The organism is Coprococcus ammoniilyticus (assembly GCF_025567345.1).
Taxonomy (GTDB): Bacteria; Bacillota; Clostridia; order Lachnospirales; family Lachnospiraceae; genus Coprococcus; species Coprococcus ammoniilyticus.
The window spans coordinates 346,030-388,232 of the sequence record NZ_JAOQJS010000005.1; the positions used below are offsets into that span (position 1 = coordinate 346,030).

Annotated in this window: 35 protein-coding genes (1 of these 35 running past the window's edge); 14 read left to right on the forward strand and 21 right to left on the reverse strand. The window is 39.7% G+C overall.

Annotated features, from left to right (window positions below):
• Positions 1–592: the 5' portion of a DeoR/GlpR family DNA-binding transcription regulator gene (locus tag OCV60_RS09960; RefSeq protein WP_008400090.1), read on the reverse strand. The gene continues 161 nt to the left of window position 1, outside the view; only the first 592 of its 753 coding nucleotides appear in the window; its start codon is at positions 590–592; its stop codon lies beyond the left edge, outside the window.
• Positions 593–1,099: 507 nt separating this feature from the next.
• Between OCV60_RS09960 and OCV60_RS09965 the strand changes: the two genes are divergently transcribed.
• Together OCV60_RS09965 and OCV60_RS09970 are read left to right on the forward strand one after the other, a co-directional pair.
• Positions 1,100–1,546 carry a hypothetical protein gene (locus tag OCV60_RS09965; protein WP_262530119.1) on the forward strand — a complete coding sequence of 149 codons (447 nt, stop codon included), beginning with the start codon at positions 1,100–1,102 and terminating at the stop codon, positions 1,544–1,546.
• A 79-nt stretch (positions 1,547–1,625) separates the two neighbouring features.
• Complete coding sequence (locus OCV60_RS09970) at positions 1,626–2,075, forward strand: hypothetical protein (protein WP_021944788.1); 450 nt, start codon at positions 1,626–1,628, stop codon at positions 2,073–2,075.
• Positions 2,076–2,265: 190 nt separating this feature from the next.
• On the opposite strand, the gene argJ is transcribed toward OCV60_RS09970, so the two are convergent.
• From argJ to OCV60_RS09995, 5 genes are all read right to left on the reverse strand, one after another.
• Complete coding sequence (gene argJ / locus OCV60_RS09975) at positions 2,266–3,510, reverse strand: bifunctional glutamate N-acetyltransferase/amino-acid acetyltransferase ArgJ (protein ID WP_262530130.1); 1,245 nt, start codon at positions 3,508–3,510, stop codon at positions 2,266–2,268.
• Positions 3,511–3,626: 116 nt separating this feature from the next.
• Positions 3,627–5,306 carry a glutamate--tRNA ligase gene (gene gltX / locus OCV60_RS09980; RefSeq protein WP_262530120.1) on the reverse strand — a complete coding sequence of 560 codons (1,680 nt, stop codon included), beginning with the start codon at positions 5,304–5,306 and terminating at the stop codon, positions 3,627–3,629.
• Positions 5,307–5,656: 350 nt separating this feature from the next.
• On the reverse strand, positions 5,657–6,631 hold the full coding sequence (locus OCV60_RS09985) for an aldolase catalytic domain-containing protein (RefSeq protein ID WP_021944785.1): 975 nt from the start codon (positions 6,629–6,631) through the stop codon (positions 5,657–5,659).
• Positions 6,632–6,956: 325 nt separating this feature from the next.
• Complete coding sequence (locus OCV60_RS09990) at positions 6,957–8,255, reverse strand: tyrosine-type recombinase/integrase (protein WP_008396995.1); 1,299 nt, start codon at positions 8,253–8,255, stop codon at positions 6,957–6,959.
• A gap of 83 nt (positions 8,256–8,338) precedes the next feature.
• Complete coding sequence (locus OCV60_RS09995; RefSeq protein WP_008396996.1) at positions 8,339–8,962, reverse strand: helix-turn-helix domain-containing protein; 624 nt, start codon at positions 8,960–8,962, stop codon at positions 8,339–8,341.
• 237 nt (positions 8,963–9,199) lie between these two features.
• Between OCV60_RS09995 and OCV60_RS10000 the strand changes: the two genes are divergently transcribed.
• A complete protein-coding gene (locus tag OCV60_RS10000; RefSeq protein ID WP_008396997.1) occupies positions 9,200–9,433 on the forward strand; it encodes a helix-turn-helix domain-containing protein in 234 nt (77 codons plus the stop codon).
• Positions 9,434–10,487: 1,054 nt separating this feature from the next.
• On the forward strand, positions 10,488–12,053 hold the full coding sequence (locus OCV60_RS10005) for a MobA/MobL family protein (RefSeq protein WP_015559481.1): 1,566 nt from the start codon (positions 10,488–10,490) through the stop codon (positions 12,051–12,053).
• A 74-nt stretch (positions 12,054–12,127) separates the two neighbouring features.
• Here OCV60_RS10005 and OCV60_RS13070 read toward each other — a convergent pair whose 3' ends face one another.
• Genes OCV60_RS13070 through OCV60_RS10020 form a run of 3 tightly spaced genes read right to left on the reverse strand, consistent with a single transcriptional unit; the run spans position 12,128 to position 14,774 of the window.
• Positions 12,128–12,694, reverse strand: a complete 567-nt coding sequence (locus OCV60_RS13070; RefSeq protein WP_008397001.1) for an accessory gene regulator B family protein — start codon at positions 12,692–12,694, stop codon at positions 12,128–12,130.
• The gene (locus OCV60_RS10015; protein WP_015559482.1) at positions 12,691–13,425 is read right to left on the reverse strand and encodes a LytR/AlgR family response regulator transcription factor; all 735 of its coding nucleotides are present in this window, start codon (positions 13,423–13,425) and stop codon (positions 12,691–12,693) included. Before OCV60_RS10015 ends, OCV60_RS13070 begins: the two co-directional genes overlap by 4 nt.
• Positions 13,422–14,774 carry an ATP-binding protein gene (locus OCV60_RS10020; protein WP_008397004.1) on the reverse strand — a complete coding sequence of 451 codons (1,353 nt, stop codon included), beginning with the start codon at positions 14,772–14,774 and terminating at the stop codon, positions 13,422–13,424. The genes OCV60_RS10015 and OCV60_RS10020 overlap by 4 nt, the downstream gene beginning before the upstream one ends.
• A gap of 337 nt (positions 14,775–15,111) precedes the next feature.
• On the opposite strand from OCV60_RS10020, the gene OCV60_RS10025 reads away from it, so the two are divergent.
• The 9 genes from OCV60_RS10025 to OCV60_RS10065 all read left to right on the forward strand — a co-directional run bounded on the left by OCV60_RS10025 (position 15,112) and on the right by OCV60_RS10065 (position 20,639).
• A complete protein-coding gene (locus tag OCV60_RS10025; protein WP_008397006.1) occupies positions 15,112–15,633 on the forward strand; it encodes a matrixin family metalloprotease in 522 nt (173 codons plus the stop codon).
• Positions 15,634–15,648: 15 nt separating this feature from the next.
• The gene (locus tag OCV60_RS10030; RefSeq protein ID WP_008397007.1) at positions 15,649–16,320 is read left to right on the forward strand and encodes a hypothetical protein; all 672 of its coding nucleotides are present in this window, start codon (positions 15,649–15,651) and stop codon (positions 16,318–16,320) included.
• Positions 16,321–16,548: 228 nt separating this feature from the next.
• Positions 16,549–16,695: a cyclic lactone autoinducer peptide gene (locus tag OCV60_RS13075; protein ID WP_015568874.1), complete on the forward strand. Its 147-nt coding sequence runs from the start codon at positions 16,549–16,551 to the stop codon at positions 16,693–16,695.
• A gap of 18 nt (positions 16,696–16,713) precedes the next feature.
• Positions 16,714–17,133, forward strand: a complete 420-nt coding sequence (locus OCV60_RS10040; RefSeq protein ID WP_008397010.1) for a hypothetical protein — start codon at positions 16,714–16,716, stop codon at positions 17,131–17,133.
• A gap of 54 nt (positions 17,134–17,187) precedes the next feature.
• Positions 17,188–18,018 carry an ABC transporter permease subunit gene (locus OCV60_RS10045; protein WP_008397012.1) on the forward strand — a complete coding sequence of 277 codons (831 nt, stop codon included), beginning with the start codon at positions 17,188–17,190 and terminating at the stop codon, positions 18,016–18,018.
• The gene (locus tag OCV60_RS10050; RefSeq protein WP_008397014.1) at positions 18,005–18,805 is read left to right on the forward strand and encodes a hypothetical protein; all 801 of its coding nucleotides are present in this window, start codon (positions 18,005–18,007) and stop codon (positions 18,803–18,805) included. The genes OCV60_RS10045 and OCV60_RS10050 overlap by 14 nt, the downstream gene beginning before the upstream one ends.
• A gap of 14 nt (positions 18,806–18,819) precedes the next feature.
• A complete protein-coding gene (locus tag OCV60_RS10055; protein ID WP_015559483.1) occupies positions 18,820–19,455 on the forward strand; it encodes an ABC transporter ATP-binding protein in 636 nt (211 codons plus the stop codon).
• Entirely contained in the window at positions 19,455–20,138 is a 684-nt protein-coding gene (locus OCV60_RS10060) for a hypothetical protein (protein WP_008397017.1), read from the forward strand. Before OCV60_RS10055 ends, OCV60_RS10060 begins: the two co-directional genes overlap by 1 nt.
• 138 nt (positions 20,139–20,276) lie before the next feature.
• A complete protein-coding gene (locus tag OCV60_RS10065; protein WP_008397018.1) occupies positions 20,277–20,639 on the forward strand; it encodes a hypothetical protein in 363 nt (120 codons plus the stop codon).
• A gap of 180 nt (positions 20,640–20,819) precedes the next feature.
• Here OCV60_RS10065 and OCV60_RS10070 read toward each other — a convergent pair whose 3' ends face one another.
• The 9 genes from OCV60_RS10070 to OCV60_RS10110 form a co-directional block, all read right to left on the reverse strand.
• A complete protein-coding gene (locus tag OCV60_RS10070) occupies positions 20,820–21,062 on the reverse strand; it encodes a DUF6061 family protein (RefSeq protein WP_008397019.1) in 243 nt (80 codons plus the stop codon).
• Positions 21,063–21,428: 366 nt separating this feature from the next.
• On the reverse strand, positions 21,429–23,981 hold the full coding sequence (locus OCV60_RS10075) for a glycoside hydrolase family 3 N-terminal domain-containing protein (protein WP_262530121.1): 2,553 nt from the start codon (positions 23,979–23,981) through the stop codon (positions 21,429–21,431).
• 79 nt (positions 23,982–24,060) lie between these two features.
• Positions 24,061–25,542 (reverse strand): glycerol kinase GlpK, encoded by a 1,482-nt coding sequence (gene glpK / locus OCV60_RS10080; protein ID WP_262530122.1) that lies wholly within the window; start codon positions 25,540–25,542, stop codon positions 24,061–24,063.
• 389 nt (positions 25,543–25,931) lie between these two features.
• Positions 25,932–28,271: a hypothetical protein gene (locus OCV60_RS10085; RefSeq protein ID WP_262530123.1), complete on the reverse strand. Its 2,340-nt coding sequence runs from the start codon at positions 28,269–28,271 to the stop codon at positions 25,932–25,934.
• A gap of 269 nt (positions 28,272–28,540) precedes the next feature.
• Positions 28,541–31,243 carry a translation factor GTPase family protein gene (locus OCV60_RS10090; RefSeq protein ID WP_262530124.1) on the reverse strand — a complete coding sequence of 901 codons (2,703 nt, stop codon included), beginning with the start codon at positions 31,241–31,243 and terminating at the stop codon, positions 28,541–28,543.
• Positions 31,244–31,333: 90 nt separating this feature from the next.
• Positions 31,334–32,353: a lysylphosphatidylglycerol synthase transmembrane domain-containing protein gene (locus OCV60_RS10095; protein ID WP_117785535.1), complete on the reverse strand. Its 1,020-nt coding sequence runs from the start codon at positions 32,351–32,353 to the stop codon at positions 31,334–31,336.
• Between the two features lie 477 nt (positions 32,354–32,830).
• Positions 32,831–33,760, reverse strand: coding sequence for a cysteine synthase A (gene cysK / locus OCV60_RS10100; RefSeq protein WP_021944777.1), 930 nt, complete (start codon positions 33,758–33,760; stop codon positions 32,831–32,833).
• 116 nt (positions 33,761–33,876) lie between these two features.
• Positions 33,877–35,187 (reverse strand): O-acetylhomoserine aminocarboxypropyltransferase/cysteine synthase family protein, encoded by a 1,311-nt coding sequence (locus OCV60_RS10105; RefSeq protein WP_021944776.1) that lies wholly within the window; start codon positions 35,185–35,187, stop codon positions 33,877–33,879.
• A gap of 244 nt (positions 35,188–35,431) precedes the next feature.
• Positions 35,432–37,576, reverse strand: coding sequence for an Ig-like domain-containing protein (locus tag OCV60_RS10110; RefSeq protein WP_262530125.1), 2,145 nt, complete (start codon positions 37,574–37,576; stop codon positions 35,432–35,434).
• Positions 37,577–38,082: 506 nt separating this feature from the next.
• Here OCV60_RS10110 and OCV60_RS10115 point away from each other — a divergent pair.
• Entirely contained in the window at positions 38,083–38,517 is a 435-nt protein-coding gene (locus OCV60_RS10115; protein WP_118615380.1) for an RrF2 family transcriptional regulator, read from the forward strand.
• A 410-nt stretch (positions 38,518–38,927) separates the two neighbouring features.
• Here OCV60_RS10115 and OCV60_RS10120 read toward each other — a convergent pair whose 3' ends face one another.
• From OCV60_RS10120 to OCV60_RS10130, 3 genes are read right to left on the reverse strand one after another with little or no spacing between them, the layout of a single operon-like run.
• A complete protein-coding gene (locus tag OCV60_RS10120; RefSeq protein ID WP_262530126.1) occupies positions 38,928–39,977 on the reverse strand; it encodes a S66 family peptidase in 1,050 nt (349 codons plus the stop codon).
• Positions 39,978–40,034: 57 nt separating this feature from the next.
• The gene (locus OCV60_RS10125; RefSeq protein WP_117785623.1) at positions 40,035–40,583 is read right to left on the reverse strand and encodes a hypothetical protein; all 549 of its coding nucleotides are present in this window, start codon (positions 40,581–40,583) and stop codon (positions 40,035–40,037) included.
• Positions 40,584–40,617: 34 nt separating this feature from the next.
• The gene (locus OCV60_RS10130; RefSeq protein WP_262530127.1) at positions 40,618–41,877 is read right to left on the reverse strand and encodes an ATP-binding protein; all 1,260 of its coding nucleotides are present in this window, start codon (positions 41,875–41,877) and stop codon (positions 40,618–40,620) included.
• Positions 41,878–42,203: the final 326 nt, after the last annotated feature.

Consider the following 42,203-nt stretch of genomic DNA (forward strand, 5'->3'; position numbering starts at 1 on the left):
TGACCGCTTCCATCTTTACAAGTGCTTCTTCTACATCGACTGTCGTGAAACCGTAATCTGTATGTACACCGTTGGTTCCAAGGAAACATTTTGAGAAATTGAACATCTTCATATTATTTACAGCATCTGCACCTACCGTAGATTCTGTGACCGGCTTTCCGAGTCCTCCGATCATGTATGCCCGAAGTCCTTTGTTCATCAGCCGTTTGATATGTGCAATTCCATTTGTGACAAATGTCGCTCTGGTTGATTCCAGATACTCGATCATCCATCCGGTACTTGTTCCTGCATCTATGAAAATAAAATCGTCATCATTGATCATATTCACCGCATACCGCGCAATTGCTTTCTTTTCTTCCACACAGAGCTGCTCTTTTACACTGACCGCAATCTCATCTGCAATAAACTGGTGTGCAACTGCTGTAGCTCCTCCGTGTACCTTATTCAGTTTTCCCATTTCATCGAGAGCGATAAGATCCCGCCTTATGGTTGATTCTGATGCTCCTGTGCACTCTGTCATTTCTGCAACTGTGATCGTTCCTTTGTTCTTCAGAGCTTCCAGTATCTTGTTATATCTTTCTTCCGTAAGCATATATATAGGTCTCCTTATTATCAAATCATTTTATTATTTGCAATTCAATTCATATATATGCATTATAACCGATTTTTCGTTCAAAATCAATCATATTCGTTCAACTTGGGTTTATATTAACACACATTTCGTTCAGAATCAATCATTAATTTGCATTTTTTTGAAGTTTTTTGAACAAATATGAGAGAAACGGAATTAAAGAAAGCAGGCAGTCTCGTTATAAGACCACCTGCCGGTCGATAACCAATCTGCTATATCGAATATTGCTGATTGATATATGACATCAGCCAAAGGGTCATAACTGCGCCTCTTCCAAAAAGGATTTCATTATAGAGTTCTTTTTTGCGTACGAAATTCTAAAATATAAAATGGGACGTCACCATATATTTCCGGTTGTTCCTGTCTAAAATTACATATATAATATAAATATCTGCATTAGCTGATATGGGGGGACTTATTAAGTTAACAGATCAAATATTTTAATTACATAATTCGAAGGTAATTTCTATGAAACATTCCAATTCTTTCTGGAAACGTACAATCATCGGATGCAGCCTGCTCGGTATGGTTATCGTAACTGCATTGCCAGCACAGGCAGCAGTTCAGGCAGCAACTTTAAATGAGCGCACAGTTTCCGCTGTCAGTACATACACAGGCACCAATGCTGCCCTTGCCACAAGTAAGACCGCAGCTATAAATACTGCCACTTCTACTACAAATACAACCACAAATGATGCCACCCTTACCGCAAGCAAGACCACAGCCAAGAAAGCTGCGCTGAATAAAACATCTTTAAAGCTGAAGAAGGGCAAAACTTACCAGTTAAAAACAAAAAATGTAAAGGGAACGGTAACAGTAGTAGAGGGAAACTACAACTCCTCCATTCACTGGTTCCGAACCATAACGAAATCTTTCTTGCAGCAAACAGGCTTTTCAGTAGATACACGGTATTAAGCACAGTTCAAATGCAAATCATTCATTTCAGGGAGATAAGTTTTTATCTCCCTGTCTGACTATACTTATGGAGAAAATCATGAATAATTCTTATATTAATAAAGATGAGATAAATAATAAAATATATGACTACATTGCCGGCTACATAAATTGTTCAACAGATCAATTAAAAGAAGAAGGCACACATTTCGTAAAGAACAAAAAGGCTGCTAAAAATTATGTTAAAATTCTCAGCATCAGAGATACAAATATCATTTCTCTGTCTGAAGAAAAATATGAACTTGGAAAACAACTGTTATCAGGTAAAACTCGAGACGAATTATATGAAGGTAACAACCTTAAAACATTATGTGATATCGAGGGCTTTGAAAATTCACTGGCTTTTGATGCAGAAGGAAATACAAATACAACCATCGTTTTATGTGCAATAAAAGATAACGAAATAATAGCAATTGCGGGTGCTGCTCCCACCGGTAAACTGATGGAAGTTGGAATTGATGTAAAAAAGAACTGGCTTCCCAAGCAGTAGCCATCCGAAGCGGCTATATGCCACTCTGGACAGATTCATTTGGGACACGCTAATCAGCGCACTATAAGTATAAAAAATAACCTCCCAGCCTTGAAGTGAACCCCTTTTATTAGACAAAAAAGGTCTAATAAAAGGGGTTATTTTTAACTCATCATATCAAGGCTAACCGTCTATCGGTGGCACTTTTTATTTATGAACGATAATCACCGTTGATCTTAACGTAATCATAAGTCAGGTCACAGCCCCACGCCTTGGCGGATGCTTCACCCTGATTCAGATTGACATTGATGTAGATATCATCCTCGGATAATACCTCAGAGGCTTTTTCCTCAGAAAATGGAATACCGGAACCATTTCTGCACACCTCTACGATACCCTTCTCAGATTCAAGATCTACATCTACTTTATCGATATCGAAATCTGCTTCTGCATATCCGATTGCACAGAGAATACGTCCCCAGTTTGCATCTTCACCAAACATCGCACATTTGGTCAGTGGGGAACGGATAATGCTCTTTGCAACGATGATCGCTGTGTCCTGATCTGGCGCTCCAGATACTGTACATTCCAGCATCTTGCTTGCGCCCTCTCCATCACTTGCGAGCATCATCGTCATACACTCCATAACGATGTACAGTGCTTTCTTGAAAATTACATAGTCGTCATTTTCTGTTACGATCTCTTCATTTCCTGCAAGTCCGTTTGCCATGACACTTAAAGTATCATTTGTCGATGTATCACCATCTATGGACAGGCAGTTATAAGTTACCTTTACGATCTCACTCAGAGCCTTCTGGATCATATCGGCTGAGATTGCAACATCCGTTGTGATAAAGTTCAGCGTGGTTGCCATATTCGGATGGATCATACCGCTTCCCTTTGCCATTCCACCAAGACGACAGGTCTTGCCACCAAGTGTGAATTCTACTGCAACCTGCTTATCAACTGTATCTGTCGTCATGATCGCATTTGCAGCCTTATCATTGCCATCGGCACTTAAACCGCCAGCAAGCTCTTTCATGTGCTCTTCAAATGGTTCGATCGGAATGATCTGACCAATCACACCGGTCGATGCATTGATGATCATATCTGCATCGATTCCCAGTGCATCTGCTGCCAGCTCACAAATCCGCTCTGCCTTTTCCACGCCATCCGCATTACAGGTATTTGCATTCTTTGAATTAACGACAACCGCCATGGCTTTGCCGCCTGTCGCCTTCAGATGCTCCTTAGTTACAAGGATTGGCGCACCTTTTACCTTGTTCTGTGTATATACGGCTGCTGCATTACAGACTGTACTGCTGTAAACCATACCCAGATCATTCTTATTCTTATCTGAATTCAGTCCGCAGTTTATACCATTTGCCACAAATCCCTTTGCTGCACAGACACCACCGTCTACATATGTGTATCCTTCGTATGTTTTCTTCTTCATATTCATCCGTAGCCAAATCCTGTCGACTTCCACGTTTCATTCCGCTGCTGCCGATCAGCGATTCGCCACTGCCTCCTTTTTAAGATATATAAAACTCTGCCTGTATTTCTATTATCTTACTTGCCGATTGCTGCCAGGAACTTGTCCAGTCTTCCGATTGTACGATCCTTGCCGATCACGTTCATGATCGTAGCAAGATCCGGTGAATTCTTCTTACCGGTTATTGCCACACGAACGATCGTGCAGACATCTGTGATCGATCCCTTATAAGCATCCGGATTCTTCTTATACTCCTTGACATTCGGACAATAGCCAAGTTTGTCGCCCATTACCTTCATCTCGGCAAACCAGTTCTCTGCATCTAAGAACAGATCCTTCTTATATTCATTGATGATCTCTGCCATCTGATCTGCATTATACTTCTCATCGACCTCGTAGGAAAGCTTCAGTTCATTCTCCGGCACATAGAGATAGCCGAACATCTCTGCCAGATCTGACCACTTGCCAACATCCTTACGGACTTTATTTCCGGACATCTTCCAGAGGCTGATCGTCTTTAAGAAGCTCTCTTTATCATTTGTGCCAAATTCATACAGCTTCTCATCAAATTCTTTTGCCCATGCCATGATCTTCTCATAGCACTTTTCTTCTGAAAATGTGGAGATCATCTCTTTGCTGACATCATTTAACTTCACCATGTCAAATAATGCACCGGATGCCGGCATCTTCGCAAGTGACAATGTGAAATCATCGATCGTCTTATCAGGATTTGCTGCATGCCATTCCTCATAATTGGAATTGGCGATCGTCATCAGATATTCCAGTACACTCTCGGATGGATAGCCCTGCTCCTGATAGAAGCCAACGGCTGCCTCCGGGTCTTTTCTCTTACTAAGCTTTCTCTTATGCTGATGTTCATTTCCATCCTCATCAACGGATATTTCCATCTTCATAATTGGTGAAATATGTGCATACTCAGGAAGTTCAAATCCGCACAGTTCAAATAACTGCTTATGAAGCGGATAGGATGCAAGCCATTCATCACCACGGATGACCATATTTGTTCTCATAAAATGATCGTCTACTGCATGTGCAAAATGATAAGTTGGGATTCCGTCAGATTTTAACAGTACAACATCCATCATATTCTCAGGCATCTCGATCTTACCACGGATCGGGTCACTGTAAACAACTGTCTTGCCTGCCTCGCCCGGGCTCTTAAGTCTGACAACATAAGGCTCTCCGGCTGCCAATTTCTCCTCGATCTGCTCGTATGTCAGATTTCTTCCAACTGCATACTCTCCATAATATCCGATATCTACCTTTGCAGCCTCCTGCTTTGCTCTTATCGCATCCAGTTCTTCCGCAGTTGTAAAATCAGGATATGCATATCCCTCCTGCATCAGCTTCTTAACGCAGATCTGATAGATCTCTTTTCTCTCGCTCTGCTTATATGGTGCATATGTGACAGGGCTTCCTTCAAATGGTCCCTCATCAAATCCAAGATCAAACTTGTTTAAGGAATTGATGATCTCCTCCACGCCATTTTCAAGCTCTCTCTTTCTGTCTGTATCTTCTATTCTAAGATAAAACACACCACCGCTCTGCTTTGCAAGTTTTCTTGATATCATAGCAGCATATAAACCACCGATATGCATATATCCGGTTGGGCTTGGCGCAAATCTCGTTACCTTCGCACCCTCCGGCAAGTCTCTCTTTGGAAATCTTGCTTCGAGATCGTCTACCGTTCCTGTTATATCCGGGAATATTAATTCTGCTAATTTGTTATAATCCATCTTATCTGCCACCTCTTATATCAAATCTATTTTTCGTTTCTTACCGCCTGACAGCACCTAATCGACTGTCAAAACACATATAGTAAAAAATACCACAAACCCCACATTTTGTACAGGTTTTTTCTGTAACATTGATGTCAGAAAGCCTTTCCGAGCGCCAATAATTAAAAATAAAATGAAAGCTATCATTACTATCATAACGTCTTACGCAATAATGTGTAATGTAGCTTTCATTTTGTTCAAAAACTCACGAAAGTGTCTTGTAAAATAATATGTGTCGTATATAAAATGGATGGTCTTTATGTACATTTATTACGAAATAAAGACTACACTGAAACGATTTCTACTTCTTACTCGCGATAAAGTAAGTAGCTGTACATGTCAGCGTATTCGTGTTTGCCCTGTTTGATGAAATCAATGGCATCTCTTGGATGCTGGTTCAGCATACCGGTCAGCATGTAAGGTACATCATAGCCCCATACAGCATCACCCTTTTCCTTTAACGGAACCATGTAACGCTCAATGAACTTCAGGATATGGTACAGATTGTACTTTGGATTACGAAGGAAGCCAAGCAGCAATTCCATCGCGCAATTTCCTGCACCTCGTCCCATAGAGCTTACCGTTCCATCTAACATGCTTGCTCCATGTCTCATTGCTTCAACAGTATTTGCATATGCCATCTTCATGTTGTCATGTGCATGAATACCAATCTTCTTACCGTATTTCTCTCCAACTGCCACATATTTCTGTGTCAGTCTCTGGATCTGCTCCGGGTATAAAGAGCCGTAGCTGTCTACAATGTAGATTCCGTCTACATTTGATTTGCCTAACATCTCAAGAGCGATATCGATCTCTGACTCCTGATCCTTTGAAATCGCCATAATGTTACAGGTCGTCTCATATCCCTTTGCATGTGCATCCTCTATCATCTCAATCGCAGCAGGCATGGTGTTGATATATGTAGCCACACGTATCATGTCAATAACACTGTCTGCTCTGTCAATAATATCTGTCTTGTAATCGCATCTTCCGACATCCGCCATAACAGATATCTTCATCTCTGTATTATTCTCTCCGACTATACTGCGAATGGCTTCTTCGTCACAGAACTTCCACTTTCCGAACTTTTCTACATCGAACATCTCCTTGGAAGCCTTGTAGCCGAATTCCATATAATCAACACCAGCCTTCAAATTTGCTTCATAAAGTGCTTTTACAAATTCATCTGTAAAATAAAAATCGTTGACAAGTCCTCCATCTCGAATTGTAGCATCAAGCACCTGAATATCAGGTCTGTACGTGATCATATCTCCGCCTATCATCGCTGTTTCCTCCTAAATCTTTTTTATCACCTGATGAGCCGATCAAACTCTCAGGGTTATCCAACGCTCTTTCTATTTATTTTCTCACTTTAACGCGTTGGTGTGAGTATAGTATAACAGTTTTTTAAAATAATGCAAGCACTTTTTTACTTCAACGCAATAAACTTTTTTACTTTAAAGTGAAAATTGGGATTTGTATAACTAAAATCTCAACTTTCCTTATTTTATGCGACTTGGCGGTATGCCTTGCCACTCTATATGTATCCTTTTCCCTTGTTTTTGCCCTTATGAGGTATCTACAAGGGAAAGTTTTTCTTATTCGATTTTATTCTCCAACCACCTTATCAAGTAGTCGGGCTGAGTTTCGCTTACCTTCTCGGTTAGCGTGTGCATAGACATTCATAGTGGTACTTACATCCGAGTGTCCAAGTAATTCCTGTACATCCTTTGGTGCTGCTCCATTTGAGAGCAGGTTTGTGGTATAAGTGTGTCGCAGGGTGTGGAAGTGGAAATTATCATCAAGCTCCGACAATCGTTTCCTTGCTGTCCTTAAAGCTGTCTCAACCGTTGCAGGGGCTTCGTATGCTCCGTCCGGTCTGATACATACAAGGTCAATCTCGTTGTAATCAAGCGGAATGTCCTCTGTGCCATCCAAATGATAAAGCTCATAGTAGATACGATTCTTTTCCTTAACTTCCCTGTAGTAGTTCCTCTGATAGAGTTCTCCGTAACTGAATACCTGCTTTCTCTGTTCCTTTTTCGCTTTCTTTAAGATGTCAGCGAGCGTATCACAGAAATCCACGATACGGACTTTCTTTCGCTTTGTCGGACCAATCTCGGTCTTGTGCCTTGCTCCGTTGTAACGGACACTTCTTCGTACTGTCAGATACTGTTCCTCAAAGTTAATGTCACTCCAAGACAGTCCGCATACCTCTCCAAGTCTAAGACCTGTGTAGTACGCTATCTGTACCGGCAGGACAGCAGGCTTGTTTCTTTCTTCCAGATACTCCATAAGCGTTTGATACTGCTCTGGTGTAATCGGGTTGATAACCTCTGCATCCTCATCATTATCAGAAAACAAATCCACATCTTCCTCGGCTTTCCTACGCATTACCACATACTGCATTGGATTGAATGTGATGTACTGCTTTGGAAAGACTGCAAATCGGAAGGACTGTTGCAGGACTGCGTGGAAAGAACGGATATAGTCGATGGTGTAACCCTTTGACTTAAAATTTCCTTCCTCACCGCCAAATGCAAGTAAATCCATAAACTTCTGCAAATGCTCCGAAGTGACTGTCTTTAGTTTTCTGTTTCCGATTGGGTGTTGTTTAATCCTGTTTACTGCCTGTAAATAGTTACCGACTGTACCGTTGCTAAGTGAACCCGTTTTCAAATCTTCCTCTGCCCATACATCTAGCATCTGTCCGAGTGTGAGGTTGTCCGCTTTGGCTAGAAATTTCTTTGCGTCATAATCCTCCATAGCCTTGCGTAACATTTTCTCTGTCTCTGATTTGCTCTCCGTACCTGCAAATTCTTTCTGAACCAAGTTACCACTTGCATCCTCCACATAAAAGCGGTAGTACCATTTCTTGCCTTTCTTCCTTACAGAACCTTTTGCCATAATCGTTTCTCCTTTCGATATCGGCAATCGGAACTGGTGAAATGCTTCTTGCGTGTAAGTATATCATAGCTCCGTCTGCCTATCTATACCGAATCGGGATCTTTTTCTGATAAAAGATTGGCTAGTCGATTTTTCGCTGTCTCAGGATTCTTAGAATACAGTCTTACAATATCGCCCATATCGTTCAATGCGTTGACGGTGTGGGTGATTTCTCTAAGGAACATAATCTCATTGTATTCCTTATTGGATTCAAACCCCATTGTCTGGGCGAGCATTTTGTTATCTGTATTTCCTTTGAAATTCTTACAAGCGAACTGGAACGAATCCACGAACAGCTCGTATTCCCGTAACATCAGTAGTAGCAGGTCTTTGGAAAAATCACTTTCGGACTGTTCCATATCATAAGGGAGCTTATTCAGAATGGAAGTCATCACATCACGAATCTGTAATTCTCTTTTATCCGTAATGTCTGTTTCGTATTCGTCCGTCTCACCTTTCAGCCATTCCACAGATACATGAAGTGCATCTGCCAGACCTTCTAAGGTCATTTTCTTGGTGTTATCAATCGTTCCTGCTTCGTATCTCTGAATGGTTGAGGCTGTCACGCCCATTTTTTCAGCGACATAAGGCTGGTTCAATCCTAACTCCTGTCTACGGCTTTTTGCTCTGCTACCGATTGTCTTTCGCAATTCTTTATCTTTTAACATACTTGCGAACCTCCTTTTTCGGTATGTCATTACTATACCACATAACACGATATATTGCAATACGCAATTCTATAAAAGATGATAGAATTTCGTAAGGCTTGACATAGCGTTATAAAAGATATATACTTTAATCAGAATTGCGTAACGCAAGTTTTAAAAAAGGCTAATCCTTTCTTCAAAAAGGAACATCCTCTGATATACAAGACTTGTAATCCTACGCAGGAATGAGGTGATCGAATGACAGAATTAAAGTTTGCTCTCTCCATTGAAGAAGCTGCCGACTATACAGGTATCGGAAGAAACACTCTTAGAAATCTTGTGGAATGGGAAAAGCTGCCTATCCTTAGAGTGGGAAGAAAAATCTTAATCCGCAGGGAACGATTAGACGAGTTTCTGATTCTCAATGAGGGGAAGGATTTACGAGACAGACACGCAGTAAAAGCGGTCAAGGGAACAATGAAAAATGAATAAGGGACAGTCCTAAGACCATCCCTCTGGTATGTATCTGACTAAAAGCCATGATATACCTACACGCAAATAGATTATATCACGGACAAGTCCTCAGATACAACCAGAACTTTTGGAAAATGAGGACAAGATGGATGTGAATGGGTGCAATCGTCCACCCAGTTATAGCTTGTTGGTAGGACAAGTCCACCCAAGATGCAAAAGGTGTTATGAATAGTCCACCCAAGCCAGAAAATGAAGTGGGTGCAACCATCCACCCAAGTGAAGCCGACTGGTAGGACAAGTCCACCCAACTTACAAAAAGTGCTGTGAGAAGTCATACCAAGTGTAGCTATGAAAAAAGCTGTCCGACCTATGACAAAAAGTGTACGCTACTATGATTTTGAGTGTCCAATCTATGGGGTACATTTTCAAAGAGTTAATAGTAAAAAGCTCTATTAAAATCAAAATGTAATAAAACAATGCACTATTAAAAATGAAATTTAATAGGAACTTTTACTACCACTTCCTTGCCAGACACAGTTTAAAAGTAAGCGAAGTAACACAATGCTATTGTCAGGGCAAAAATGCTAACGAATCGTGCTATTGTTTTTTCGATTTTAATAGCAGACTTCTACTGTTTCTACGGTTTTTGCTAAAAAGTCTGAATAATAGAACAATGCTATTGTTAAGGCAAAAGTGCTAACGGATTCGTCTATTGTTTCGCTGATTTTCATAGCAATCTTCTAGCATTTCTGTTAAGAAAAGGGAGTGCCGGATACGGCACATAAAAAGTGTGCCATTAAAGGCACAAAATTAGGTGCTGAGGGAACAGTTACAGCTAAAAGTGAACTTCATAAGCAAGCCCTCGGCGTTTGAGAGCGAAATACACCCATCGCACAAAACTTCGTTTTGTACTCTGTGTATTTCGCTCTGCGAGGCTTAGCCGCCACAAGGCGGATGTGTTCGCAAGACGAGTGCCTATGCACTCGCTCACAGGGAAAGTTTACTACTCACATCTCATCTATCTTATCTGTCCTCTTTTCCAAAATCAAAACTGGGAAAGGAGGAAATCGCTATGCCAAGAAATTCATTTGTGCAGATGTCAAAGCTCCATAATGTTCGTGGAAGAATCTATTATATCTCCAGTGACAAAAAACAGGAAAATCTCTATGCGGTATATGAAACCACAGACCGAAAATTTTGGACAGAACTTGCCAAGTGCAATCAGGCAGAATTTAAGAAAAGCGGTACAGAGGGAAAATGTATCGAAGCAAGAGAATTTATCATTGCCCTGCCGGAATCCTTTGTGGATTATCCGCCAGACGGACTATTAAAATATATGACGGATAAATTCAAAAGTCGGTATGGTGTTGATTGTATTGCAGCACTCCATCATAACAAACGAAAGACGAATTATCATATCCATCTTATCTTTGCAGAACGAAATTATCTTGACGAACCGATAGAAAAGATTGCCACCAGAAATATGTTCTATGATGAGAAAGGTAATCATGTTCGTACCAAGAAAGAAATCCTAGACGAGAATGGAACTATCCGTAAAAGGTGTAAGGTGATCAAGAAAGGTGAGGTCTACGAAAGACAGATGTTTACCATCAAGGACGCTCGCTTTAAGCAGGAACATTTCTTAGATGAGGTCAAGGTATTTTATACCGATGTCATCAACGGACTTGTCAAAGATGAGAAAGAAAAGCTGTCTGCATTCAAGCGTGGGGATGTCTATCTTGCCACTAAGAAAATCGGTAAGAACAATCCAAAGGCAGATAAGATTACACTCAATAATAAGGTCATACAGGACTGGAATCGTACTGTGGATCACGCTTTGGTATCGGGGATGGAGCGAAAGGAAATCTTAAAGGTAAAGCAGGAACAGATTTCAACTCCGATTAAGGAATCCATTCACAAGTATGGCAATCATCCGGAGCTTTTGTTTATGATTATCTTTCGGGCAATCGAGCTGTTAAAAGAACTCATAAAGTTGCTGATACAGAAACAGGAACAACAGAAAGCCAGAATCTCCGACCTTATGGAGCGAAGAAATGAAAAACAAGAGAAACAACCAGCTCCATCCGTTACACAGACAGACAATCAGACAATTCCTGCTGTGACCCAACCATTCAAAGCACCTGCTACTACTACCGCAGAAAAGACCGTTATTCCGCCAAGACCAAGAATGTCTGAGCTGGCACACGATTATGAGATGCGACTTGAAGAGATTATGGAGAAACTTAAACGACAAAACAGAGCCATTCATACGCAGGAAGTGAAAAAAGACCTTATTGACGAGGATTTGAAGAACTGTACAGGATTATTCCAAGGAAAGAAACGAAAGGAATTGCAGGCACAGTCTAACAAATACGCAGAAACGATTAAGATTATGAAGCAGGGATTATCCCATATCGTGCAGGATTACAAATATCCAACGGTAGATGCGTTCCTGCAAGTCTATAAACAAGGCAAGTCCGAGTATGAATCCTATGTCAAAGCAAACAAGGAATGGAACTCCAAGTATGGAGAAAACTCAATCCATCGAAAGCTGGCAGAAAAACAGGCAGAAGTTCAGAAACGGGAACAGGACAGAGATTTTAACTATCGTTCGCCATCAGACAGAGGAGCTAGATAATCTAATTAAATTCAAAAAAGATAAAGACCATCAAATTCTTTATCTTTTTTGAATATTTATGAAAAGTCATCCTGCTATTTAAAGTGTCTCATTAGATTTTTAATTGTTTCGACTATCATAAGAATGATTACGCAGAAAAAGGAATAAAACAATGTGGTATTCATCTTCGTGTTTCCAATTTTATAAAACAGCAGAAATCCAATGCTAACAATTATCACAGAAATAAGTTTATGTATCCATTTTTGTTTGGTGGTTAAACATATTTTATGGTTACTTATAGGTGCAAATAATATACACATAAGGACAAGTATCAAATATCCTAGTACAGTTGGCTTTAAATAGATTATAGCCCACTTATCAAGACAACCGAGAAAAAAGCTGCCTAAGATACATGTTAACTGCGTTGGAGCATGGGCACCTCCGGTATAATGTCGTAACAATGAAAAGGTAATTACCCAAATTAGGGTATAGCCGAGTGTATGTGATAAAACTCCCCATACGAACAATAACACTATGGTTATAAAAGTATTCAAAAAACATTCTAAGCCATATATGTATATTTCTAATTGATCCGCAGAAACATCCTCCCCGGATAGTTCTGCTAACTTATTAGCAATAGATGTAGCCCACTTCGTAATCATTCAAAATCCCCGCTTGTATCAAATCTTGTTGTATATTTGGCAAAAGCACTTATCACGTCTTTGGAATAAGAACGTGCGATTTGTGTAGTTAGATGATTTGACAATTCAATCGTTCCTGATGTAATACGATAGATATGTGCCATATTTACAATATAAGAACGATGGGTTCGGATAAATTCACTTGGCAAATGGACAATAATCTTATTTAGGGTAGACATTTGTTCATAGCATTTGCCGTCTACGGTCAATATATCCACATAATGTAATCTGCTCGAAAATGTCAATATATCTGCATAGGGAATACTTACAATTTCCTGCTTGTTTCGGTATATGTAGGTATTATTAGATAACTCCTTCGCGATTTCATCCAAACACAGAAAAAGAGTATTTTCCTTGACGGGTTTTAGCAAGTAGTTTAAAGCTCTGACTTCATATCCTCGGAATACATATTCTCTAAAAGCTGTTAAAAATACAATAATACCTTGATAACCAGATTCACGAAGGCGTTTAGCAACCTCAATTCCATTCATTTGCCCCATTTGTATGTCAAGGAAAAATGCTGAAGCCTGTATAGTTGTGCCTTCAGAATTTTTTGAAAAATATTCTTCGCCCGATTCGTATTCGTCAATTTCAATATCCCAATCATATTGCTGCCCGTATTTTCTTATTCCATTTTTCAGCCGTTCTGATTCGATCACAGAATCTTCAAGTATGGTTATTTTCATTTTCATAGTAGTTTGTTATTCTCCTTATCCGGTATCATAATATGTACGGAAAAAATTTTGTTATCAGATGTAATCTGCAATACGCCATCTGCCTTTTCTACAAGCTCTTTTACTCGTCTTATCCCAAGTCCATGTTCTTTTCCTTGTTTAACACTCAAAATGTCTCCATCAATGCTACCTTTTATCACACCATCATAATTATTTTCAATGTGAATCAGTATCATATTCTGGTAAGGTTTAATATAAAAATAAATGTATGGATGCTCGGTTGGATCAGAGATTATAAGTCTTTCTCCTGCTTCAATGGAATTATTCCATATATTTCCAAGTATGGATGAAAGCTCAACAGAATCAAGCGGAAAATTTTCAGGAGCCATAATAGAATATTCTGTCTTAATTCCGTGTTTTTCAGCATAATCAAGTTTTGCGGTAAGTATGCAGTCAATAGCAATATTTCCCGTTGCTATGGCACTTTGCGTAGTTGCAAGAGTGTTATGGTATTGCTCTGTATATGCTATAAGTTCATCCCATTTCTTGTCTTTTGCTAATACGTTGATTGCATCCACATAAATCTGCATATCATGTTTCATTTTTCGTAATCGTTCAGTTGTCTCAGATAAGCTATTGAACTCAGTCCTTTCCAGCTCATAAATCTTTTGTTCTTCCAGTAATCGTATGTTTTCTTCTTTTGAATAACCTAGCTGGTATATGTATAGCATCAATACTAAAAATAAAATAATAAAAAACAAGTCAACCAATGATAGCCTAGCTGAAAAGGATGAATCACCAAATTTATCAACAGATTCCAAAGTCAGCCTTAATATGTAGTGCCCGATTGCAAGTCCAGAAATTGCGATGAAAATATATGCAACTTTTTGGAACGGTGAAAGAGATATGTCTTTGTTTCCAATAGAATGAAATAACAAGACAAAAACAGCTATCATTGCCAAATATAACATGGTATATGGCTTCCGTAATGTTCCACCTAATAATAGCTCCAGAGACGCTCCTTTATAAAGAGTAACGGGAATAAAGAACGAAATCTGTTCTGCAACTAAGCAAATGATGGAATACGAAAAGCCCCAAAAGATACGGCGAATTATACTATCACGATAGAACAATACTGCATATCCAATGTCCAAAACACAAGATGACATCAAAGTGCTGTAGGATGATATTCCCATTTTATTCAGCGTGCATAACACAGCAAACTGAAATGATACGAAAAGAAACATCAAAACTGCTTGATGTTTATAATTTGCTCGAATACGCAATTTTTTATGGATAAATATTATAAACAATGCCAGTTCTAAGAAATTAACAATATATTCCCATATTGAGTCAATATATAGCATAGCTACCACTTCCTTTAATCATTCTCCGTCATATTTTATCATCAATAAAGTAGGTACACAACATAATATGCTACCGTTTGTGCATAGTGAGCTACCATTCATGCATAGAGGTATTGAAAAGTATAAAGATTTTGTTATATTCAAGGTATACTACTACATCTTAAGTATTCTGAGAATCTATAATATGGAGTGGAGATGATAAGATGTCGTACTTTAGGAATATTAACAGGATATATAATGTGTACTAGTATGTGTTGCGTTTCAATTTTCATAAAGATAACCTTTAAGAATAATTGAAGATAACCGTTGTTACATGATTGAAAAGGAGTGAAGGAGTATGCATTTTAAAAAATCTGTTTTAAAAAATCATTTATTGTATAGCATTATAACTTTAATGGCTATAGCAATGCTATTTCCTATTACGGCATTTGCACAAGCTTATGTACAAACATGGGATCTTGTTGATTCTGGCAAACATCTAGACTATGACGGAAACAGCACTTACATGAGTTATATTAACACTGGGGCTGCCACATGGAATGCATATAAATCTGGAGTAATCAGAAAAGACAGTGCTTTTGTTGTAGAAGATGTATACGTAAGCGATGTCAATGCTTCGAATGGATGGGCAGGCATGACATATTCTAGTGGTAAAATTGAACTCAATACCTATTATATGAGCGGTTATAGTAATAGTAAAAAACAGAATGTAGCGACACATGAATTGGGACATGCATTAGGGTTGGATCACAGTACTTCAACAGATGTTATGGATGCAGCAATTACGGGACATACTAGTACGCAGGCATTATCTCAAAATGATAAAGATTCATATGATGCCGCATATAATAATTATTAGGGGAGGGAGAACGCTATGAAAAAATCAAGTATCTATGGTATTTTGTCTATTGTTCTTATCGTAGGAATGTTTTTTACAGGATGTGCATCCAAAAATAATGCAAGTCAACTGAATACAAATGTATCTAACTTGCCAATCCACCAGATGCACGCATCTTTTGTATATGATACTGATAACATTCGCGAAGCTGTTGGTATCTGTGATTACGTATTTGTAGCAAAGGTTGTCAGTTGCGATGGAACCGAGTATCGAAATGTTATAACGACTGAAGATGAAAAAGGAAATCCTAAGGAGGTCGGTTCGCCTTACACTAATTATACTATTCAGGTTCTCGAAAATATAAAAGGTGAACTTATTACAGATAAACCTATTCCTATTGTTAAACAAGGCGGAATTTCAGAAAAACAAGATGCTATTTATCTGTTTGAGAATGATTCACTGCCTTCCGAAAATTCCATTTATATCTTTTTGGCATATGCACAAGAGGATGGTTCGTTACTAATTTCTGGTCCAAATTCAAATGTAATGTGTAACGATTCGAATATGTATTCTATTAATTCTGTCTCAGAGGAAAAATCAGTTACAGAATACGATGAGTTTATTACATATAAAGATGCTAATGATAATGAGATTATTCCAGTTGATCGAGAGCGTTATAAATCTATATATGAGACTGACAATAATTAATCATTATTTCTGAAATATATAGATTAAAGATGGCAGGTAGGTGCTTAACCTATCTGCCATCTTTTCGGTTTTATACCTATATGTAGAACAGTTCGTGCATGTTGGGCTACCATTCGTGCATAGAGGGATTGAAAAAATTAAATACTCTGTTATATTAAGCACATACCATGGTAAACAAATAAAGTTGTCTGTAATTGTCAGACAATTAAGGAGGGGGGGGTGAAAACGATGGACAATAAGCAAGTAAACAAGGCACCCCAGAAAAGTGCCCGTCTCGTACTTCAGGCAGTGACTGCTATTGCTCGAAGTAATGCAAATTCATTGTGCCGTGGTTTGTTGTATGAACCAAAAGTACCAACGCAGTTAAAAAAATAAGATTGGGAGGAATTGACTATGATGTTAAAAAGTTTAAAACAGAAGATTGCAAAAGTAGGTATTGGTTTGTTTTGTGCAGGATGTGTATTTCTTTCTTCAGCAGCATATTCTCAGGCGGCATCTTACACCGCTTATGCACTTAAACTGAATAAGACTAATAACTTTACCTCTATGCATGCAAAAACAACATCCGATGATTACATCACAAATGAGGTAACAGCAATTACCAATACCTCTTACGCAAATTTCTGGGCTGTCAATAACAGCAAGAGTAAAATATCTAATAAGTATAAGCAGGGTGTTGGAACAGGATCTTGTAATTTAATCTTTACCAAGAGCGGTTATAATTCTACTAACACACAGGTCGGTATGGGAATGGAAAATTATCAATCTCAATTATCAACTGCATTTGTAAGTGGAAATGTAGATTTTAGATAACAGAAGGGATGGGCATAAACCTCTTCGTGGGTTTATGCCCTTTTGGTAAAGATTATGAAAAAAATGGTTCTTATAGAAATCAAACATTGTATTGATCGTGCAGAATATAAAGTTGTTTTTATTGCTCTAATGATTTTAAATATTGCTTCGTATATTTTATGTGTAAAAAATGATATAGGAAAAAGTTATCAATTTATTCGTTCAGCAAATGAAAATTTCGTATTACAGGGCACTGAAGCGGCATATATTCCATATATAATGTATCTGTTATTGCCTGTTTATGCAACAATTATTGCATCACTTTCCTTAATAAGAGAAGAAAAAAGCAATAGTTCAATCCTACTTATTCAAAGAATCGGGAAAAAGAAATATTTAGCAGGAAAATTATTTGGCATTCTGATTGTAACCTTTTTGACAATAACAATACCAATGCTCATAAATTTATTATTATGCCACTTGACATATCCAATACATGGATATGACAGTGCTTGGGGAGAACCTGATTACGCTATAGGTTTGGTATCATATAACGCTGACAATTTTCTTGATATGGTGAGATTGCAACATCCAACTTTATATAATCTAATATACATTTTTAATTACGGAATTTTTGGCTCGGGATTAGCTATCTTAGCTTATGCTCTTTCATATTATAACAAAATGAAAGTTCTATATTTCGCAAAGATACCTGGTGCTTTGTTTATATTCTATATTGTTTTTAATTTGATTGTTTCTGTCTTTGGGCTAAATGAATTCTCTATACAAGGTTATATTATGCCTAATGTTCATGGAAATATAATAGGAGAAATTGTTCTGATATTGCTTATTTTTGGATTAAGTATTGGCATTATACAGAGAAAAATAAAAAATTATGAAGTTATATAAGAAAAAAATTTTGAATGTTAATGTTGGAAAATGCTTACTAGTATCACTTATAACATTTGTAATTAGATATTTTTATGCTAATGTGTACTTGGGGTTTCATAATAGTCTGGTTACAATAACAGAAGGAGTACGTTCACAAATATATTTTGGGGGAATACTAATAGATCATTCGTTTGACCTTATATCTTTATCATTTTTTGCGATTTTGTTTATCCTTGAGATTTGTTATCTTACAATGGACTTATTTAATGATGCAAATGATAACATGGTAATTCTACTTCCTCGTTATGGGAAAAAACACATAATTTATAAGGATATATTAATAAAAATGATATTACGTGACTGTATTGTAGTTGTTTCCGATTATTTGTTTTTTCTTTTTGTAGAGCATACCTCTAATGGCTTAGAAGATTTCAAAGTTATTTTTATGCTATTGATAGAGATTTTTCATTTGCAAATGATTAGTTATTTGTTTTCATTTTGGAAAGATTCAATTATAGGATACATCGTTGCATTTATTGTATTTTTTATTCCAGTAATGGTGTGTGGATTTTATTTTTCAATGGGAAATGTTATATGGAAAATTTGGCATTATTCCTTGCTACATATTCCTTTATTTAATTGGCATAACAAGCTTATTATATATTATGTCGAAGAAAATTACGAATGGACTACAAGCAATATAGATTTATTGAATTTTAAGTCAAGCTGTCTCATTTCAGTTATATCATCCGCTGTTTTGGTGTGGATAGGTAAATTTCTTTGCGAAAAAAAACAAATATTGTGAGGTGAATGATATCCATGAATTTATATGTAAAATCTATTTCAAAGTCAATTAAAGGTGAAAAAGTGCTTGATGATATCAGTTATACATTTGAATCTGGTAAAATATATGGAATATATGGTAAAAATGGTTCAGGTAAAACAATGCTACTCAGAGCCATTGCAGGTTTTATAAATACAGACAAAGGATACATAAAATATAATCACAAGGCATTACATAAAGATATGGATGTTTTACCAGATTTAGGAGCTGTTATTGAAAATATTTCTTTTTGGAGTATGTATTCAGGATTTGAAAATTTGAAAATGCTTTCCAATATAAAAGGAATTGTATCAGATGAAGAAATATATGAAATAATGATATACTTTGGTCTTGATCCCAAATCAAAGAAAAAAGTAAATAAATATTCATTAGGAATGCGTCAAAAACTAGCTCTTTGTCAAGCACTGATGGAACATCCAAAAATTTTGCTTTTGGATGAGCCAACTAACGCATTGGATCAGCATAGCATTGATTTATTTCGTGAACGTATATTGGAAGAAAAAAAGAATGATACCATTACTATACTGACAAGCCATAATAAAGAAGATATTGAAATATTAGCGGATGAGAAGATATGCATGGAATTTGGTAAAATTAAGGAGTTGATGTAATGAAGAAATTTGTATTAACTATCTGTGTTGTAATCATTTGTATGGTGACAGCCTTATTCTATGGAAAGACTGGGATAAAAACAACTACAGGGGTTCATGATCCTGATATTGCTTTATCAGAAAATACAGCTATGGAAATTTTCTATACAGGAGGGCAGAAAACTTCTTACTTTAACAATGAAAGTAATTACTCATTGGATGATATGGAAAAAGATTCTTCTTTAATAGCTCGTATAACTGTAACAAATTCTCGTGAAATGAGTTTACGATCAACAAAAACAATGGTAAAAATAGAGGAAATCTATAAGGATAATTCTGCTAATCTTTCAGTAGGTGACTGTATTTACATTATAGAACCTGTATCATTTGTTAGAGGTGAAGAATTTTACACTAACGGATGGCAATATCTGAAGACCGAAGATACTTATTTAATATTTTTAAAAAATCTAGGATGTATTGATGGGTATAAATACACCAAAGAGGAAGAAAATTCATTTATGCCTGTATCGGAAATATATTCAAAGAGAAATCTAACTCATGATGAAAGTTGTGTGGTTTTTGATTCGGCGGAAACTCTCTATTCAAGTATATCTATGTTTGCATTTTTGACCTCAGAAAAAACTATAGTAGATAATTATGAGAAAATATGGAAAAACATTACAAATTCAGGTAAGTATGAATGATTTAATTATTTATGAATGAATCTCTCCTATTCTATTTCCTGTGAGAAGCGTATCAATGTTAGAAATTCATGGAGATACTGAATTAAGCAATATGGAATCATTCAATCTTAAAGAAACTAAAAATGGAGATAATAGAAATTGAATAAAAAGAAATTGGCAAAGAGTGTTGTAGGCATTGCTTTAATTGTAAGTGTAGCTATACTTATCGTTGTATGTGTTGGAAAAATAAAGCACATTCAGAATAAAAAAAATATTATTGGTACATGGAAGAATGCAAATGCAGAGGAAGTGTTTACCTTTCAAGAAAATGGAGGACTTGTTGTAAACAAAGATATGCCCGAATTGGGTATTACCTGTGGCAATGCATTATATAGCATATCTTCCTCAAATATGATTTTTGTGGAACAGAGAGATAATAGCGTGAATTTTGAGATAGAAGTAGATCAAAACGAATTAACAATCTTCTTTATGGGTCATAAATATTGGGAATTAACAAAATAGCAATTGCATATAAAGCGATACTCATGATATCCATAACCATAAAATATAGAGCCGATGAATCACTCGTTATTTCGATTGTGAGTTATCGGCTCTATTTCATTATTTATGGAAGGGCTAAAGAAATATCGTATTTTATAGAAATACTTTTGACAGATTTCTTCTCATTTTTATGTTCTTTTATCAAGTGCTATACCATTCCATATTCATCGCATTCACCCAATCTTGCATTTCTGAATCAAGATACAAACGGGCATATTCTAGTGGATTGTCAATCGCCAGTGCATCCAACATTCGTTGAGAGTTAGGAGTAGTAATCAATCCATCTTCTGCCTTGCCACAGTCAATCCGAAGTATGTAGCCATTGTAATAATTGATGTCTATGATGTTGTGATATTTATTATATTCTGCATGAACGATATTCATATTGCAAAGTCCTTTCTCTTATCTGTTTCAGTTGTAGAAGCATCTTGACCAGTTCCAGCCGATTATGTGATTTATATAATGTTATTAGCTGTTACCGGATTTTGCTTCCCTTGTTTTTGCCCTTATGAGGTGTCGTAACACAAGGGAAAAGGATATAACATAAGGGAAAGTCTAAGGGAAAGCTCACTTGCCAAAACTGTAGTAAAATCAAGGCATTGCGGATTTTATCGTAACACTTTATAATACCAGTTAGGTGTTAAAGAATTGTAGGTATCAAAATTCGAATTTTTTCAAATAAAAAAGCCATCTCCATACCATACATTTAAATCCATGAATATATGTTGGAAATGGCTTTTTTTCGTTTCTTTATGCCCGCTTCAGGCTTCCAACCCGAAGTCCGAATTCATCCAGTGCTTCCTGCTCCGGATTCTCACATTTCAGATGAACCAGATCGATCAGTCTGGTGTGAGGCTCATATTCGTATTTATTGTCAATATCCGCCGGATCAAGTCCCAGTCTGAGCCACAGATGATTCATATGCGCTTTCGTCACAGAATTCTCATACAGCACCTTGATCGGTGTCTCGATACTGTAGCTGTACTCCGTCTTTGCATCCAGATAGACAGGCATGCTGCACACGATATTTCGTGAGCTGTTTCCGATCAGGATATTATAGATACCTTCTTCCGCTACCCACTGATGCAGGTCACTGTCAAATGAAGCAAAGTCGTCTTTTTTCAGAGTAAAGCTGACCTTCTCCTGTTCGCCATATGCCAGCCGGATCTTCTTAAACGCTTTCAATTCCTTTACAGGCTTTGAGATGGATGCATACGGATCACTGATATAGAGCTGAACAACTTCCATACCTTCAGAGAATTCTTCCGGTCCCTGATTGATCACATCCACAGCGATCTTGATCGAATCCGTAAATACCGGCATTTTCTTATTATCTACTTTGCCATCCGGATAAATGATCTCTACCGGAGACTGCTCTCCGATTGCACGCTCATTGCTGATCTCAAAATGACTGTAGGATAATCCATGTCCAAATGGATACAACGGCTCTACCATCTTCTTATCATAATATCTGTATCCGACATAGATACCTTCTCCATAATTGACCTGATATCCGTCACCCGGGAAATTCAGATACGTCGGTGTATCCTGATATTTCTTTGGGAATGTCAGCGGCAGCTTTCCGGATGGATTCACTCTGCCGATTAAGATATCTGCCATTGCATGTCCACCTTCCATACCCGGTAAGAACATACAGAAGATGCCATCTAACTCATGCTCCCAAAGTGCCAGATTGACCGGCCCGCTTACATTTAAGATAAGTCCCAGCTTCACAAGTGGATTTTCCCGTTTCAGATCTAACATCTGATTCAAAATCTGTGCATCCTCGGCGGACAGCTTCATATTCTTCCGGTCATTTCCTTCCATGCCCGGTATTCTGGCAACGCAGATATAAGTGGAAATGCCTGCACGCTTCCCTGCTGCCGGTATTCCGATACTCACCTCGACACCATTCTGGATCAGCCCCTCGTAGATGCTGCTGTCCTTATCTGTCGTAATACCTGCACTTCCGGTACCACAGTCATATAAACGGATAGCTCCGCTTCCGCACAGAACAACCCCGGACATTACCTCCTCGTCTGATACAGTTTCAAATACAGAATCATTGCCCGCCTTTCCTTTCGACCGGATCGGGAAGATTCCATTTTCATTTTTCAATAATACAATTCCCTCACAGGCTGCCTTATATGCTGCCTGCTTCGACATATCCATAATATACTGTGCTGACATATCATAGCATTCCGGTGAACCATAGGTGTCCATCAGCTCCAGCACTCTCGCCACATTCCGGTCAAGCTCCTCTTCTGTCAGCTCCCCGGCTTCTACTGCCTGAACAACCTTCTCCGGATCTGCTGTGATTCCCGGCATATTCAGATCATTGCCTGCCTTTAACGCTGCGATCGGATCATATACTGCCCCCCAGTCTGATACGACCATACCTTCAAAGCCCCAGTATTTACGCAGAATACCGTCTAACAGCCATTCATTTGCAGTGCAGGCTGTTCCATTGATCTTATTATAGGCTGCCATAACTGTCGCAGGCTGCGCCTGCTCTACACAGGCACGGAAACCAGGAAAATAAATCTCCTGCAATGCCCGTTCTGATATCGTTTCATTTATTCCCTGACGGTTCTTCTCCTGATTATTGGCAGCAAAATGCTTGATATTTGCTGCAACGCCTTCCGCCTGCACACCCTTTACATATTCCGGAGCAAGCTTCGCTACCAGACACGGATCCTCAGAGAATCCCTCAAACAGTCTTCCGCCCAGTGGATCTCTGTGGATATTGATATTCGGAGTTCCAAGAAGCATGCTCACACCATATGCTCTCGCTTCTCTTCCAAGTGCATGTCCTGTCTGATTGACAACATCGGGGTTAAAGGTTGCTCCCAGCATCATGCCACACGGCAAACATGCCGGAGACATAATATCAGCCGCCGCATCGCCTGCCATTTCAACAAATGCAAGCGTCGTATCATTATTGGTTGTATTCTTTATAAATTGTTCCTTCAGATATTCCCGGACTTTTTTCCAGACCTTTGTCTCTTTTTCTGTCAGCTTGTCCGGACGGAAATAGTCAAATATAACATTTCTTTCTTCTGTTGCACTAAAATCCTTCATCAGCCATGCTTCTTCCTCATCGCGCGGATTTGTACGCCAGGAAAGGATCAGATCTGCGATCAACTGTTCATAATTGATCCCGGTTCCTCCATCCAGCATACGGATCGCAGGCACCCCATATCTGGAAGCATCCGCTGTGCAGAAATTACTTGCACCGCATACCATGTCAGCCTTTTCTTCTATTGTCATTTGTTCCAGTATTGTCTTGATCTTATCTGTCATATTTTTATCTCCTGCTATTTGTAACTATTTTCTGTTCATCTGAAAACAGCTCGCAAATTTTATCTACTAAATTCTGATTTTATAAAAGCACGCGCTTTACTGCTGTTTTCCAGCCGGAAAGCAGCATTCTCCGCATCTCTTCATCGATCTGAGGCTCAAATGTCCGCTCCACCTGCCAGTTCTGCTTTATCTCTTCTATACTGTCATAATATCCAACAGCCAGTCCTGCCAGATATGCCGCACCAAGTGCTGTCGTTTCTGTTACGACCGGGCGCACAATTTCCCCTGCTAACAGGTCAGCCTGGAACTGCATCAGGAAATTATTTGCACTCGCACCGCCATCTACACGCAGCCGTTTCAGCTCCATGCCGGAATCATTCTCCATTGCCTTTAACACATCGTAGGTTTCATATGCCAGTGATTCCACGGTCGCCCGGACAATATGTTCCCTTGTGGTGCCTCTGGTCAGTCCCAGGATCGCACCTCTGGCATATGCATCCCAATATGGTGCGCCAAGTCCTGTAAATGCCGGAACCACATAGACACCATTGCTGTCCTTAACGGATAATGCTATTCTCTCTGTATCACTGGCTTTCTCGATCAGCTTCATTTCATCGCGCAGCCATTTGATCGCCGCTCCTGCGACAAATACGCTGCCCTCCAGTGCATACTGTACCTTGCCGTTCAGTCCGATCGCTATCGTAGTAAGCAGTCCATGTTCGGAATAAACAGCCTTGTCTCCCGTATTCATCAACAGGAAACAGCCGGTACCATATGTGTTCTTCGTATCTCCCGGTTCAAAACAGCACTGTCCAAATAAAGCTGCCTGCTGATCTCCGGCAACACCTGCAACCGGTATCGAACCGCCGAATAACCGTTCATCCGTGTATCCATAGATCTCACTGGAATTATGCACCTCCGGCAGCATACTTTCCGGTATCCGGAATTTCTCCAGCAATTCCTTATCCCACTCTAATGTGTGAATATTAAACAGCATCGTTCTGGATGCATTTGTATAATCCGTTGCATGAACCCTGCCGCCGGTAAGCTTATAGATCAGCCAGGTGTCCACTGTACCGAAATACAGCTTGCCCTGCTCTGCCATCTCTCTTGCTCCGTCAACATGATCGAGGATCCACTCGATCTTCGTAGCGGAAAAATACGGATCTGCGATCAGTCCGGTCTTTTCCCGGATCACAGTATCATACCCTTCTGCCTTTAATGCATCGATCCGGTCAGCGGTTCTTCTGCACTGCCATACAATAGCCGGATAAATCGGTTCTCCTGTTTCTTTATTCCAGACAATCGTTGTCTCTCTCTGATTCGTAATTCCGATCGCTGCAATCTCTTCTACTGGAATACCAAGTGTCTCTCTTGCTTCCATCATTACGCTCATCTGAGATGCCCATATTTCCTTCGGATCCTGCTCTACCCAGCCATTTTCCGGAAAATACTGTGTAAATTCCTTCTGTGATACAGCAGCCATCTCTCCATTTTTTCCAAATAAAATTGCTCTTGAACTGGTCGTACCCTGATCCAGCGCCATTATGTATTTCTGCATTGTATATCCTCTTTATAAATAACAATTTCTCAAGCTGTTCTAACTTCTGCCTGTCTTATGCTGCGTTTTCCCTCGTTACCATAACAAATGAACAAAATACGGAGGCAGGTTTTGGTACAAGACTTCCCTGCCCCCGTATTTTATTGTGTTAACTGTTATATTATAATAAACAATTTCATATTGTGACTATATTTTGTGTGTTATACATTTAGCTTTTTTTATTCCAACATCTGGCTTGCTGGATCTGTTGGAAGCATATTACTTGAAGTTGTAATAATATCCTCTGCCTCAAATTCTACGATCTCCATAACCGGTGATTCATACTGCTTTTTCATGTTTTAAAACCCTCCTTATATTTCCTATATCTTTATATTAATATCTTATCTTCCTTAGTTTGCAAGCCAGTAGTTTAATGCGGAATTACCGTATTCCATGATATCCTGCAGTAATGCAACCAGCTTTGTGTTGCTGTTGTTTCTCATATTATAGGCATAAGCAGATATACCATAGGTCATACGTGCTGACGCTTCACCATTTACCTGAACTGTAAATGTATAAGTTTCATCCATCTTTGTCGGAAGGATCTCATATGTAACACCATAATATTTGTTTGTGCCATATGGCTTTAGATCCTGACCTGCTATAACATCTGAAACTCCTGTTCCGTTGACATTGATCGTAATATCAGCAATATTCCCTTCATATTCAGATGTATCAATGATCACCGCAATACCAACACGGTTCTCAAGCACCAATGTTCGTCCACTGATCTTTACATTACCGGAATTTGTAACTGAGCTTCCGGAATTTGTAAATCCTGTTAATGAATGTTTTGCACTCGCATAGGTCTGATAATCATCAAAATCTGCATTTGCCAGATCTGAAGTGTTATATCCAAAATAGGTCTGAGCGGATGCACCATAGTTTACCAGATCAACCAACAGTGTCTTTAATACTTTACTTGTGCCATCCATTGCGATCAGCCGTTTTGCATAATCAGCAACACTGGTTGTATAAGCCTTGCTGTAGCAATTTGTCATTCCACCATCACTGGTACCTTCAAGCGTTGCTGTTATATCTTTCGTCATTTCCTTTGCTGCAATTCCTGTAAACTCTCCATACAGATATGTCTTGCCATTTACAGTCTTTGTAAGTTCTTTTGACAAGCCCGATGCTCCCTGTACTGTTCCGGATGCATCCCGGTACACAATTGTCGCATTCTGATAACGTTCCAGAACAGCCGGATCTACCAGATATACCAGAGAAATATCACTATCCAGTGTGATCGATACCTGTTTTATATTCAACAGTGAATCCACATAACCTTCTGTCAATGGATACAGCTCCAGATCCTCAGAACCAACAACTGAATTCTTATCATATATTCTTCCCTTGCTGTCTACCCATGCAATATAGGAAGGATCTGCTGCCTCCGGATATACGAGCTTTGCGCCCTCCTCCATGAAGTTTGAACCGCCGCTGATCACATTATTGTCTGTATCATAAAATGTTACTTTTCTTGTAACCTTGGTTTCTGAACTGAATGTCAATGAACCATTGTCTGTTTCTACAAAAGATTTCCATTCGGATGCATGGTATTCTTCCTTCTCAACATCTTCCAAAGAAGCTGCATATCCATTCAATTTGTAAGAAGCATTACCGGCTGCGATCTCTGATGGCTCCATGAATACGCAATCGGTAACATTGCCTGCTACGCCTATCAGATTCATCGGTTCCATAGCAGTATTTGCAATACAGTTTGCAACTTTATTATCATTTCCACTTCCTCTGAAAATACCTGTTGCAGTACCTGTTGAACCATCCGTTAATGAAAACTTACCATTTGCGAAACAGTTAACTATCGCTCCTGAATTCGATGCCTCTCCTGCAAAAGCACTACAGGTTGTAAAAGCAACCGCAGTCATTGAACCTGAGTAGATACAGTTTGCAATCAGACCATTATTAATTCCAACAAATCCACCCGTATATACAATTGCACCAGTGCCCTTGATCGTTCCCTTAAACACACTGTTAATAATTTGGGAACCATTTGCCTGATAAACATAACCACCAGACGGTGCCTGTCCATTCAACTGAATGTCCGCAGCAACCACACAATCCTTAACCGTACTTCCTGTAAGCATACATGCCAGACCACCAATCAATGCACCATCACTTACGATTGAACAACTGCTATCAATCGTACATCCGCTGATCTCGGTCTTCTCAGCCAGACCGCATAAAATACCAATGCCCGCATATGACGCTCCAGTAAGTGACGTATCACTCATCTTCAGATTCTTGATCGTTGCTCCCTGTGTCTTTCCAAATAAACCAAACGGAGCTTCAGGACTATATTTTGCAGCCGTTATACTTGCCGTAAGTCCTGATACTGTATGTCCATCCCCATCAAATACTCCCGTATATGGATTAGCTGCACTACCTATCGGTGTCCATGTGGTTCCTGCCGGTATCGTAATATCCGCTGTCAACTTTACACTTGCATATGCCTCTGCCGTACCTGCATTTACCGCTTTTGCAAAAGCTGCAAACTGTTCATATGTACTGATCTCCACTGCCGTACTCTCAGTCGCTGCATCTACAACAAATGCCCCAGCCTGTCCCCCTGCATACGGAAGTCCTGCCGGATTCATTGAGAAAACAGTAGCTGCTGCCGCAACGCAGGCAACGGTTCTCTTCATCTGTCTTACAAATAATTTATTTCCCATACTTCCTCCTCCATATCTCATCTGAATTCGTACGCTCATACTATTCACTTTAGCAGATTTTGTTATTAACTTCAAGGAATATATGGTTTTCTTTGGTTATTTTTTCCAAATTAATTTAAACATTCCAAATATTTTTATCTATATAATATAATTTTGTGAAAAGAATGCTCACTTTTTCATTCTATTTTTAACAAATTTCATACATATAGCTGTTTTGGAATCGATTCCCTCTAATATCTTTTCAGGATCATACCAGAAACATGTCCGTTTTATTTGAGATAATCATTTCTCAAAATCTGGTTCACACGTTCTACTTCTTCCCGAAGCCCACGGGAGGACATCCGAAGTGCGCCCTGCCCCATGATGATCAACTGTTCCAGTCCATCTGAGGAGGCAACCGTCACCTTATATTTTCTGCCAAGCTCATGTGTCGTCTTTTCTATATACATATCAGCAGTCTCTGCTTCCTTCGTATAGACCACATGGATATTTCCATGCTTTGTGATGCTGCCCGGATTCTGTTTCACCTTATACGCATCAAATACGAGGATCAGCTCGCAGCCGACATAGCCCTGATAATTCGACATAACATCGATCAGCTTATCTCTGGCACTGTCGATGTTCACCGCCGCCAGTGCTTTCAGGTCATCCCATGCAAATATCACATTATACCCATCAACTAACAGATATTCTTTCTCGCCCTTTTGCTTCCTGTATGCTCCGGGTCTGGCAATTCCGGTATCCGCTGTCTTTGAGCCGACAGACGGTGTCTGCGCACCGGCAGTTTTGCTTTTACCATGTTCTGCCGCCTTTTTCACATACCAGTCCGCTTCCGATACACTCTTATTATGCCGATTGAAACCTGCTTTATTATAAGCTGCATTTTCCCGGCTGTTTGAACCATAGGTGCGGACAAATATATCCTCTAACTCTTTCTCATCATACACCGGAGCACCTGCGTCCTGCCGCTCGCGCGCCATCCGTTTTCGGTTATCTTCGTCTGCCTCAGTAGGCTCTGACGTTATATTCCGCAGGACATCTTCCATTCCTGCAAGAGCAAATCCCGGATCTTCTTTTACATGCATCATATCATACACATCGTACCAGTCCACGATATATCCGGCTCCATGTGCACAGAATACCGATGATGCCGGATTTGCCATATCAAGCTCCGGATCATAGGTACTTGCCGCCAGCACTTCATCTTCATTGTGGCATGGCTCATATCCCTGCAAGGTACAGGATAACTTACCCTGTCCTCTGGTATATGCCGTTACATCCTGCTGATACTCCTGCATCGTAGCAACCGGTGCAGTTCCTGTCAGGATACTCATTTCACCCTCGATCTCCGGCTGTGCGAATCGTCCATGCATCCGTGTGATATCGTTCATTGCCCGACCGGTCATCTCTGTAGGAATCTCCAGTCGGAACGCATACACGGGTTCTAACAGCCTGCATTCTCCCATCATAAGCCCCTGCCTTACTGCACGATATGTCGCCTGACGGAAATCACCGCCCTCTGTGTGCTTCTGATGTGCCCGTCCTGCAGTCACCGTGATCTTCATATCCGTGATCGGTGCGCCTGTCAGCACGCCCCGGTATTCCTTTTCTTCCAGATGTGTCAGGATCAGCCGCTGCCAGTTCTTATCGAGTACATCCTCGCTGCATATCGTATCAAACTGCATGCCACTTCCCGGCTCCAACGGTTCCATCAGCAAATGCACTTCGGCATAGTGACGAAGCGGCTCAAAATGTCCGACTCCCATTACCGGTTCTGCAAGTGTCTCTTTATATATGATCCTTCCCATACCAAATGATATGAGATAGCCAAATCTGTCTTTTATAATCTGCGTCAGCACCTGAAGCTGCACCTGTCCCATAACCTTCACAAAGATCTCTCCGGTCTCCTGTGCAAATTCAACATGTAACTCCGGTTCTTCTTCCTCTAACTGCCTGATATCCCGGAGCACGACAACTGCATCCTTGTCCTCCGGATAGCTGACTTTATAGGATAACACAGGTTCCAGTCCGGCAAATACATTTTCCTGTTCACATCCAACGCCCTGACCTGCGGATGTCTCACCAAGCCCGGTGACCGCACATACCGTTCCGGCAGAAGCCTCCTCTACTGTCTCGTAACGCGCACCGGAATAAATCCGTATCTGATTGACTTTTCCTTCGGTTCCCTCGATCTGCTCTCTGCACTTTAAGCTTCCTCCGGTCACCTTCATATAGGTAAGACGTTCCCCTTTTGCATCTCTCGATATCTTGAAGATCCGTCCGCCAAATTCTGCATTATATGTAGGCATCACCATATAGGTATTCATCGCATCCAATAATTCCTGCACACCGGAGAGTTTGAGTGCCGATCCCCAGAAACAAGGAAATATCTTTCTGTCAAGAATTGCTTCGATGATATCCTCTACCTCAACCATACCACTATCCAGATAGGTATCTAACAGTCTCTCGTCTGCCATCGCGATCTGTTCATCTCTGTCCCCGGATGAGAAATCAACGCAATCCCCATCCAGCTTTTTTCGTATATTTTGGAAAACAGTATCTTTATCTGTCCCTTCCATATCCATCTTATTTACAAATATAAATGTCGGGATCTCGTACCGCTTCAACAGCTTCCATAACGTATCGGTATGACTCTGTACCCCGTCCATGCCATTAATGACAAGAATCGCATAGTCAAGCACCTGTAAGGTTCGTTCCATTTCCGCCGAGAAATCAACATGCCCCGGCGTATCAAGCAGTGTGATCTCCATGCCATCATATGTAAATACCGCCTGCTTGGAAAATATCGTGATCCCACGCTCCCGCTCCTGTGCATCCGTATCCAGGTAAGCATCCTTATGATCCACCCGTCCAAGCTTACGGATCTTGCCTGCCGTATATAACATGGCTTCCGATAATGTAGTTTTTCCCGAATCAACATGGGCAAGAATACCCACCACCAACTTTTTCATATCTGTATTTACCCTGTTTCTGTCCATCATATATCATATCGAGCATATAGCTGATGGATATTTTTCCATCCATCCCGCATTTCATACGGGTCAGACTTCCTTCTTCTTATTCTTTCTCTGTTTTATAACTGCAAACTTCGCTGCATAGGCCGCGCCCAGTGCACATGGAAATACAAATGTTGCAAAACGGTATAGCAGTGCCATAGCTCCTGCTTTCGCACTTCCCACGATCGCACCAAACATTGCGATCATTACAAACTCACTGGAACCGATTCCTGCAGGCGTAGGAATAACTGCCGCCAGCATGACTGATACCGTCGTGATCGCCAATGCCACATCCGGCGAAAATGCACCGCTCTTGTACAGTACGATATACGGAATCATAAACCAGCAGGAAAATTTACAAATGTTGATCAGCAGAACGCCAAGCAGCAGCTTCCAATGGCGCAGCAATTTCTTTGATTCCGTTTCCATGATATCACACTGTTCTTTGATTTTATCAAACTTTTCTGTAAATCGTCCTTTGTAATTCACCAGATCCATCAGCTTCTTTAAGATCTGATGGAACCATCCGGCACATACAAACAACAGTAAACATATCGTAATAATAACCGTAGCCACAAATCCAATTCCAATATATGCTTCATATTCCGCAAAGGTTTCATTCATATAATGGAAATGCAGCAGATACAGGATCACCGCCATGATTCCGATGCTTAATTTGTGCACTGCATATTCAATCATATACATACCAAATGCTTCTGATGTCTTCACTCCATACTCATTCAGGTAAACCAGAGCCGACACACCCGCTCCGCTTCCAAGTGTCGCCGTTCTGTAAAATGACACAAAATATGTCATTCCAAACGCCTGTCTGAATGTAAACGTCGGATTATACTGTCTGGCAAATAACATCGTGATCGTACTCTCAAACACACCATACAGCAATGTCGCCACAAGGATCAGCACGACGATCCAAGGGCTTGTCTTCACAAGCTGCTTTGCGATCGGTCCTGCCATATCCCGGAACACATAGACGATCAAGCCGAGAAGCACCAGCACAAATGCCCACTTTATAATACTTTTCTGTGTTTCTGTTAATTTCTTCATACTCAACTTATTACCTTTTATCTAATTTCCATATATATCCGCATATAAATATACTATACCATATCCACACGCTCACCGACAACATAAAAGGCTGTTTGTTGTTACAGGCATTTGCATCTAAACTACTGTGCCATTTACGCCTGTGCCGCTGTGCCATATACCATGATATAAAACATTAGTGTCAGTTTCGTTATGAAATGCATATTGCCAGCGAATGCGGGTGCATGTTTGAGCCGAAGGCGAGTTTGCACAGGAGCATGAGCGAATAAGGCATATGCATGAAATAGAAACTAACACGCGTTTTTATCATGGTATATGGTACAACAGCACAGACGTAAATGGCACAACAATATAGATGCAAATGCCTGTAACAGCAAACACGCCCCACCACATTGCTGTATGGTGGAGCGTGTCTGCTTTGAGATAAATGATTTATTCTAAAAGGACTTATATATTCACATTCGTTTAAATTACATCTTAGCCAAAGAGCGGAGTTGAGTAATATCTGTCACCACTATCCGGAAGGAGAACTACGATTGTCTTTCCTGCATTTTCAGGACGCTTTGCAAGTTCCTTTGCTGCTACGAAAGCTGCACCGGATGAGATACCAACGAGAATACCTTCTATACTTGCGATCTCTTTGCCGCCTTCAAATGCTGCATCATTGTCGATTGTGATGATCTCATCGTAGATTTTTGTATTTAATGTATCCGGTACAAATCCTGCACCGATACCCTGAATCTTATGTGCTCCTGCAGTTCCCTTTGAAAGAACCGGTGATGTAGCCGGCTCTACTGCTACAACCTTAACATCCGGATTCTGCTGCTTCAGATATTCACCGACACCTGTTACAGTTCCGCCTGTACCAACACCTGCTACAAAGATATCAACCTTTCCGTCTGTATCATTCCAGATCTCCGGTCCTGTTGTCTTTCTGTGTGCTTCCGGGTTTGCCGGATTTACGAACTGACCTGCAACGAAGCTGTCAGGGATCTCCTTAGAGAGCTCCTCTGCCTTTGCGATCGCGCCCTTCATACCCTTTGCACCTTCAGTCAGAACAATCTCTGCGCCGTATGCTTTGATGATATTTCTTCTTTCAACGCTCATGGTCTCCGGCATAACGATGATTGCCTTATACCCCTTTGCTGTAGCGATAGATGCAAGACCGATACCTGTATTTCCGGATGTAGGCTCAATGATCGTAGCGCCCGGCTTTAATGTGCCCTTTCTCTCAGCATCTTCGATCATCTCTTTTGCGATTCTATCTTTTACGCTTCCTGCCGGATTAAAATACTCTAACTTTGCAAGGATCTTTGCATTTAAGCCTTCCTTTTTCTCAATGTGATTGAACTCTACTAATGGTGTATTTCCGATTAACTCTGTTGCGTCTTTATAAATTTTACTCATAACTTTAATCTCCTATTCTGATTCTATTTTTTCGTTTTGCAGGTGACCGATGATCTTCGATCACCCATATTTTTTTATTATTTTTATGTTCAATTATCTACTGTTTTTATTATTGATTATTCTGCAATTGCCTTAAATGCTTCATCCAGATCTTCGATAATATCGTCGATGTTCTCTGTTCCGATGGACAGACGAATTGTATTCGGCTTGATACCCTGATCTAATAGCTCAGCCTCGTTGCACTCTGAATGAGTGGTTGATGCCGGATGGATAGCAAGGGATTTTACATCTGCAACATTTGCAAGGAGTGAGAATAACTCAAGCTGATCGATAAATGCCTGTGCTTCTTTTGCTCCGCCCTTGATCTCAAATGTAAAGATTGATCCGCCTCCATTTGGGAAATATTTCTTATATAATGCCTGCTGTTCAGGATCCTCTGAGATAGATGGATGATTTACCTTCTCAACCAGTGGCTGATCTTTCAGATACTGTACAACCTTAAGTGCATTTTCAACATGACGTTCTACACGTAAGGATAACGTCTCAAGTCCCTGAAGGAAGATGAATGAATGTACCGGTGAGATAGTTGCGCCCATATCTCTTAACAGGATCGCTCTGATGTAAGTAACAAATGCAGCAGGTGCTGTATCCTTTGCAAAGCTTACTCCATGGTAAGATACATTCGGCTCTGTTAACCATGGGTATTTGTCACTGGATGTCCAGTCGAAGTTACCACTGTCGATGATGACACCACCGATCGTTGTTCCGTGTCCACCGATGAACTTGGTAGCGGAATGCACAACAATATCTGCGCCGTACTCGATCGGGCGAACGAGATAAGGTGTTGCAAATGTATTATCTACGATCAATGGAATGTTATGTGCATGTGCGATCTTTGCGATTCTCTCGATATCTACAACCTCTGAGTTAGGATTTCCGAGTGTCTCGATCTCGATACCGGTTGTATTGTCCTGAATAGCAGCTTCGATTGCATCATAGTCAAATGGATCAACGAATGTTGTCTCGATTCCAAAATCCGGAAGTGTATGTGCAAGAAGGTTATATGTTCCACCGTAGATGTTCTTTGCTGCTACGATGTGGTCACCCTTATGTGCAACTGCCTGAAGTGCATATGTCAGAGCTGCTGCTCCCGAACCAACTGCAAGTGCTGCTACGCCACCCTCTAATGCTGCGATTCTCTTTTCGAAAATGTCTTCTGTAGGATTTGTAAGTCTTCCGTAAATGTTACCTGCATCTCTGAGGCCAAATCTGTCTGCCGCATGCTGGCTGTTATGGAATACATATGATGATGTAAGATAGATCGGAACTGCTCTTGCATCTGTTACAGGATCCGGTGTTTCCTGTCCTACGTGTAACTGTAATGTTTCAAATTTTAAATTTCTTTCGCTGTATGATTTCTTTGCCATAATTTCTAATCTCCTGTTCTTTTCTCCCGGCTGATGTACGTTTCCGCTTATTCCTATCAACAAACTATGATTTAACTTATGCATGTATATTACACCTCTATTCCTACTTTGTCAATAGGATAATAGAAATATTTTTCAGAAAATGGAAAAAGATGCCAAACCACAGGCTTTATCCCGTGGTTCAGCATCCTTTATTTTAGCTTATCGGTTTATATTTATTTGTTACATACAACTGCTTTAGGCATTATTTAATTTTGATCTTAATAGTTGCTTTCTTACCGCTTCCATCTGTTGCAGTTGCTATGATCTTTACAGTCTTCCCTTTTCCTGCTTTCTTGGTAGTAACAACACCCTTGGAATTTACAGTTGCATACTTCTTGTTACTGCTCTTATATGTCAGCTTTTTGTATACATCCTTTCCAGGAGTGACAGTTGCTTTTATTGTTACCTTTTTACCGGCAGTTACTTTTGTTTTTGATGCTTTTAAGGTAATTTTCTTAACAGCTTTCTTCATGATCTTTATACGATAGGTTGCTTTCTTTCCGCTTCCATCCTTTGCGGTTGCTGTTATCGTTACCTTCTTGCCTATTCCTGCTTTCTTTACAGTTACAACACCCTTGGAATTTACAGTTGCATATTTCTTATTGCTGCTCTTCCATTTTACTGTACGATTTGCTGCAGTCTTTGGAGTTACGGTTACTTTCAGCTTAATCTTCTTACCTGCTGCAATCTGCTTGGACATTCCTGCGATCTTGATCTTCTTCACCTTGATTTTAGTCCATTTTGCTGTCAGAGTCAGATTTTTCTTAACCGGAGTATCAAACTTATATGCAGTTTTTCCTGTATACCAGCCTGCAAATTTATAACCTTTTCTTGTTGGATTTTTCGGCTTACTTACTGACTTACCTTCTTCTACCTTCTGCGCCTTAACTGCGCTTCCACCTGCTGCTTTAAATGTTACTGTATATGTCTTTATCTGTGGGGTAACCGGGGTATTATTATCTTTATTGTTGTCTTTACCGTTGTCTTTCTCTTTCAGACCTGCAACAGCATCCTCAATAGATTTTGCCATTGCATCTACTATCTTCTGCTCATACTTGCTCTTTTTACGGTCAACAGCATTAATGGCAGCCTTTACATCTTCATAATTAGAATACAGTGTTCCATCTATCTTGTCCGCTTTTGCAATAGCCGCATCAACTGCTGTATAATCTGCCGGAATATTTCTGTCATCCCATGCAAATGTAGGATGATCGATTCCTGCTACCCATTCAATGCCTGCTCCCTGCTTTGCCTGAAGTCCGGAAAGCACATCCGCAGATGTGAAATCTGACACAGCAGTTCCATCCTGCTCTTTAAGAAGCGTTGCCTGATACCGGTCATCTGCCGGCCAGTAATTGTTTTCTGCCGTACCAAGACTAAGTCCACTATAGACAACCCAGCAAGTATTACCACCTTTATCTGCAGCAAGGTCTGCAGAAGTTACCATACAATTAGTAACACTTGCATTGTCTGAATATCCAACTATTCCACCAACCGTTGCCTGTACAGAATTAACATTGATTTTTCCAGAAAACCAACAATCTTCGACTGTAAGGCTTCCATCTAGCATTCCCCCTGCAATACCACCCAGGCAGTCAAAATACGTCATTACATTTTCATTTTCTTCTTCATAATAAGTCCCCTTATAATTTCCTGTAATAGTTGCAGTCGAATAACATCCTGCAAGAGTACTATTTCTCAAGGTACATCCTGCAATTCCTCCAACATAATGCTCCAGATATGCCCCACCCGAAATAGAACCGGATGTCCAGCAATTTGTAATTTTGGAATTACAAAGCCAGTCTACTAATATACCTTTTCCATATGTAGATGCATCATTGAGATCAACTATAATATCAGCATTTTCAATACCAAGATTCTTGACCTCACCATCATAGACATTTCCAAATAAGCCCTGTCTATAACAATTTTCCTTATCATCCCCCACATTCGTTTTTGGCATTAGCGAATCACGGGAATACAAATTAGAAATTACATGTCCCTGTCCGTCAAATATACCACAAAAACTATATGCTGCCTGATTTCCACCTTTACCTTTGCCAATGGATATCCATTCACGTTTATCCAGATCAAGATCATTATCCAAATAAACAGTCTTTCCCTCAAAGGTTATAGTACCTGTGTTAATAAGCTGCGCAAGTCCGGCAAGCTGTTCTGCCGTCGTTATATGGTACTCACTCTCTGTCTCATGACCCATGTACCAGCTTGTATCTGCTGTACCATCCCATATGTCTGTTGTTTGTCCCTCTGCTGCCAGTGCTGTTATTGAACCAAATGCCATAACAAAGCACAACACTAACAGAAGGCTTAGAAATTTTTTCTTCATTCCTTATTCCTCCATATCGTTTTTATATTATCCGCTTATGCTTTCCTACGGCAGCGGACACACCGAAAGAAAAGAATGGATTGAATCCGGTCGAAGATCTTGACCGGTTGGATGTGAAACGTCAATATCGAGATGACGGCAGTATTCTATTGCCTGTATCCTGAACGATCTTCCTAATACCCCATTGAAAAACGTGCTCATTGACAATAAATTGTCAGATTGCCATACCCTCGTTATATTGTCGTTTGGTCTGACTATATCCTATCCTATTTCTTATAGAAACAGTCAGTGCCACTTCCCCATATACCACCTTTTACAAAATCAATATGCCAAATTATTGATGAAAACTCAATTTTAAATTCTGCTTTTAATTCTTACTTTTATATTCCTACTTTATCAATAGGAAAATAGAAATATTTCTATAGCTTTTTCTTTTAAACTGGTGTATAATCAATTCATAGAAAATTAGTATGAATTATGATAGTGTAATTTGGAGGTGTATTACATTGAAAATATCAACAAAAGGAAGATATGCATTACGGCTTATGATCTATATAGCAGCCAACTCTAATGGTAAGCCGGTCAGCATAAAGGATGTAGCAAAAAACGAGGATATCTCTGATAAATATCTGGAACAGATCATTTCTATATTAAATTCCGGCGGACTTGTCCGAAGCGTCCGTGGTCCACAGGGTGGCTACCTGTTACGAAAAGCACCGGAAGACATTACAGTCGGTGCAGTTCTTCGTCTGACAGAAGGAACGCTTGCCCCTGTTGCCTGTGTCGAAGAGGATGCGCCTGAATGTGAGCGTGAATCCATCTGCTCCACTTACAATCTGTGGAAGCGGCTTTACAGTGCGATCTGCAGTGTTGTTGACACAACCACCATCGCAGACCTCTGCAACAGCCGACCTGAAGCCGGCGACGAATACTGCATTTAGCCTTGATTTTCCAAGTGGCTGGATTGAAACAAATTTAAAATCCCCCCTTCGGGTACTAAACTGAATTGAGATTATCTGTTTGGAACAGATAATCTCAACACATTGTTATTTTATATTTGTGAATCTCATATTTGTATCTATAAAAAATCTACCCGGCTGTTCACTGTTGTTGAGCCGGTTCAGATCGATAATAGACAAAACATTCGTATAGGATTCGTTATGACATGCATATTGCCAGCGAATGCGAGTGCATGTCTGAGCCCGTAGGGCGAGTTTGCACATAAGCATGAGCGAATCAGGCATATGCATGGAATAGAATACTATACGAGTTTTTCTATTGTCGATTCTGAGCCAGATTAACACGGTGAACAGCCGGTTAGATTTTTATCCATAAATGTGAAATTCACACATTACTTCAACTTCATGTCAACCACAAGGTTATTTCCGCTGGCGGTGATGTTCGCATAGCTGCCGGAGATCAATGGCAGCATCGGTGCGATATGTCCAAGATCGGCATCCATGATAACCGGCACATTGTGGTGGGCGATAATGTCCAGTACCGCATGATACTGGTCAAGCCCCATCATCTCCTGTCCATACACCAGCGGGCGTCCGATCAGAAAGCCCTTCACATATCGGAACCATCCCGCATGCTCCATCTGCCACATAGCACGGCGGATCGCCATCACATTCAGATCACAGGCTTCTAAGAACCAAATGAATCCATCCTCTTTATAGCGTTCCAGAAAATCCGTTGTTTTATCAAATTTCGTTCCAAGCAGATTCACCAGACAGTCCATGCAGCCACCGATCAGTCTGCCTGCCATGAATACTTCATCGACAGCAATCGATCCATGCGTCGCATCCGTTTCATACAGATGAAGTTCTTTCTGTTCAGTGATATTATACGGTGTAAGCGGATGTTCTTCATCCTTTAGGGATTCCTTCTCATATCCACGATATCCCTGCAGGCTTTTCTTCTCACCGCAAAGCAGTGCAAATGTATCTTCTATCGATGCATGCCACGGCTCCATGCCAAACGCTGCCGCACATGGGCCATAAACAGAAGCTGTATCACAGATCGTTGTCAGCAGATAAGTCAGATTCGTATTATCCGAATATCCCACAAACCATTTCGGATCTGCTTTCTTTAAGCGTTCAAAATCAATATGATCAAGAGTCTCACACATCAGCTCTCCACCGCCGCAGGATATCAGAACATCATTTTTCTTTGATGTGTACATTTCATTAATCTCCTGACCGCATTTCTCCGGCGTATTACTGATACCAATGCCACAGCCTTCATAGCAATTTGGACCAAGCTCCGTCTGATAGCCCTTAGCATGGAATGTATCAAGTGCATGACCAAATGCTGTCCGATATGGTTCTATATTACAACCAAAAGATGGCGCAACAAAGCCAATCGTTCCACCTTTTTCTAAAAATTTCGGATATCTCATTTTTCTCCTCCTTTTAGCCCAACGAACAGGAATTTATCGCAATATTCCATTCTTGGATTATACTCGCTTATAGATAATTGGTTCATCATATCCAAAAGTTTTCTTTCCATTAACTTCCATGCTTTCAGATACCTCCAGACAACTATCAGAAAACTTTTCCCAAAGCTTAAATGTCATTACCGGAGAGAACTGGCTTGTACTGCCTCCTTCCCAGATTCCATCCTTTTCATGGTAGATTGCCGGGGTAAACTTTTCGGATTTTTTCAATTCGGTGTAATCAACATTTTTCATAGAACTATATGAAAATGTACTCTTATCTTCTCCTTTAGGTATTTCATAAGAATACAATACAATTTCATCCTCTTTCTCTGTAATAAGGAAAAGATGTGGTGAAACATTGCGTTTCCCATTTATCTCATAGTAGCTTTCTTCAACAACAAATTTACCATTAAAATCTTTAGGAAGGTTCAAAATTTTTCCATTACAGATTGTATTAATGTGTTCTGCATAAGGATATATTTTTCCTTCTGTCTTCATCTTATCAAACTGCTCTTTGTTATTAAAGTGTCCCGTCATCATATCAACAAAATTATCGAGTTTCATAATTTTTCCCTCCAAATTCCTGTTTACCAGTTACTTCTTATAGTTCCAACGAATCTGCATTCAATAAAAAATCATATACATTCATGATTAAAATTCCCTGATCGTTATAAAAGGGTTTTGGTATATTAGATGTAATTACAATCTTCTTAAATGAATCATTTATTTTCAAAAAAGGGCGAATTTCTTGTGCCATTTTTGTTTCCGTCTCCAGCATATACGCTGATTGGATATAATACTTTTTAGAACCCTTATTACAGATAAAATCGACTTCCAGTTGCTTTTTTATCGGTTTTGCATCCTTCCCCTTTTCAATAACAGTCAGATTACCAACATCCACATGAAAGCCTCTCATTCTTAATTCATTGTAAATGACATTCTCCATAGAATGTGTCACTTCCAGTTGCCTGTAATGAATTCTTGAATTTCTAAGTCCCATATCCATAAAATAGTACTTCATTGGCGTACCGATATAAGACTTTCCCTTAATATCATATCTGCTCGCCTCTTCAACTAAAAAAGCATCCTCCAAATATTCAATATATTTCGTAATCGTTGTTGCTGTAATTTTCGAATTGTTTACGCTTTTAAATGTTTTCTGAAGTTTGTTAGGATTTGTCAACGCGCCAATTGCGGATGCCAAAACATCAAGCAATGATTCCATTTCTCCAACGTTTCTGATTTTGTTTCGTTTTACAATATCACTGATATATGTTTCCTGAAACAGATTATCCAATAGATTCATTTTTTGCTCATCCGTTTCAGCTAATACCACCAACGGAATACCGCCATAAGTAATATATTCGTTCCATCCATCATATTTATTTCCATCATAGCAACTCATAAATTCCGAAAAGCTCAAAGGGTACATATGCACCTCATCCCCTCTGCCGCCAAATTCAGTAGCTATATCTCTGGATAAAAACTTTGCATTACTTCCCGTTACAAATATATCGCAATTCTTCTTATCCGCTAAACCGTTAAGCACACTCACAAACTCATCCAGTAACTGCACTTCATCTAAAAGAAAGTAGTATTTTTCATTATCTTGAAGTTGTTTCTTTGCCCAAGGGTAAAAGATTTTTGGATCTCGATATTCTATATTATCGAATAAATCAAACGCCATTTCAATGATGTGTTTTTCATCCACTCCATTTTCAAGCAAATGATTTTTAAACAGCGTTCGCAATAAATATGATTTTCCACATCTTCTTATTCCTGTTACAATTTTAATCAGACCATTTCCTTCACGATTTATAAGTTGTTCTAAATAGTAATCTCTTTTAATTTCTTTTACCATGACATTTTCTCCCAAAAGATATTTCGGTTATTGTATCCCTAAATATCTTCTATTATACCCAACAACATAATACTATGCAATCGTCTAAAAGATATTTTGGTTAATATATACCCAAACATCTTCTAGATTCTTTCCATATTCATATATAATATAAACACCAAAAACGGCAGGCCGTCTGTTATATGACCACCTGCCTGTTACCTGCTCTAATACTATTTTCCGTGTATCATCAGTCAATCAAACTGAAATTTTCGAGTGTGTCGCTAAATTAGATTTTTTCATCAATTATCATTACTAAAATACTCATTTCTAAGTATGGAATAATA

Excerpts from the sequence above, each read along its gene's own strand:
- OCV60_RS10095 (WP_117785535.1), bottom strand. The coding sequence starts at position 32,353 with ATGAAGAAATTAACAGAAACACAGAAAAGTATTATAAAGTGGGCATTT.
- OCV60_RS10085 (WP_262530123.1), bottom strand. The coding sequence starts at position 28,271 with ATGGGAAATAAATTATTTGTAAGACAGATGAAGAGAACCGTTGCCTGC.
- gltX (WP_262530120.1), bottom strand. The coding sequence starts at position 5,306 with ATGGATTATAACAAATTAGCAGAATTAATATTCCCGGATATAACAGGA.
- OCV60_RS13075 (WP_015568874.1), top strand. The coding sequence starts at position 16,549 with ATGGACAATAAGCAAGTAAACAAGGCACCCCAGAAAAGTGCCCGTCTC.
- OCV60_RS10130 (WP_262530127.1), bottom strand. The coding sequence starts at position 41,877 with ATGGTAAAAGAAATTAAAAGAGATTACTATTTAGAACAACTTATAAAT.
- OCV60_RS09990 (WP_008396995.1), bottom strand. The coding sequence starts at position 8,255 with ATGGCAAAAGGTTCTGTAAGGAAGAAAGGCAAGAAATGGTACTACCGC.
- OCV60_RS10045 (WP_008397012.1), top strand. The coding sequence starts at position 17,188 with ATGAAAAAAATGGTTCTTATAGAAATCAAACATTGTATTGATCGTGCA.
- OCV60_RS10050 (WP_008397014.1), top strand. The coding sequence starts at position 18,005 with ATGAAGTTATATAAGAAAAAAATTTTGAATGTTAATGTTGGAAAATGC.
- argJ (WP_262530130.1), bottom strand. The coding sequence starts at position 3,510 with ATGAAGAAGAAAACATACGAAGGATACACATATGTAGACGGTGGTGTC.
- cysK (WP_021944777.1), bottom strand. The coding sequence starts at position 33,760 with ATGAGTAAAATTTATAAAGACGCAACAGAGTTAATCGGAAATACACCA.
- OCV60_RS09995 (WP_008396996.1), bottom strand. The coding sequence starts at position 8,962 with ATGTTAAAAGATAAAGAATTGCGAAAGACAATCGGTAGCAGAGCAAAA.
- OCV60_RS10075 (WP_262530121.1), bottom strand. The coding sequence starts at position 23,981 with ATGACAGATAAGATCAAGACAATACTGGAACAAATGACAATAGAAGAA.
- OCV60_RS10120 (WP_262530126.1), bottom strand. The coding sequence starts at position 39,977 with ATGAGATATCCGAAATTTTTAGAAAAAGGTGGAACGATTGGCTTTGTT.
- OCV60_RS10060 (WP_008397017.1), top strand. The coding sequence starts at position 19,455 with ATGAAGAAATTTGTATTAACTATCTGTGTTGTAATCATTTGTATGGTG.
- OCV60_RS10090 (WP_262530124.1), bottom strand. The coding sequence starts at position 31,243 with ATGAAAAAGTTGGTGGTGGGTATTCTTGCCCATGTTGATTCGGGAAAA.
- OCV60_RS10040 (WP_008397010.1), top strand. The coding sequence starts at position 16,714 with ATGATGTTAAAAAGTTTAAAACAGAAGATTGCAAAAGTAGGTATTGGT.
- OCV60_RS09985 (WP_021944785.1), bottom strand. The coding sequence starts at position 6,631 with ATGATAGGCGGAGATATGATCACGTACAGACCTGATATTCAGGTGCTT.
- OCV60_RS10005 (WP_015559481.1), top strand. The coding sequence starts at position 10,488 with ATGCCAAGAAATTCATTTGTGCAGATGTCAAAGCTCCATAATGTTCGT.
- OCV60_RS10015 (WP_015559482.1), bottom strand. The coding sequence starts at position 13,425 with ATGAAAATGAAAATAACCATACTTGAAGATTCTGTGATCGAATCAGAA.
- OCV60_RS13070 (WP_008397001.1), bottom strand. The coding sequence starts at position 12,694 with ATGATTACGAAGTGGGCTACATCTATTGCTAATAAGTTAGCAGAACTA.
- OCV60_RS09970 (WP_021944788.1), top strand. The coding sequence starts at position 1,626 with ATGAATAATTCTTATATTAATAAAGATGAGATAAATAATAAAATATAT.
- OCV60_RS10105 (WP_021944776.1), bottom strand. The coding sequence starts at position 35,187 with ATGGCAAAGAAATCATACAGCGAAAGAAATTTAAAATTTGAAACATTA.
- OCV60_RS10070 (WP_008397019.1), bottom strand. The coding sequence starts at position 21,062 with ATGAATATCGTTCATGCAGAATATAATAAATATCACAACATCATAGAC.
- OCV60_RS10020 (WP_008397004.1), bottom strand. The coding sequence starts at position 14,774 with ATGCTATATATTGACTCAATATGGGAATATATTGTTAATTTCTTAGAA.
- OCV60_RS10110 (WP_262530125.1), bottom strand. The coding sequence starts at position 37,576 with ATGAAGAAAAAATTTCTAAGCCTTCTGTTAGTGTTGTGCTTTGTTATG.
- OCV60_RS10055 (WP_015559483.1), top strand. The coding sequence starts at position 18,820 with ATGAATTTATATGTAAAATCTATTTCAAAGTCAATTAAAGGTGAAAAA.
- OCV60_RS10000 (WP_008396997.1), top strand. The coding sequence starts at position 9,200 with ATGACAGAATTAAAGTTTGCTCTCTCCATTGAAGAAGCTGCCGACTAT.
- OCV60_RS10030 (WP_008397007.1), top strand. The coding sequence starts at position 15,649 with ATGAAAAAATCAAGTATCTATGGTATTTTGTCTATTGTTCTTATCGTA.
- OCV60_RS10025 (WP_008397006.1), top strand. The coding sequence starts at position 15,112 with ATGCATTTTAAAAAATCTGTTTTAAAAAATCATTTATTGTATAGCATT.
- OCV60_RS09965 (WP_262530119.1), top strand. The coding sequence starts at position 1,100 with ATGAAACATTCCAATTCTTTCTGGAAACGTACAATCATCGGATGCAGC.
- glpK (WP_262530122.1), bottom strand. The coding sequence starts at position 25,542 with ATGCAGAAATACATAATGGCGCTGGATCAGGGTACGACCAGTTCAAGA.